The 56391-nt window shown below is 70.9% G+C and carries 54 protein-coding genes, 1 tRNA gene and 1 pseudogene (1 of these 56 only partly in view); 38 read left to right on the plus strand and 18 right to left on the minus strand.

Annotated features, from left to right (window positions below; genetic code table 11):
* Positions 1 to 1043: 1043 nt before the first annotated feature.
* Together ACFYMO_RS13195 and ACFYMO_RS13200 are read right to left on the minus strand one after the other, a co-directional pair.
* Positions 1044 to 2450, minus strand: coding sequence for an RNA-binding domain-containing protein (locus ACFYMO_RS13195; RefSeq protein WP_388546207.1), 1407 nt, complete (start codon positions 2448 to 2450; stop codon positions 1044 to 1046).
* Positions 2451 to 2742: 292 nt separating this feature from the next.
* On the minus strand, positions 2743 to 3498 hold the full coding sequence (locus ACFYMO_RS13200; RefSeq protein ID WP_388546210.1) for a GntR family transcriptional regulator: 756 nt from the start codon (positions 3496 to 3498) through the stop codon (positions 2743 to 2745).
* A gap of 171 nt (positions 3499 to 3669) precedes the next feature.
* On the opposite strand from ACFYMO_RS13200, the gene ACFYMO_RS13205 reads away from it, so the two are divergent.
* From ACFYMO_RS13205 to ACFYMO_RS13235, 7 genes are read left to right on the plus strand one after another with little or no spacing between them, the layout of a single operon-like run.
* Complete coding sequence (locus ACFYMO_RS13205) at positions 3670 to 4047, plus strand: hypothetical protein (protein ID WP_388546213.1); 378 nt, start codon at positions 3670 to 3672, stop codon at positions 4045 to 4047.
* Positions 4044 to 5429, plus strand: a complete 1386-nt coding sequence (locus tag ACFYMO_RS13210; RefSeq protein ID WP_388546216.1) for an FtsK/SpoIIIE domain-containing protein — start codon at positions 4044 to 4046, stop codon at positions 5427 to 5429. Before ACFYMO_RS13205 ends, ACFYMO_RS13210 begins: the two co-directional genes overlap by 4 nt.
* A gap of 18 nt (positions 5430 to 5447) precedes the next feature.
* Entirely contained in the window at positions 5448 to 5639 is a 192-nt protein-coding gene (locus tag ACFYMO_RS13215; RefSeq protein WP_019354599.1) for a hypothetical protein, read from the plus strand.
* A gap of 17 nt (positions 5640 to 5656) precedes the next feature.
* Positions 5657 to 6013, plus strand: coding sequence for a hypothetical protein (locus tag ACFYMO_RS13220; protein WP_245979574.1), 357 nt, complete (start codon positions 5657 to 5659; stop codon positions 6011 to 6013).
* Positions 6010 to 7368 carry a replication initiator gene (locus ACFYMO_RS13225; RefSeq protein ID WP_388546221.1) on the plus strand — a complete coding sequence of 453 codons (1359 nt, stop codon included), beginning with the start codon at positions 6010 to 6012 and terminating at the stop codon, positions 7366 to 7368. Before ACFYMO_RS13220 ends, ACFYMO_RS13225 begins: the two co-directional genes overlap by 4 nt.
* Positions 7358 to 7549, plus strand: coding sequence for an AlpA family transcriptional regulator (locus ACFYMO_RS13230; protein ID WP_019354601.1), 192 nt, complete (start codon positions 7358 to 7360; stop codon positions 7547 to 7549). The genes ACFYMO_RS13225 and ACFYMO_RS13230 overlap by 11 nt, the downstream gene beginning before the upstream one ends.
* On the plus strand, positions 7546 to 8952 hold the full coding sequence (locus ACFYMO_RS13235) for a tyrosine-type recombinase/integrase (protein WP_388546224.1): 1407 nt from the start codon (positions 7546 to 7548) through the stop codon (positions 8950 to 8952). The genes ACFYMO_RS13230 and ACFYMO_RS13235 overlap by 4 nt, the downstream gene beginning before the upstream one ends.
* Before the next feature lie 221 nt (positions 8953 to 9173).
* On the opposite strand, the gene ACFYMO_RS13240 is transcribed toward ACFYMO_RS13235, so the two are convergent.
* Positions 9174 to 9245: transfer RNA gene (locus ACFYMO_RS13240), tRNA-Arg, on the minus strand.
* Positions 9246 to 9395: 150 nt separating this feature from the next.
* On the opposite strand from ACFYMO_RS13240, the gene ACFYMO_RS13245 reads away from it, so the two are divergent.
* From ACFYMO_RS13245 to ACFYMO_RS13360, 24 genes are all read left to right on the plus strand, one after another.
* Entirely contained in the window at positions 9396 to 9881 is a 486-nt protein-coding gene (locus tag ACFYMO_RS13245) for a response regulator (protein ID WP_366772961.1), read from the plus strand.
* Between the two features lie 292 nt (positions 9882 to 10173).
* Positions 10174 to 11148, plus strand: coding sequence for a DALR anticodon-binding domain-containing protein (locus ACFYMO_RS13250; protein ID WP_388546227.1), 975 nt, complete (start codon positions 10174 to 10176; stop codon positions 11146 to 11148).
* A 34-nt stretch (positions 11149 to 11182) separates the two neighbouring features.
* Positions 11183 to 12598: a diaminopimelate decarboxylase gene (gene lysA / locus ACFYMO_RS13255; protein WP_366772931.1), complete on the plus strand. Its 1416-nt coding sequence runs from the start codon at positions 11183 to 11185 to the stop codon at positions 12596 to 12598.
* Positions 12599 to 12747: 149 nt separating this feature from the next.
* Positions 12748 to 14046 (plus strand): homoserine dehydrogenase, encoded by a 1299-nt coding sequence (locus ACFYMO_RS13260; protein WP_366772960.1) that lies wholly within the window; start codon positions 12748 to 12750, stop codon positions 14044 to 14046.
* Positions 14047 to 14221: 175 nt separating this feature from the next.
* Entirely contained in the window at positions 14222 to 15325 is a 1104-nt protein-coding gene (gene thrC / locus ACFYMO_RS13265) for a threonine synthase (protein WP_366772959.1), read from the plus strand.
* A gap of 425 nt (positions 15326 to 15750) precedes the next feature.
* A complete protein-coding gene (thrB, locus tag ACFYMO_RS13270) occupies positions 15751 to 16734 on the plus strand; it encodes a homoserine kinase (protein WP_366772930.1) in 984 nt (327 codons plus the stop codon).
* A 403-nt stretch (positions 16735 to 17137) separates the two neighbouring features.
* The gene (gene rho, locus ACFYMO_RS13275) at positions 17138 to 19186 is read left to right on the plus strand and encodes a transcription termination factor Rho (RefSeq protein WP_366772929.1); all 2049 of its coding nucleotides are present in this window, start codon (positions 17138 to 17140) and stop codon (positions 19184 to 19186) included.
* A gap of 411 nt (positions 19187 to 19597) precedes the next feature.
* A complete protein-coding gene (locus ACFYMO_RS13280; RefSeq protein ID WP_388546231.1) occupies positions 19598 to 20788 on the plus strand; it encodes an LCP family protein in 1191 nt (396 codons plus the stop codon).
* 162 nt (positions 20789 to 20950) lie between these two features.
* Positions 20951 to 21175, plus strand: coding sequence for a 50S ribosomal protein L31 (rpmE, locus tag ACFYMO_RS13285; protein WP_366772927.1), 225 nt, complete (start codon positions 20951 to 20953; stop codon positions 21173 to 21175).
* A 139-nt stretch (positions 21176 to 21314) separates the two neighbouring features.
* Positions 21315 to 22385: a peptide chain release factor 1 gene (gene prfA, locus ACFYMO_RS13290; RefSeq protein WP_366772958.1), complete on the plus strand. Its 1071-nt coding sequence runs from the start codon at positions 21315 to 21317 to the stop codon at positions 22383 to 22385.
* A gap of 19 nt (positions 22386 to 22404) precedes the next feature.
* On the plus strand, positions 22405 to 23250 hold the full coding sequence (gene prmC, locus ACFYMO_RS13295; protein WP_075001956.1) for a peptide chain release factor N(5)-glutamine methyltransferase: 846 nt from the start codon (positions 22405 to 22407) through the stop codon (positions 23248 to 23250).
* The gene (locus ACFYMO_RS13300) at positions 23250 to 23897 is read left to right on the plus strand and encodes an L-threonylcarbamoyladenylate synthase (protein WP_019354614.1); all 648 of its coding nucleotides are present in this window, start codon (positions 23250 to 23252) and stop codon (positions 23895 to 23897) included. The genes prmC and ACFYMO_RS13300 overlap by 1 nt, the downstream gene beginning before the upstream one ends.
* Positions 23897 to 24559: a low molecular weight phosphatase family protein gene (locus ACFYMO_RS13305; RefSeq protein WP_019354615.1), complete on the plus strand. Its 663-nt coding sequence runs from the start codon at positions 23897 to 23899 to the stop codon at positions 24557 to 24559. Before ACFYMO_RS13300 ends, ACFYMO_RS13305 begins: the two co-directional genes overlap by 1 nt.
* Before the next feature lie 142 nt (positions 24560 to 24701).
* Complete coding sequence (locus tag ACFYMO_RS13310) at positions 24702 to 26045, plus strand: MraY family glycosyltransferase (protein ID WP_366772926.1); 1344 nt, start codon at positions 24702 to 24704, stop codon at positions 26043 to 26045.
* 268 nt (positions 26046 to 26313) lie between these two features.
* Positions 26314 to 26739, plus strand: a complete 426-nt coding sequence (locus tag ACFYMO_RS13315) for a hypothetical protein (protein WP_019354617.1) — start codon at positions 26314 to 26316, stop codon at positions 26737 to 26739.
* 212 nt (positions 26740 to 26951) lie between these two features.
* Positions 26952 to 27779 carry a F0F1 ATP synthase subunit A gene (gene atpB, locus ACFYMO_RS13320; protein ID WP_019354618.1) on the plus strand — a complete coding sequence of 276 codons (828 nt, stop codon included), beginning with the start codon at positions 26952 to 26954 and terminating at the stop codon, positions 27777 to 27779.
* A 78-nt stretch (positions 27780 to 27857) separates the two neighbouring features.
* On the plus strand, positions 27858 to 28100 hold the full coding sequence (gene atpE / locus ACFYMO_RS13325; RefSeq protein ID WP_019354619.1) for an ATP synthase F0 subunit C: 243 nt from the start codon (positions 27858 to 27860) through the stop codon (positions 28098 to 28100).
* A 55-nt stretch (positions 28101 to 28155) separates the two neighbouring features.
* The gene (locus ACFYMO_RS13330; protein ID WP_388546573.1) at positions 28156 to 28695 is read left to right on the plus strand and encodes a F0F1 ATP synthase subunit B; all 540 of its coding nucleotides are present in this window, start codon (positions 28156 to 28158) and stop codon (positions 28693 to 28695) included.
* On the plus strand, positions 28692 to 29507 hold the full coding sequence (locus tag ACFYMO_RS13335) for a F0F1 ATP synthase subunit delta (RefSeq protein WP_366772925.1): 816 nt from the start codon (positions 28692 to 28694) through the stop codon (positions 29505 to 29507). The genes ACFYMO_RS13330 and ACFYMO_RS13335 overlap by 4 nt, the downstream gene beginning before the upstream one ends.
* Positions 29508 to 29650: 143 nt before the next feature.
* Positions 29651 to 31222: a F0F1 ATP synthase subunit alpha gene (atpA, locus tag ACFYMO_RS13340; protein ID WP_360294271.1), complete on the plus strand. Its 1572-nt coding sequence runs from the start codon at positions 29651 to 29653 to the stop codon at positions 31220 to 31222.
* A gap of 2 nt (positions 31223 to 31224) precedes the next feature.
* Positions 31225 to 32163: a F0F1 ATP synthase subunit gamma gene (locus ACFYMO_RS13345; protein ID WP_388546239.1), complete on the plus strand. Its 939-nt coding sequence runs from the start codon at positions 31225 to 31227 to the stop codon at positions 32161 to 32163.
* 2 nt (positions 32164 to 32165) lie between these two features.
* Positions 32166 to 33608, plus strand: a complete 1443-nt coding sequence (gene atpD / locus ACFYMO_RS13350; RefSeq protein ID WP_366772923.1) for a F0F1 ATP synthase subunit beta — start codon at positions 32166 to 32168, stop codon at positions 33606 to 33608.
* A 163-nt stretch (positions 33609 to 33771) separates the two neighbouring features.
* Positions 33772 to 34155 carry a F0F1 ATP synthase subunit epsilon gene (locus ACFYMO_RS13355; RefSeq protein WP_276477795.1) on the plus strand — a complete coding sequence of 128 codons (384 nt, stop codon included), beginning with the start codon at positions 33772 to 33774 and terminating at the stop codon, positions 34153 to 34155.
* A 149-nt stretch (positions 34156 to 34304) separates the two neighbouring features.
* Complete coding sequence (locus ACFYMO_RS13360; protein WP_366772922.1) at positions 34305 to 34763, plus strand: DUF2550 domain-containing protein; 459 nt, start codon at positions 34305 to 34307, stop codon at positions 34761 to 34763.
* Positions 34764 to 34840: 77 nt separating this feature from the next.
* Here ACFYMO_RS13360 and ACFYMO_RS13365 read toward each other — a convergent pair whose 3' ends face one another.
* Together ACFYMO_RS13365 and ACFYMO_RS13370 are read right to left on the minus strand one after the other, a co-directional pair.
* Positions 34841 to 35527: a response regulator transcription factor gene (locus ACFYMO_RS13365; RefSeq protein ID WP_366772921.1), complete on the minus strand. Its 687-nt coding sequence runs from the start codon at positions 35525 to 35527 to the stop codon at positions 34841 to 34843.
* Positions 35517 to 36875 (minus strand): sensor histidine kinase, encoded by a 1359-nt coding sequence (locus ACFYMO_RS13370; protein ID WP_388546243.1) that lies wholly within the window; start codon positions 36873 to 36875, stop codon positions 35517 to 35519. The genes ACFYMO_RS13365 and ACFYMO_RS13370 overlap by 11 nt, the downstream gene beginning before the upstream one ends.
* Positions 36876 to 37328: 453 nt before the next feature.
* Between ACFYMO_RS13370 and ACFYMO_RS13375 the strand changes: the two are divergent.
* Positions 37329 to 37859: pseudogene (locus ACFYMO_RS13375) on the plus strand (hypothetical protein); the annotation flags it as partial.
* A 304-nt stretch (positions 37860 to 38163) separates the two neighbouring features.
* Here the strand turns inward: ACFYMO_RS13375 and ACFYMO_RS13380 are convergent.
* The 5 genes from ACFYMO_RS13380 to ACFYMO_RS13400 form a co-directional block, all read right to left on the minus strand.
* On the minus strand, positions 38164 to 38979 hold the full coding sequence (locus tag ACFYMO_RS13380) for a hypothetical protein (protein WP_366772919.1): 816 nt from the start codon (positions 38977 to 38979) through the stop codon (positions 38164 to 38166).
* A gap of 41 nt (positions 38980 to 39020) precedes the next feature.
* Positions 39021 to 39662 carry an HAD family phosphatase gene (locus ACFYMO_RS13385; protein ID WP_366772918.1) on the minus strand — a complete coding sequence of 214 codons (642 nt, stop codon included), beginning with the start codon at positions 39660 to 39662 and terminating at the stop codon, positions 39021 to 39023.
* Positions 39659 to 40231 carry a cob(I)yrinic acid a,c-diamide adenosyltransferase gene (locus ACFYMO_RS13390; RefSeq protein WP_366772917.1) on the minus strand — a complete coding sequence of 191 codons (573 nt, stop codon included), beginning with the start codon at positions 40229 to 40231 and terminating at the stop codon, positions 39659 to 39661. The genes ACFYMO_RS13385 and ACFYMO_RS13390 overlap by 4 nt, the downstream gene beginning before the upstream one ends.
* A gap of 63 nt (positions 40232 to 40294) precedes the next feature.
* Complete coding sequence (locus ACFYMO_RS13395) at positions 40295 to 41050, minus strand: ABC transporter permease (protein WP_366772916.1); 756 nt, start codon at positions 41048 to 41050, stop codon at positions 40295 to 40297.
* A 40-nt stretch (positions 41051 to 41090) separates the two neighbouring features.
* Positions 41091 to 41873: an ABC transporter ATP-binding protein gene (locus ACFYMO_RS13400; protein WP_388546248.1), complete on the minus strand. Its 783-nt coding sequence runs from the start codon at positions 41871 to 41873 to the stop codon at positions 41091 to 41093.
* A gap of 139 nt (positions 41874 to 42012) precedes the next feature.
* On the opposite strand from ACFYMO_RS13400, the gene ACFYMO_RS13405 reads away from it, so the two are divergent.
* The 4 genes from ACFYMO_RS13405 to ACFYMO_RS13420 all read left to right on the plus strand — a co-directional run bounded on the left by ACFYMO_RS13405 (position 42013) and on the right by ACFYMO_RS13420 (position 46788).
* Complete coding sequence (locus ACFYMO_RS13405) at positions 42013 to 42666, plus strand: TetR family transcriptional regulator (RefSeq protein WP_366772914.1); 654 nt, start codon at positions 42013 to 42015, stop codon at positions 42664 to 42666.
* Positions 42667 to 42855: 189 nt separating this feature from the next.
* Positions 42856 to 43704: a 3-hydroxyacyl-CoA dehydrogenase family protein gene (locus tag ACFYMO_RS13410; RefSeq protein WP_366772913.1), complete on the plus strand. Its 849-nt coding sequence runs from the start codon at positions 42856 to 42858 to the stop codon at positions 43702 to 43704.
* A 278-nt stretch (positions 43705 to 43982) separates the two neighbouring features.
* Entirely contained in the window at positions 43983 to 44342 is a 360-nt protein-coding gene (locus ACFYMO_RS13415; protein ID WP_366772912.1) for an STAS domain-containing protein, read from the plus strand.
* Positions 44343 to 44451: 109 nt separating this feature from the next.
* Positions 44452 to 46788, plus strand: a complete 2337-nt coding sequence (locus tag ACFYMO_RS13420; RefSeq protein ID WP_366772911.1) for an ATP-binding protein — start codon at positions 44452 to 44454, stop codon at positions 46786 to 46788.
* Positions 46789 to 46944: 156 nt separating this feature from the next.
* Here ACFYMO_RS13420 and nucS read toward each other — a convergent pair whose 3' ends face one another.
* The gene (gene nucS, locus ACFYMO_RS13425) at positions 46945 to 47607 is read right to left on the minus strand and encodes an endonuclease NucS (protein ID WP_019354639.1); all 663 of its coding nucleotides are present in this window, start codon (positions 47605 to 47607) and stop codon (positions 46945 to 46947) included.
* A 219-nt stretch (positions 47608 to 47826) separates the two neighbouring features.
* On the opposite strand from nucS, the gene ACFYMO_RS13430 reads away from it, so the two are divergent.
* Complete coding sequence (locus ACFYMO_RS13430) at positions 47827 to 48219, plus strand: SCO5389 family protein (protein WP_019354640.1); 393 nt, start codon at positions 47827 to 47829, stop codon at positions 48217 to 48219.
* A 189-nt stretch (positions 48220 to 48408) separates the two neighbouring features.
* On the opposite strand, the gene ACFYMO_RS13435 is transcribed toward ACFYMO_RS13430, so the two are convergent.
* Positions 48409 to 49455 carry an LLM class flavin-dependent oxidoreductase gene (locus ACFYMO_RS13435; RefSeq protein ID WP_366772910.1) on the minus strand — a complete coding sequence of 349 codons (1047 nt, stop codon included), beginning with the start codon at positions 49453 to 49455 and terminating at the stop codon, positions 48409 to 48411.
* Positions 49456 to 49757: 302 nt separating this feature from the next.
* Here ACFYMO_RS13435 and ACFYMO_RS13440 point away from each other — a divergent pair, with 302 nt between their 5' ends.
* Positions 49758 to 50117 carry an ATP/GTP-binding protein gene (locus ACFYMO_RS13440; RefSeq protein ID WP_366772909.1) on the plus strand — a complete coding sequence of 120 codons (360 nt, stop codon included), beginning with the start codon at positions 49758 to 49760 and terminating at the stop codon, positions 50115 to 50117.
* A 51-nt stretch (positions 50118 to 50168) separates the two neighbouring features.
* Here the strand turns inward: ACFYMO_RS13440 and ACFYMO_RS13445 are convergent, their stop codons facing one another.
* The 6 genes from ACFYMO_RS13445 to scy form a co-directional block, all read right to left on the minus strand.
* Positions 50169 to 51101, minus strand: coding sequence for an ABC transporter permease (locus tag ACFYMO_RS13445; RefSeq protein WP_366772908.1), 933 nt, complete (start codon positions 51099 to 51101; stop codon positions 50169 to 50171).
* On the minus strand, positions 51101 to 52450 hold the full coding sequence (locus tag ACFYMO_RS13450) for an ABC transporter ATP-binding protein (RefSeq protein ID WP_388546256.1): 1350 nt from the start codon (positions 52448 to 52450) through the stop codon (positions 51101 to 51103). The genes ACFYMO_RS13445 and ACFYMO_RS13450 overlap by 1 nt, the downstream gene beginning before the upstream one ends.
* Positions 52451 to 52716: 266 nt before the next feature.
* On the minus strand, positions 52717 to 53487 hold the full coding sequence (locus ACFYMO_RS13455) for an ABC transporter permease subunit (protein ID WP_366772906.1): 771 nt from the start codon (positions 53485 to 53487) through the stop codon (positions 52717 to 52719).
* A complete protein-coding gene (locus ACFYMO_RS13460; protein WP_388546259.1) occupies positions 53484 to 54527 on the minus strand; it encodes an ATP-binding cassette domain-containing protein in 1044 nt (347 codons plus the stop codon). The genes ACFYMO_RS13455 and ACFYMO_RS13460 overlap by 4 nt, the downstream gene beginning before the upstream one ends.
* 259 nt (positions 54528 to 54786) lie before the next feature.
* Complete coding sequence (locus ACFYMO_RS13465; RefSeq protein ID WP_019354647.1) at positions 54787 to 55740, minus strand: cellulose-binding protein; 954 nt, start codon at positions 55738 to 55740, stop codon at positions 54787 to 54789.
* 125 nt (positions 55741 to 55865) lie between these two features.
* Positions 55866 to 56391 carry the end of a polarized growth protein Scy gene (gene scy / locus ACFYMO_RS13470; RefSeq protein WP_366772904.1) on the minus strand. Its footprint extends 3263 nt past the window's final position, so 526 of the gene's 3789 nt are visible here — the last part of the coding sequence; its start codon lies beyond the right edge, outside the window — the gene reads right to left on this strand; it ends in the stop codon at positions 55866 to 55868.

The raw sequence follows: 56391 nt of genomic DNA on the forward strand, positions 1-56391 counted from the left end.
GTCAGCCCGCCTCCCTGTGGATACCGCATGCCATGGTCATACCGCAGGAAGCGACAGCCCGTCACCATACGACTCCACCAGTTCAACCTCAGTAACCTAACATCGGCGGTTCGTAGGAGTCTGCCGGAGCACGGTGGTTGTATCTCGGTGCGGCTCAGCTGACCGTTCAGACCGCCTCGGGGTGGCACTGGGCGCTGTACTCCGCTATCTCGGGGTCCGACATGCCCAGACTGATGCTGAGTGTCAGTCGGCAGTTTCCAGAAAAAGCCGGACACTTCTGGTGAATTGGAGAAGCGCATTACTAATTTCACTCATTCGCTCCTCGCGGTGTTCTCTATAGCAAGTTGCTGAGATATCACCCCTCTGGATGTCCACTAGAAAACTGCGCAGATTGCTTGCTGCACCCCAGACCAAGATGGACGCTTGAGACGCCTCATCGGGTCCTGCCATATCGATCAGCGTCTGAGCCTTGCTTAGCTCGTGGATGGCAATGTCACAGTCGCTTATGGCTCGCTGTATGACTGTGGACGTTGGAGTGGGGAGCGATTCGAGTTCGGTGAGCATAAAGCGCGTAGACAAGGGGTTGAGCGGTTCAACTGCCCCTAGTAGCGCGGTGTATGCCTCGCGCCTTTCGGTCCGGAGCGCGTTTCGATGCGCAACCTTACCCTGGTCACTCGCTTGCCTACGGGCAGCTAAATATGCCAATGCAGCTGCACCGACGGTGGCCAGCGCGCCAGCGCCTACGCCCAGCAAGGCCGTAACTTCTTGATTCATGTAGCCCCTCGGATGGCCCAGACGCCCCAGCTTTGGCGCGCTCGGCTGACGGCCGACACCTTCGATGGCCCCGCCTGGACCTCAGCCAACGACAGTCAGCCACGACGGCGGGTGCGCCAACCGAATACGCACGCGTATGCCTCGCTGCACCCCCACAGGCCTCAGCCACGCTGCCGTGCCGTCGACCAGAGCAACACGCTACGGCCGAGCCGGGACCGCTAGCCTGCGAAGGGTTGCTTTCGCTGCTGGGGCTTTCATAGCAGCAGAGGCTACTTTCTGCGCTTCCCTTTTTCCGTCAATCTCCAAGCATACTGTGATCGAATTCTGCCGGGAACGGGCTCGATCATGCCTGCGTTCTTCAGTTTGTAAAATACTTGCTTTACGCGGTTTTCCGAGGCGATTCCGGTGAGCGATCGCGCGATCTTGTTGGAGATCTCGGCATTGTTGCGCAGGTACTCAAGGATTAGCTCTTCGGGCCGCGCAAGCGGAGTGTGTGCGAGAACGACGACGAAAGCGTTGTCTTCAACAACGAACTGAGGCCCCTTCAGCTTTGCCGCCTTCATGGCACTCATCACCGTGTCGAGGCCCTCGCCGATGTCCTTATTGGGCGGATCGGGGTACTTATTCAACAACCGGACAATGCTGGGGTTGCGGGCGAATCGGTCGGTCAAGATGTTCTCGGTCGTCATGTGACCGGGGAGCCGACCAGGGCTCCTCACCTCGACCCTGTTGTCGAAGATTGAGATCAAAATGTCGTCGGAAACGTTGTAATCTCTATGGATTACGGCGTTAACGATGATCTCCTTGAGTGCTTCTGGTGGATACTTCACCGGAGACATTTGACCGTCTGTCCCCAAAATCGGGACAGCTTCGATGATCTCCGCCACGGCTTCGAGAGTGCGCTCGATCAGTACTCGCGCAGGTTCATCGATGGTTAGTGGCGTCCCCTTTAGGAACTTGCGGTCAGGGCCTTCGTTGCTCTCGTATCGAGCAATCTTCACCGAGCACCGCTTGGGCACAACGGCCGCCGGCTCCTCGGAGTAAAGAATTGCTGCGGATACTGTAGCCTTACCGTCCTTCTTGGCTACCAGCCTTTGGCGAGTCAAGAATTTTTCCGCAGAGGTCGCGGGGCTATAACTTGAAAGAAAGTAGGTCAGCTCACCTTCTTCTTTGATCTCGTCCAGGTCGTAGTATTCGAGGAGTTGATCTTCGTGCGACCTCGCACCCTTCGAAAGAGCAAGGTCTGCGATCCGATGGCCAGTCAGCTTGAGAGTCTGGGCGCCTCGCCTCTGATATACCTCACCCTTCGACGTCTTGTGGACATCTGCACTCTTCTGCACTGTGACGAGGCAGCAAACCCCGCGCTCCGGCGCTCCTTTAACCCAGAGATACTCCATGTCATATGGGATCGGAGGCTGTGTTTCATTCACCAGGCTCTGATGAATGAAGTTCGCGGATTCGATATTTTTGAAGCCTCGCCAGCGGTCGATCCCGTGCACTCGCTTTTCGTCCTCAATGCCGACGATGAACTCTCCACCCTCGGCGTTTGCAAGCGCCGTTGCGATCTCTTGAATTTTCTTGCCGTCAGATTCGACGCTCTTGAAGTCCCAGAAATGTGACTCCTGCCTCGCGATGATCTTCGTGGCCTCTGAAAGCGGGATGTGCCGCTCTTCCATCAGTTCCCCCGTAGAGCCGGTCGTCGTGCGCAAGGCGGGTCGTCATCGCGTAGCGGGGTGAGGATTCTAGCCGCAGCGGCGGGGATTGAGACAGACTCCGCAGTGTGGTCCACCTCGGCGCGGGCGAGGCTTGTTCTTATGTCGGTGGGCGATCACTGTGAGCGCGGCACGGGCGCCGGCCGGGCTGGAGCGGGGCGGAGACAGGAGCGCTGGCCCGGCCGGGGGCCGGGCCGCGCGCGGTGAGCGAAGCGAGCCGCCTTGAAGACGTGGAGAAAGTCTGAGCCACGTCCACTCAGAGGGGGTACGTCAGCTCCAAATCGTTGCCTGGCAGGTGCAGCTCCTCTAGGGCGAGCGGTTGGTCGCCAGAGTTCCGAGTGACTCGGAGGAGTTGGAGGAGCGGGACGCCATCCGGGAGGCGCAGGGCTTCCGCCTGGTCTGGCAGGGGCATACGGGTGCGGACATGCTCTGTGAAATGGAGTTCGTGGCCTAGGGCCGACAGGGCTTCGTACAGCTCGGGCGCCGGAGGCGGGGGCTCTTCTTCGAACTTGGTGCCGACCAGTACGGAGAACGGCACGTATGTGCGGTGGAGCTGGCGGAGGGGGCTGCCCTCGGCCGTTTGGAGCACGTCGTAGGTGAACAGCGGCTCGCCCGGGGGCACGCGGAGCAGGTCCGCCAGGGCGACCGGGGCGTCCGTGCGGGTGGCCGTGGTCTCTTCGGCGTTGGTCCAGCGGATGCCGTCGGCTTCGACGTACCGGCCGTCTGGCTCGTGGCGTACGCCGCGCGGGCGGGTGAGGCTGGGGCGGCTGTGAGGGGAGCGGACGAAGCCGCCGCGGCCGGCCATGACTTCGACCAGGCCGGAGGCTCGTAGCTCTGCGATGCCTTGCCGCACCGTCGGGCGCGTGACGCTGAACTGCTTCGCCAGGGTTTCCTCCGACGGCAACGGCTGGCCCGATGGGTAGGTGCCGTCCATGATGCCGGCACGCAAGTAGTCCGCGATCTGGCGGTACTTGGGCTGTTTCTGCTGCTCGTGCGGCTTCTGCTTCGGCATCGGGTCTCCGGTTCTCGGGCTCGTCGTCAGTGCGTACAGCGTCTCTCATCCCAACATGGTTGACAACCCGTACTACGGGTGGTCACTCTGGACTCTCCGCAACCCGTAGTACGGGTTGTCAAGCAATCCGGAGGAAGGGCCTTCGGGTGCGACAGACAAGGAGTTCAGACAGTGGTAGCTCTACCGATCGATACGGCGAAGTTCACGGGGATCATCTGCGCCGTAGCCCCTACGCCACGCATCGCCAACCGGGAGACGGGACAGGTCCGGGTCGACCGGGACACCGGCCAGACCGTGTACCAGGTGGGCCTCTGCCTCATGTCCGGGAGGTCGGCCGACGTCGTCACGGTGAACGTGCCGGGGGAGCCGTCGGGCGTTCAGAACGGGGTGCCCGTTCAGGTCCGGGACCTGGTGGCCACGCCGTGGGAGAACGAGGGGCGGCACGGCGTCTCGTTCCGCGCCACCGAGATCAAGCCCCTGACGGCTCCGGCGGCCTCGTCCGCGCCCGGCTCGTCAGCGACGGCGTCCGGGAAGGGGGCCGGACAGTGATCGCCCTGGCCTCCGCGAATTCTGCGGGGTCCGCCTCGTCGAGCTGGGTGCTCGTGGTGGCCGCAGTGCTGGTGTCGGGTCTGCTTCTGGCGGGCCCGGCCCTGCGCCGGCGCTATCCGGTGGCCTGGTGGGTGTGCCTCGGGTTTCCGGTGGTGTGCATACGGGTCGTGCGGACCTGGCGGCCGTTGATGGCCGGTTGCGGGCTGGCGGTGAGCCGTAAGGCGGCGCTGATGGTCGTCTCCGGGCTTGTCGGCAACGGTTCCGCTCCGCCACAACCTCGGGTGCCTCACCGCGGACTCATACGGCCGACTCGGGGCGGCTTCTGGTTCCTCGTCCGGCTGCTGCCGGGGCAGGTGCCGGAGGACTTCGTCAAGGCGGCTCCTGCCATGGCGCACGACTGGGAAGTGCACGCGGTCCGCGTGACGACCTGGAAGCCCGGTCTCGTTCGGGTGGTGGCCTCGGCCAGTGATCCGCTCAAGGCGCCACAGATGCCCAAGCAGCGGGGTGCGGGGCGACTGCTGCGCGTTGCCGTCGGGGTGCTGGAGACCGGTGCTCAGTGGGTCATCGACCTGCGGCAGGTACCGCACTGGCTCATCGTGGGCGCCACCCGTTCCGGCAAGTCGACGCTGATCAATGCCCTCGTCGCGGGCCTCGCTCGGCAACCCGTCGCGCTGGTCGGTATCGACTGCAAGGGCGGAATGGAACTCTCGCTCTACGGTCCTCGGCTGTCCGCGCTGGCGACCAACCGGGCACAGGCGGCCCAGCTCCTGGGCGCGCTCGTCGACCTGACCTTGGACCGAATGACCGTCTGCCGCGCTGCCAGGGTCCGGAACGTCTGGGGGTTGCCGGAGGACGAACGGCCCGTGCCGATCGTCGTGATCGTGGACGAGTTGGCGGAGCTGTTCCTGGTCGCCAGCCGCACTGAGAAGGAAGAAGCACAGGCGGCGAGTACGGCTCTCATCCGGCTGGCTCAACTCGGTGCGGCGCTGGGCGTGTTCCTCGTCGTCGCCGGGCAGCGGGTCGGCTCGGATCTCGGGCCGGGCGTTACGGCGCTCCGCGCCCAGCTCGCCGGCCGCGTCTGCCACCGGGTGGCCGATCCCGGAACGGCGGAAATGGCGCTCGGTGATCTCAACCCCGATGCGCTGCACGCTGCGCAGTCGATCACACCCGAACAAGCCGGTACGGCGGTCCTCGCCTCGGCCGATGGCTGGGACCGTGCCCGGTCCCACCTGGTCTCGGAAGGGGAGGCGGAGCGCGTAGCTGCCGAGTATGCGCACCTCACTCCCTACGTGCCGGAGCTGGTCACAGCAGGGGGCGGAACCTCGGCGGACGACGTTCCCAGCGTGCGGCTCGAACGACTCGACGGCGAAGAGAACGAGTGAGAGAGGGGGTGGATTCCCGTGATCGTTTCCGTATCCGCCGTGGTGCTGCTCGGCCTCCTGATCTGGTTCCTGCTGCGCATCCGGTACTTCCGGTGGGCCGAGGTGCTGATCTGTTCGACCTTCGGTTTTCTCCTGGCCGAGACCGGCGCCGGGCCTGTCGTTCAGGGGGTCCTGGACGGCCTCGGCGGACTCCTCAGCCAACTGAGCTGAAGGGAGGAGTCGCCCAAATGATCTCCATGAAAAACGGTTCCCGACGGGGCGCGAAGTCGCCAAACCCGACCCCGTCAGGAACCCACTCCATCCGCTACGTCAGCAGTGAAAGGAGCAGTCTCACTTTGTCCACTGCGCATCGATCGCGCAAACCGTCGCGCCGCCCCTGGTGCGACCTGAAGGACGACGCTCACCTGAAGTGCCAAGGCTCCGAACAGGTGGTCCTGGCCGACCGCGAGGGCGCTGAGCGGCGCGTCTGCCCGGCGCACGCAGCCTCGCTCTGGCTGACGGACCCGAGTCTGCGCTTCTCCGCGAAGACTCCGCCGGAAGCCATCGCCGCAGTGATGCGGCAAGCGTTCGGGGGTGGCCGATGACGGAGGCCAATGAAGCAGTCGCGGCGCTCATCGAGCGCGCCGGGCGGTCGGACTTCGACGGCTGGCGGCGGAGTGTCCTCCGCCTCGGCGGCTGCACCAACCCTGTTCACCTAGTCGGCTCCGCCGCGTACGTGGACGTTGCCACGGGGGCGGCGCTCCACTCGTACACCTCGGAAGCGCTCGGCGGTCGGCTCCTGGTCGCGTGCGGCAACCGCCGGGCGACGGTCTGTCCGACTTGCGCTCAGCTCTACCGGGCGGACACGTACCAGCTCATCCGGGCCGGACTGGTCGGCGGTAAGGCAGTCGCGGAGACGGTGAGTGGGCACCCTCGGGTGTTCGCCACCCTCACCGCTCCGGGCTTCGGTCCCGTGCACTCGCGGCGGGAGCGGGGCGGCCGAGTGCTGGCCTGCCGTCCGCGGAAGGCGGGGGAGTGCTGTCCGCATGGCGCTCCTGTGGGGTGCCATACCCGTCATGCGGCAGACGATCCGCGACTCGGTGAGCCGCTTTGTCCGCGCTGCTACGACTACGCCGGCGCCGTGCTCTGGCAGGCGCAATCCGGCGAGCTATGGCACCGCTTCACGCTGGAGCTGCGGCGGGTGCTGGCTCGGCGTGCGGGGCTGTCCCGTTCGACGCTGGCGGACGCGGTACGGCTCTCGTACGCGAAGGTGGCGGAGTACCAGCGGCGGGGCCTCGTGCACTTCCATGCCGTCGTCCGTCTCGACGGTCCTGACGGGCCGGGGGAGACGCCTCCTCGCTGGGCAACGTCGGGTCTCCTGGCGGACGCCGTGCGGGAAGCGGTCGGCCGGGTGCGGGTGGTCGCGTACGGGGCAGACGTGGTCGGCTCGCGCGTCCTGCGCTTCGGCCGGCAGTTGGACATCCGTGCCGTTCCGGCGGCCGAGTCGGCGGACGGCCTGTCCTCGTCGGCAGTCGCGGGCTACATCGCCAAGTACGCCACCAAGGGGGCCGAGTCCGCCGGGGCCGTCGACGGGCGTATCCGGCACGGCAAGGACCTGGCCACGCTGCCCGTGCGGGATCACGTGCTCCGCATGATCGGCACCTGCTGGTGGCTCGGCGCGCTGCCCTCCTTCGAGGAACTGAGGCTGCGGCGCTGGGCACACATGCTCGGCTACCGGGGCCACTTCTCGACCAAGTCCCGCCACTACTCCACCACCCTCGGCGCCCTGCGCTCGGCCCGCGCGGAGCACCGTGCGCGCGAACAGCGGTCGGCGCTGGGCCTGGACGACCGGGACGCGGTCCTCGTCGGCCAGTGGCGGTACGCGGGGCGGGGCTACAGCCCGGAGGCCGCCCTGCTCGCGGCCTCGGTCCGGGAAGGCGGTGACGGACATGGCGGCTGATGAGCTGATGACCGTTCCGCAAGTTCTGGCCGAGCTGGGCGGTGTCTCCCGGCGCACCTTCTACCGCTGGCGTGAGGTGGGGCGCGGCCCTGCGTCGCTCAAGCTGCCGAACGGTGAGATCCGCGTCTGGCGCAGCGAATTCACCGCATGGCTCCGGCGTCGAGAGGAGGAGGTCGTATGAAATCGCAAGACGTGCGGGTCTGGGAGATCCGGCGGAACAAGTCGAGCAAGCGGCCCTCCTACGAGGTGCGGTGGAAGGTGGCCGGGAAGCCGTTCTCGAAGACGTTCCGCACCAAGGCGCTGGCCGACAGCTTCCGGGCCGGCCTCGTCAAGGCGTCTCGGGCAGGGGAAGGGTTCGACACGGAGACCGGCCTGCCGGACTCGTTGGTCGAAGCGGCTCCTTCCCTCACCTGGTACGAGTTCGCACTGAAGTACCTCGCGATGAAGTGGCCGCACGCAGCGCCCAACTCGCGCGACAGCATGAACGAGACGCTGACGCTGGTGAGTACGGTCCTCGTGAGCAAGAAGCCCGGTCGGCCTTCGGACGCCGTGCTGCGCAAGGCGCTGCGAGGTTGGGCGTTCGTGCACGGGTCGTACGAGGACAAGGAAGAACCACCGGCCAAGGTGAGCAACGCGCTCGCCTGGGTAGCCAAGGCATCGCTGCCGCTTGCCGATCTGAAGAATCCGGCTGTGATGCGCAGCGTTCTCAACGCGCTCACGCTGAAGCTGGACGGCACTCCGGCCGCCCCGGAGACGGTACGGCGCAAGCGTGCCGTCCTGTCCAACGTCCTCCGGTACGCGGTCGAGGTCGGAGGGCTGAGCGAGAATCCCGTGGCGTCCGTGCAGTGGAAGCCACCGAAGCTCGCCAAAGAGGTGGACCGCCGGGTCGTGATCAATCCCGTTCAGGCTCGTGAGCTGCTGACCGCGCTGTCGTACGTGGGCCTCTACAAGCGGGCGCGGGGGCGTCGGATGGTCGCGCTCTTCGCCTGCATGTACTACGGCGGGCTGCGGCCGGCGGAAGCGGTCGGCCTCCGTCTCCAGGACTGCGAACTGCCGGAGAGGGGATGGGGGCGGTTCATCCTGCACAAGACGCGTCCCACGGTGGGGAAGCGGTGGACCGGAACCGGCAAGGTCCATGATCACCGTGGGCTCAAGAACCGTTCGGAGGACGAAGTCCGGCCCGTGCCGGTGCCGCCGCAACTCGTGCGCATCGTCCGCAAGCACCTGGCGGAGTTCGGTACGGCCGAAGACGGCCGACTGTTCTTCAACGAGCGGGGCGGCGTCATCGGCTCGTCCTCGTACTCCCGTACGTGGGAGGAAGCGCGCGCCTTGGCCCTCACCCCGGAACAGGTCGCTTCACCGCTCGCCGGTACGCCGTACGACCTGCGGCACGCTGCCCTGTCCTCCTGGCTGAACGCGGGAGTCGATCCGGCTGAGGTGGCGGAGCGCGCGGGCAACAGCGTGGACGTGCTGCTGACCCGCTACGCGAAGTGCCTCGATGGTCGGCAGCACGTAGCCAACCAACGGATCGACGCCCTCTGGGACGACGGTTCCGACACCGAAGACGCGAGCGAGACCGACTGAGAACCGAGAGCCGAACGGCTACCGTCAGGCCCCTGGGAGTCGTCCCGGGGGCCTTCTCATTCGTCAGCCCTGACCTGCGGAAACGGGGCCGAATCCATCCCGCGGATACGCCGCGACCACCGACAAACAGCGGCTCGCAGCCGCATCCGGCTGCACAACGACAAACGCCCCGCAACCAGCATCAAACCTGGTCACAGGGCGTTTCGGCACTTCGTTCAAAGTACCCCCGGCAGGATTCGAACCTGCGCACACGGCTCCGGAGGCCGTTGCTCTATCCCCTGAGCTACGGGGGCGTGGCCGTCTGGGCGGCGACAGGTAGAACACTACCAGGTCACTGGGGGTGGGGCGGAACGCGTTGTGCGGGTAGGTGGGAGCAGGGGCGGAAATGGGCAAATCCCGGACGCGGGTGGAGGGGCGCGCCTACGCTTCTGGGTGTGCCAGGTATGTCCGGCCGGGTGCTTGTTGTGGACGACAGCAGCGTCATCCGGCAGTTGATCAGGGTCAACCTCGAGCTGGAGGGCTTCGAGGTGGTGACCGCAGTCGACGGTGCCGAGTGCTTGGACGTGGTGCATCGCGTGCGGCCTGACGTCGTGACGCTCGATGCGGTGATGCCGCGTCTGGACGGGGTCCGTACTGCGGAGCGGCTGCGGGCCGATCCGCGTACGAGGCACCTGCCGCTCGCGCTGGTGAGCGCGTGCACCGAGTTGGAGAGCGGGGGTGTGGTCGGTGGTGAGAGAGGCGTGGACGCGTTCCTCGGGAAGCCTTTCGAGCCCGCGGATCTCGTGCAGCTGGTGCACCGGCTGACGTTCGGGAGACCGGGAGCGGCGGGGGCGGAGGGCGGCGGTTCTGGGAGAGTGTCGGATGGAGCTTCCGATGCCTTCGGTGGCGCCGACGAGGTCTCCGGAGTCTCCGAGACTGTCGAGCCCTGAGCCCTGAGAGTCCTGAACGTGCGGTGGGGCCTCGTGCCTGCCGGTCCCGGGTTCCAGCGTGGCGCCGGGGTTCGGCGCGGATACGGGGATGCTCTGCGGGCCCGTGCCGAGGCGTTGCGTCTCCGTCTCCCATGCTCCACGGTCCCGCGCACCGCCCTGCACTCCGTTTCGGATGCCGTGTGTCGCCGGGGCGGCGCAGTGCGTGAGCGCGGCGTCGGCGGGCGCCGTGCAGATGTCCCAGCTGCCGAAACCGGTTCGCGCGGACCCACCCCACCTCCCATACGCTTGCTCTGTGACACCCGCCCAGCTCTCCCGCACCATCCGGCAGGCGCTGCCTCATGTGCTGCCCGACGGTCCCGATGGTGAGGTCGTCGCTCCCTTCGCGGGTGACGGGTCCTCGGGCGATGTGGCGACTGCGTTCAGCGGCCTACGTGTCGTGGTGGAGTCCCCGCCCCGGCGGGGCGCCGGTGACTACGCGACCGGGGTCGCCTTCCAGGCCGCGGCAGCGTGCGGGCGTCCCGCGCGGGAGATCGCGCAGCGGCTGTGCGCGCGTCTTGAGGGGGATGTGGGCGGGGTCGGCGGCGCCGAGGTCGTCGGCGGCGGGTTCGTGAACGTCACACTGACGAACGACGCCCGGGTCGCGCTGCTGCGTACGTTGGCGGAGGACGGGCCGGCCGAGACCGCAGTCCTGACCGGGACCGCCCCGATCTGGCCCGCAGAACCGATCGTCGGGCCCGCGGACCCCATACGGCCCGCAGACCCGACCCGGCCCGCGGACCGGCGGACACCGTCCGCTCCCGAGGCACCCCCCACTGCACCGACCGACGTCCCCGCCCGTGACATTCCGCGCTGGGCCGCGGCCACTGGTGAGGATCCGGCGGTGCTCGCCGTGCGTACCGAGCGTGCGAGTTCGCTCTTCCGGGTGCAGTACGCGCACGCCCGGGTCTGTTCGCTGCTGCGCAACGGGCGCCGGCTCGGGCTGTGCCCGGAGGCCGGGAGTGCGGTGCCGCTCGGTGCCGCGGGTGCCCGGCTGCTGGCGCTGCTCGCGGACCGGGCGCGGGTCACGGCGGCCGGGCCGCTGGCGCGGCATCTGGACGCCGTCTCCCAGGCGTTCGCCGCCTTCCACGACGTGTGTCCGCCGCTGCCCCGCGGTGAGGAGAAACCCGGGGCCGCGCACCGCGGCCGGCTGGCCCTCGCCGAGGCCACCGGAGCGGTGCTGGCAGGCGGCCTGTCCCAGCTCGGCGTCAGCGCCCCCGCGCATCTGTAGACATTTCGCAATCCAGGGACACAGGGACACGATCATGAGCCGTTCCGCACACCCGGCAGGGCCCCGGCACGCCGACGTTCTTCCCGAGGGCCACTACACGGCGCCTCCGGCCGATCTCAATTCGCTCGACCCGCGCGTGTGGGCGCAGACCGTGGAGCGCACGCCGGAGGGGGCCGTCGCGGTGGGCGGCCTGGACGTGCGCCGTCTCGCCGAGGAGTTCGGCACCCCTGCGTATGTGATGGACGAGACCGACTTCCGGGCGCGCTGCCGCGCCTGGCGGGACGCCTTCGGGCCCGGTGCCGACGTCTACTACGCGGGGAAGGCGTTCCTCTCCCGGGCCGTCGTGCGCTGGCTGCACGAGGAGGGCCTGAACCTGGACGTGTGCTCGGGCGGCGAGCTGGCGACCGCGCTGGACGCGGGGATGCCCGCCGAGCGCGTCGCGCTGCACGGCAACAACAAGTCCGACGAGGAGATCGAGCGGGCTGTCGAGGCGGGTGTGGGGCGGATCGTGCTGGACTCGTTCCAGGAGATCGCCCGGGTCGCGCACACCGCGGCGCGGCTGGGGCGGCGGCAGCCGGTGCAGATCCGGGTCACGGTCGGTGTCGAGGCGCACACGCACGAGTTCATCGCCACCGCGCACGAGGACCAGAAGTTCGGGCTGGCGCTCGCCGGGGGCGGCTCGTCCGAGGCGGGGGAGGGGCCGGCCGCCGAGGCGGTGCGGCGGGTCCTGATGCTGGACAGCCTGGAGCTGACCGGGATCCACTCGCACATCGGCTCGCAGATCTTCGACATGGCCGGATTCGAGGTCTCGGCCCGCCGCGTGGTGGGGCTGCTGACCCGGATCCGGGACGAGCACGGGGTCGAGCTGCCGGAGATCGACCTGGGCGGCGGGCTGGGGATCGCCTACACGCCCGAGGACGATCCGCGTGAGCCGCACGAGATCGCCAAGGCGCTGGGGGACATCGTCACGCGGGAGTGCGAGGCGGCGGGGCTGGCGGTGCCGCGGCTGTCGGTGGAGCCGGGGCGGGCCATCGCCGGGCCGACGGCGTTCACGCTGTACGAGGTCGGCACGCTCAAGGAGCTGGAGGGGCTGCGGACGTATGTGAGCGTGGACGGCGGGATGTCGGACAACATCCGTACGGCGCTCTACGACGCCGAGTACAGCGTGGCGCTGGTCTCCCGGGCGTCGGCGGCGGAGCCGATGCTCAGCCGGGTGGTGGGCAAGCACTGCGAGAGCGGTGACATCGTCGTACGGGACGCTTTCCTGCCCGCGGACCTGGCGCCGGGCGATCTGCTGGCCGTGCCGGCGACCGGCGCGTACTGCCGTTCGATGGCGAGCAACTACAACCATGCGCTGCGGCCGCCGGTCGTCGCGGTGCGGGACGGGCAGGCGCGGACGATCGTGCGGCGGGAGACGGAGGAGGATCTCCTGCGACTCGATGTCGGTTAGCGAGATATACGTCCCACATACTGGAACAGGCGTGGAATCTCCGTATCGGTACGTGAGACTTGACGGGACGAAGACGCCGCGTGCGGCAGGCCGGAAGGCGGTCCGCACGAGAAGAAGTCGAGAATGAGCCGAGAAGAAGAGGTCAGATGATGCGTACGCGTCCGCTGAAGGTGGCGCTGCTGGGCTGTGGGGTCGTCGGCTCAGAGGTGGCACGCATCATGACGACGCACGCGGAGGACCTCGCGCAGCGCATCGGCGCCCCGGTGGAACTGGCCGGGGTCGCCGTGCGCCGCCCCGACCGGGTCCGTGCGGGCATCGACCCGGCGCTGGTGACCACCGACGCGGCGGCGCTCGCCGCGCGCGCGGACATCGACGTGGTGGTCGAGGTCATCGGCGGCCTGGAGCCGGCCCGGACCCTGATCACCTCGGCTTTCGAGCACGGCGCCAGCGTCGTGACCGCGAACAAGGCACTGCTGGCCGAGGACGGCTCCACCCTCCATGAGTCCGCCGACAAGTACGGCGTCGACCTCTTCTACGAGGCGGCCGTCGCCGCCGCCATCCCGCTGGTGCGCCCGCTGCGCGAGTCCCTGGCGGGCGACAAGGTCAACCGCGTGCTGGGCATCGTCAACGGCACCACCAACTTCATCCTCGACCGGATGGAGTCCACCGGCGCCGGCTACAGCGAGGCGCTGGACGAGGCCACCGCGCTCGGCTACGCGGAGGCCGATCCCACCGCCGACGTGGAGGGCTTCGACGCGGCCGCCAAGGCCGCCATCCTGGCCGGTATCGCCTTCCACACCCGGGTACGGCTGGACGACGTGCACCGCGAGGGCCTGGCCGAGGTCACGGCGGCCGACATCGCCTCCGCGAAACGGATGGGCTGCACCGTCAAGCTCCTGGCCATCTGCGAGCGGGCCGCGGACGGCCGCTCGGTGACCGCACGGGTGCACCCCGCGATGCTGCCGCTCAGCCATCCGCTGGCCTCGGTACGGGAGGCGTACAACGCCGTCTTCGTCGAGGCCGAGGCGGCGGGGCAGCTGATGTTCTACGGCCCGGGGGCGGGCGGCTCGCCCACCGCCTCCGCCGTGCTCGGCGATCTGGTCGCCGCCTGCCGCAACAAGCTCAGCGGCGGCCGTGGCCCCGGCGAGTCGGCCTACGCGCAGCTGCCCGTCTCGCCCATGGGCGAGGTGGTCACCCGCTACCACATCAGCCTGGACGTCGCCGACAAGCCGGGTGTGCTGGCGCAGGTGGCGATGGTCTTCGCCGAGCACGGGGTCTCCATCGACACCGTGCGGCAGAAGGGCAAGGAGGGCCCGCACGACGGCGCCTGGCTCGTCGTGGTCACCCACCGTGCCCAGGACGCGGCGCTCGGCGCGACGGTCGAGGCGCTCCGCGGCCTCGACACGGTGCGCGGGGTGGCCAGCATCATGCGGGTCGAGGGGGAGTGAGCGTGCCGGGCGCCGTCCGCGGGAACGCGGGGGGCGGCGGACCCGGGAAGGCGCGAAGGTGCGGCCGCGGCCTGCGGCACGCGGCGCGAGCAGCCCGGCGCGGTGGGCAGCGTCGGACAATGGTCAGTAAGGGAGCCGAGGAACAGTGACCGTCATGGAGCCTGCGATGTCACAGATGCGGGAGGCCGGCGACGCCGGTGCTCCAGCCGCGCCCGCCGCGGGGCGCCCGCAGTGGCGCGGCATCATCGAGGAGTACCGGGACCGGCTGCCGGTGGCCCCGGGGACCGCGCCCGTCACTCTCCGTGAGGGCGGCACGCCGCTGGTGCCGGCCCAGAAGCTCTCCGAGCTGACCGGCTGCGACGTCCACCTCAAGGTGGAGGGCGCCAATCCCACCGGTTCCTTCAAGGACCGCGGGATGACGATGGCCATCACCCGCGCCAAGGAGGAGGGGGCTCAGGCCGTCATCTGTGCCTCCACCGGGAACACCTCCGCTTCGGCGGCGGCCTACGCCGTGCGGGCCGGGATGGTCTGCGCCGTGCTGGTGCCGCAGGGCAAGATCGCGCTGGGCAAGATGGGTCAGGCCCTGGTGCACGGCGCGAAGATCCTCCAGGTCGACGGCAACTTCGACGACTGCCTGGAGCTGGCCCGCGGACTGTCGGACAAGTATCCGGTGGCGCTGGTCAACTCCGTCAACCCGGTGCGGATCGAGGGGCAGAAGACCGCGGCGTTCGAGATCGTGGACATGCTCGGCGACGCGCCCGACATCCACGTCCTCCCGGTGGGCAACGCGGGTAACATCACGGCCTACTGGAAGGGCTACCGCGAGTACCAGCAGGACGGTCCGGCCACCCGCACCCCGCGGATGTGGGGGTACCAGGCGTCGGGTGCGGCTCCGATCGTGCGGGGCGAGGCCGTCAAGGAGCCGAGCACCATCGCCACCGCCATCCGGATCGGCAACCCGGCGTCCTGGACTCTGGCCGAGCAGGCGCGCGACGAGTCGGGCGGATTCATCGACGCGGTGACCGACCGTCAGATCCTACGTGCCTACCGGCTGTTGGCCGCACAGGAAGGTGTCTTCGTGGAACCGGCCTCGGCCGCCTCGGTGGCGGGCCTGCTGCAGGCCGCCGAGCAGGGCAGGGTCGATCCCGGGCAGCGGATCGTCTGCACCGTCACCGGCAACGGGCTCAAGGACCCGGACTGGGCCGTGGCGGGCGCGCCGCAGCCGATCGTGGTCCCCGTCGACGCGGACGCCGCCGCCGAGCGCCTCGGCCTGGTCTGACCCGGTGGCGGCTCCGGCGCGGCCCGCCGGGCCGGCGGTCCGCCGCGCCGGACTTCCGGACCGGGGTTCCGGACCGGATCCGCTCAGCGGGTTTCCCCGGGGTGGGCGCCGGGGCAGACCCCTGGTGCGGGTCTCGACCGAACCGCCCACCCCGACCGGCCCACCCGGGCCGGCCCCCCTCCGGGGCGGGAAGGTTCGGCGCGCGGTACGGACGCGTACCGCGCGGAAGCACGGGGAGGCTTACGACACGCATCGTGCGCCTCCCGTGCGCCCTATGTCGCCAGTGAACCCACCTTCGATAGGCTGAGTTTCACCCCGACTCCCGTACGTCCCCGCCACGGGTGTGCCCGGAGCCGTGACCGGTCCGGCCCAGCCGCGGTCGAGGGGATGCTCCGCACACCCAAACCAAGGAGAGTCATCGAGAGATGGCCGGTCCCGCGTTCCGCGCCGCCGCCGTCCGAGTGCGTGTCCCCGCCACCAGCGCCAACCTCGGCCCCGGCTTCGACGCATTCGGTCTCGCCCTGGGGATCTATGACGACGTGGTGGTCCGCGTCGCCGACTCCGGTCTGCACATCGACATCGCGGGCGAGGGCGCCGAAGCCCTGCCCCGGGACGAGGAGCACCTGCTCGTCCGCTCCCTGCGCACCGCCTTCGACCTGCTGGGCGGGCAGCCGCGCGGCCTGGAGGTGGTGTGCGCCAACCGCATCCCGCACGGCCGCGGCCTGGGCTCCTCCTCCGCCGCCATCTGCGCCGGGGTGATGGCGGCCCGCGCCGTGACCACCGGCGGCGAGGCCCGGCTGGACGACACGGCGCTGCTGGAACTCGCCACCGAGATCGAGGGCCACCCCGACAACGTCGCCGCCTGCCTGCTCGGCGGCTTCACCCTGGCCTGGACGGACGGCGGCGCGGCCCGCGCGCTGCGGATGGCGCCCGCCGCCTCCCTCGTCCCGGTGGTCTTCGTCCCCGCGCAGCCCCTGCTCACGCAGACCGCCCGGGGGCTGCTGCCGCGCACCGTGCCGCATGTCGACGCGGCGTTCAACGCGGGCCGCGCGGCGCTGCTGGTGGAGGCCATGACGCGCCGCCCGGAGCTGCTGCTGGCCGCCACCGAGGATCGGCTGCACCAGGAGTACCGGGCCCCGGCGATGACGGAGAGCGCGGATCTGGTCGGCCGGCTGCGCGGTGAGGGCGTTCCCGCCGTGATCTCGGGAGCGGGCCCGACGGTGCTGGCGCTGGCCTCGGACGAGGGCGAGGCCGACAAGGTGTCCCGGCTGGCGGGCGAGGGCTGGACGGCGAACCGGCTGGCTCTCGACCTGGACGGAGCAAGCGTCCTGCCGCTCTCCGCAGGCGCCCGGAGCGGTGCCGACGAGGCCGGGGACGCGCCGGGAGGCACGGACAGCGGGTCCCGGTGACAGCGGGTTGCGGATCTTCGAGAGGGGGAATGTTTGTTGGATCCGGTAGTGTTAACCTCAAGTCTGCACGTGCAGTCTCGTGGGCTTCGCACAGGTATGTGTGATGGCCCGAAGAGTGCGGTGCTTGCGTGTTCCCCTGGTAGCTCCAGTAGGGACCACCTCTTCTTCCAGGAGCCTCCCACACTGCTCGGGCCGTTGCCGGGCAGCGGCGAACACGCTCCGGAGCCGACGTGAAGGACATCCATGTCGAGGCTTCACGCCGAACCCACGTACTGATCTGCCCGCCGTACATCCAGGCGGGACCACCGCCCCGGCCAGGTCCGCACAGACCGGACCGCAGCCGGACAGCACAACCGGTCGCCGAGCCAGACTGGCCGACGTCCGCTCCAGGGAAGGACCCTTCGTGAGCGACACCACCGATCTGATGGGCGTGAACGCCGATACCGCCGCCGACGGTGCCGCGGCGCCCGCCACGGACGCATCCGCCACGCCTGCCTCCGGTGCCGCACCCAGGCGACGGCGCTCCGGCACGGGGCTGGAGGGCATGGTTCTGGCCGAGCTCCAGCAGGTCGCCTCCGGCCTCGGTATCAAGGGCACCGCGCGGATGCGCAAGAGCCAACTGATCGAGGTCATCAAGGAGCGCCAGGCAGGCGGAAGTTCGGACTCCGCGCCCGCGGCCTCGGACAAGGGCGGCAAGACCGCCGAGAGCAAGCAGGCCAAGCCCGCCAAGAGCGCCGACGCCGGCGCTGAGGCCACGTCCGGCGGCGAGGCCGCCGAGGAGGCCAAGCCCAAGCGTCGCGCCACCTCCCGGGCCCGCACCGGCGAGGCCGAGGCCGCGCAGCAGGACGGGCAGGGCCAGATCGACATCCCCGGCCAGACCGAGGGCGACGCCAAGGCGGCCCAGGAGGGCGGCGGCCGCGGCCGCCGCGCCAAGGGCGAGACCGAGGGCGCCGAGAGCCGCACGGACGGCCGGTCCGGCGGCGAGGGCAAGCAGGACGGCAAGGACAACCGGGACGGCCGGCCCGAGCGCTCCGAGAAGGACGGCAAGGGCGGCTCCTCCGGCGAGGGCAAGCAGCAGGACCGCCCCTCCAAGCGGGAGCGCCAGCGCGACCGCGACCGCAACCGCAACAAGAACGACGGCGGTGGCGGTGGCGGCCAGCAGAACCAGGGCGGTGGCGGCGGTGGCGGCGGCCGCCGCGACGACAGCTTCGACGACGACGGCGGCGGCCGCCGCGGCCGGCGCGGCCGCTACCGGGACCGGAGGGGCCGCCGCGGCGGCCGCGAGGACTTCGAGCCGCAGATCGCCGAGGACGACGTCCTGATCCCCGTCGCGGGCATCCTCGACATCCTCGACAACTACGCGTTCGTCCGCACCTCGGGCTACCTGCCCGGGCCGAACGACGTGTACGTCTCGCTGGCCCAGGTCCGCAAGAACGGCCTGCGCAAGGGCGACCACGTCACCGGCGCGGTGCGCCAGCCGCGGGAGGGCGAGCGGCGCGAGAAGTTCAACGCGCTGGTCCGCCTGGACTCGGTCAACGGCATGACGCCCGACGACGGCAAGGGCCGCTCCGAGTTCAACAAGCTCACCCCGCTCTACCCGCAGGAGCGGCTGCGGCTGGAGACGGAGCCCAACCAGCTCACTCCCCGGATCATCGACCTGGTCTCGCCGGTCGGCAAGGGCCAGCGCGGACTGATCGTGGCCCCGCCCAAGGCGGGCAAGACGATGGTGCTGCAGTCGATCGCCAACTCGATCACCCGGAACAACCCCGAGTGCCACCTGATGGTCGTCCTGGTCGACGAGCGTCCGGAAGAGGTCACCGACATGCAGCGGTCGGTCAAGGGCGAGGTCATCTCCTCGACCTTCGACCGCCCGGCCGAGGACCACACCACCATCGCCGAACTCGCCATCGAGCGGGCCAAGCGGCTGGTGGAGCTGGGACACGACGTGGTGATCCTGCTGGACAACATCACCCGGCTCGCCCGTGCCTACAACCTCGCCGCGCCCGCCTCGGGCCGCATCCTCTCCGGCGGTGTGGACTCCACGGCGCTGTACCCGCCGAAGAAGTTCTTCGGTGCGGCGCGCAACATCGAGGACGGCGGCTCCCTGACGATCCTCGCCGCGGCGCTGGTGGAGACCGGCTCCCGGATGGAGGAGGTCATCTTCGAGGAGTTCAAGGGCACCGGCAACATGGAGCTCAAGCTCGACCGCAAGCTCGCCGAGAAGCGGATCTTCCCCGCGGTGGACGTGGACGCGTCCAGCACCCGCAAGGAGGAGATCCTCATGGCGAACGAGGAGCTCCAGATCGTCTGGAAGCTGCGGCGTGTGCTGCACGCCCTGGACCAGCAGCAGGCCATCGAGCTGCTGCTGGACAAGATGAAGCAGACGAAGTCCAACGCGGAGTTCCTGCTCCAGATCCAGAAGAACACCCCGACCCCCGGCGGCCAGGACTGACGCCACCCGGCAGCCGGCCGAAGGCGTCCGGAGCGGCCCGGACCCCGGTCCATGTCCGCTCCGTCGCCCGGACGGGTCAGAGCGAGGGCCGCCCCACCACGCACGGTGGGGCGGCCCTCGCCGTGCGTCCGGGCCGCTGAGAGCTTGCCCACAGCCCCTCCCGGCCGGTGTCCGCCCGCGGCTCGGCAGGCGCGAGCGCGTCGTCGCAGGTAAAACGGGAGCAGTGCCGCGTTGCGGCCCGGTCCGTACGCCGCAGTGCCGACCCGCGCTCCTGCCGAGCGCGGCGACGCGTTGTGCAACCCTTCCGGCGAGACAGCGCGTCCCCCGCGGGGACGACATCTCGACCGGAGAGACCGCACGGCGTCCGCACAGGACACACGGCGCCACGAGGCAGGACTGAGGGAAGTGACCATGGCGGGCGACAGCTACGAGGGCGACACGGCGGCAGCGCGCCGCTCCGGGGGCATACGTGCCACCGGCCGTCGCCGCAGGCCGCTCAGCGGAAGCCGGCGTGCCGTGCGGGTCGCGGCCTGGACGGTGGCGGGCGCGCTGGTGCTCGGCGGGGGAAGCCTGGGGTTCGTCTACTTCAAGCTCGACGGCAACATATCCGGCGTCGACATCAACGCGGCCCTGGGCGCCGACCGGCCGGAGGACACCCCGGACGGCTCCATGGACATACTGGTGCTCGGCTCGGACAGCCGCGCCGGGGCGAACGCGAAGTACGGCAAGAACGAGGGCGGCGCCCGCTCGGACACGGCGATGGTGCTGCACATCAACGAGAAGCACGACAAGGCCAGCGTCGTCTCCATACCCCGGGACACCGTGGTGCAGCGGCCCAGTTGCAAGGGCGACGGGTCCGAGAAGGGCAGGACCGTCCCGGCCCAGCGGGCCATGTTCAACTCCGCGTACAGGGTCGGCGGCCCCGCCTGCGCCGTCAAGACCGTCGAATCCCTCTCCGGCGTCCGGATGGACCACTACCTCGAGGTCGACTTCGCCGGCTTCCAGAAGCTGATCGACACCCTCGGCGGCGTCGAGATGACCACCCACAAGACGATCGACGACAAGGACAGCCACCTCAAGCTCAAGGCGGGCACCCACCGCCTCGACGGCGAGCAGTCCCTCGGTCTGGTCCGCACCCGGCACGGGGTGGGCGACGGCAGCGACCTGGGCCGCATCCAGCTCCAGCAGGCGTTCCTCAAGGCACTGATCGACCAGGTCAACAGCGTCGGCCTGTTCAGCAGCCCCAAGAAGCTCTACGACCTGGCGGACACCGCGACCTCCGCGGTCACCACCGACTCGGAGCTGGACTCGGTCGGCAAGCTGACCGGCATGGCGAAGACGCTCAAGGGCATCAAGTCCGACGACATCCGGATGACCACGCTGCCGGTCGCCTACGACCCTGGGGACCCGAACCGGGTGGTGCAGATCCGCGCCAAGACCGCGAAGGTCTGGTCGGCGCTCCGGCACGACGAGCCGGTGCCGAAGTCCGCCACCAAGGGCTCGGCGGGCGACCGGACCGACATCGGCGGAGTGGTGGACGACGGCCGCGCCAGTGCCTCCGCGACCCCGCAGGCGGGCACCGGGCGGCAGTCCGAGGGCTGACCCGCGCCGCGGCGTCCGCCCCAGGGGCGGTGCCGGGAATACCGGGCCCGTCCACCCGGTTTTGGGGGGTGCGGTCAGCAGTGGCAAACTGGATCGTCGGCCCCGGTTCACGGGAAACAACCCGTCTCCCGACCCGGTGCCCTCCCGAACCTAGGAGTGACCTTGAAGCGCGACATCCACCCCGAGTACCGCGAGACCCAGGTGAGCTGCACCTGCGGCAACTCCTTCACCACGCGCACGACCATGTCGGAAGGCGTGATCCGCGCGGACATCTGCTCGGCCTGCCACCCCTTCTACACCGGCAAGCAGAAGATCCTCGACACCGGTGGCCGCGTGGCCCGCTTCGAGGCCCGCTTCGGCAAGAGCGCCGGCAGCGCCAAGAAGTAGCGACACCGCAGCGCCGGTCCGCGGCTGCCCCTGCCGGGCAGCGCGGCCCGGCGCTCTTTTGGTGCTCAGCGCCCCAGGCGCCCGCCCGCTGCCCGCTGCGCGGCGGTGCGCCCCCACTCATCAGCAAGGGATGGCCACGATGTTCGAGGCGGTCGAGGAACTCGTCGGCGAGCACGCCGACCTGGAGCGGCGACTCGCCGATCCGGCGATCCACGCCGACCAGGCGGGTGCCCGCCGGCTCAACAAGCGCTACGCCGAACTCACCCCCATCGTCACCGCCTACAGCGAGTGGAAGCGGACCGGGGACGACATCGGCACGGCGCGGGAACTGGCCGCGGAGGACCCGGACTTCGCCGACGAGATCAAGGAGCTGGAGCGGCGCCGCGAGGAGCTCACGGAGCGGCTGCGGCTGCTGCTGGTCCCGCGCGACCCCAGCGACGACAAGGACGTCATCCTGGAGATCAAGGCGGGTGAGGGCGGCGACGAGTCCGCGCTGTTCGCCGGCGACCTGCTGCGGATGTATCTGCGCTACGCCGAGCGGCTCGGCTGGAAGACCGAACTGATCGAGTCCAACGAGTCCGACCTCGGCGGCTACAAGGACGTCCAGGTCGCCGTGAAGACCAAGGGCTCGGCGGAGCCGGGCCAGGGCGTGTGGGCGCGGCTGAAGTACGAGGGCGGGGTGCACCGCGTGCAGCGGGTGCCCGCCACCGAGTCCCAGGGCCGCATCCACACCTCGGCGGCCGGCGTCCTGGTGCTGCCGGAGGCGGAGGACGTGGACGTGGAGATCAGCCCGAACGACCTGCGCATCGACGTCTACCGGTCCTCCGGGCCGGGCGGGCAGTCTGTGAACACCACCGACTCGGCCGTGCGCATCACCCACGAGCCGACCGGCATCGTCGTCTCCTGCCAGAACGAGAAGAGCCAGCTCCAGAACAAGGAGCAGGCCCTGCGCATCCTCCGCGCGCGGCTGCTGGCCGCGGCGCAGGAGGAGGCCGAGAAGGAGGCCTCCGACGCCCGCCGCAGCCAGGTCCGCACGGTCGACAGGTCCGAGCGGGTGCGCACTTACAACTTCCCGGAGAACCGCATCTCCGACCACCGCGTCGGGTTCAAGGCGTACAACCTGGACCAGGTGCTGGACGGCGAACTCGACCCGGTCATCCAGGCGTGCGTGGACGCGGACTCCGCGGCCAAGCTGGCCGCTGCTCAATGACGCCCGGGAGGGGGACGGAGTGAACGTGCTGCTCGCCGAGGTGGCCCAGGCCACCCAGAGGCTTGCCGACGCGGGTGTGCCCTCACCGCGCTTCGACGCGGAGGAGCTGGCCGCCTTCGTGCACGGCGTGGGGCGGGGCGAACTGCACCGTGTCGCCGACGCCGACTTCGACGCGCGCTACTGGGAGGCGGTGGCCCGCCGCGAGGCCCGCGAACCGCTCCAGCACATCACGGGGCGGGCCTTCTTCCGCTACCTGGAGCTGTATGTGGGAGCCGGCGTCTTCGTGCCCCGGCCCGAGACCGAGTCCGTGGTCGGCTGGGCGATAGACGCGGTACGGGCGATGGACGTGGCCGAGCCGCTGATCGTGGACCTGTGCACCGGCTCCGGGGCCATCGCGCTGGCGCTCGCGCAGGAAGTGCCCCGCTCCCGGGTGCACGCCGTGGAGCTGGACGAGTCGGCGCTGGTGTGGGCGCGCAAGAACGTCGAGGGCTCGCGGGTGACCCTGCACCAGGGCGATGCGCGGACCGCGCTGGGCGAGCTGGACGGCCAGGTCGACCTGGTGATCTCCAACCCGCCCTACATCCCGCTCACCGAGTGGGAGTATGTGGCGCCGGAGGCCCGCGACCACGACCCCCAGGTCGCACTGTTCTCCGGCGAGGACGGCCTGGATGTCATCCGCGGCCTGGAGCGCACCGCCCACCGGCTGCTGCGCCCCGGCGGGGTCGTGGTCGTCGAGCACGCCGACACCCAGGGCGGACAGGTGCCCTGGATCTTCACCGAGGACCGCGGCTGGGCTGACGCCGCGGACCACCCCGACCTCAACAACCGGCCCCGTTTTGCCACTGCACGCAGGGAGGTGCCGTAATGGCACGGCGATACGACTGCTCCGACGCGACCGACCGGGCGACCGGCCTCCGCGAGGCCGCCTCGGCCGTCAGGCGCGGAGAACTCGTCGTGCTGCCGACCGACACCGTCTACGGAGTCGGTGCGGACGCGTTCAGCGCGGACGCGGTGGGCGATCTGCTGGAGGCCAAGGGGCGCGGCCGCGGCATGCCCTCGCCGGTCCTGGTGGGCTCGCCGAACACGCTGCACGGCCTGGTCACGGACTTCTCCGAGGCGGCCTGGGAACTGGTCGACGCCTTCTGGCCCGGCGCGCTCACCCTGGTGGCCCGGCACCAGCCGTCGCTGACCTGGGACCTGGGGGAGACCCATGGCACGGTGGCGGTGCGGATGCCGCTGCACCCGGTCGCCATCGAGCTGCTGAACGAGTTCGGCCCGATGGCCGTCTCCTCGGCCAACCTCTCCGGGCACCCGGCGCCCAAGGACTGCGACGAGGCCCAGGAGATGCTGGGCGAGTCCGTCGCCGTCTACCTGGACGGCGGCCCCACCCAGGACAACGTGCCCTCGTCGATCGTGGATGTCACCGGCTCGGTGCCGGTGCTGCTGCGGGCAGGCGCCATCGACGCCGACGAGCTGCGCAAGGTCGTACCGGGCCTGGAGGTGGCCCCGTAGTGACCGCCCCACCCGGGCGTGGGCCGGCCGCGGCCGGCGGCATAAGCGGCGCCGACGGCGCGTTCCGTATCCTCCACGTCTCCACAGGCAACGTGTGCCGCTCGCCGATCACCGAGCGGCTCACCCGGCATGCCCTGGCCGATCGGCTCGGGGAGCGCCGCACGGGCGGCCTCGTGGTCGAGAGCGCGGGGACGTGGGGGCACGAGGGGGCGCCCATGGAGGAGAACGCGGTCGCCGTGCTGCTCGAACACGGCGCGGACGCCGAGGGGTTCACCGGGCGCGAGCTGCTGGACGAACACGTGATCCGGGCCGACCTGGTGCTGACGGCCACCCGCGACCACCGGGCGCAGGTGATCTCCATGGGCCACTCCGCGGGCCTGCGCACCTTCACGCTCAAGGAGTTCACCCGGCTGGTGCGGGCGATAGACCCCGCGACGCTGCCGGTCGCGGGCAGCCCCGAGGACGTGGTGGAGCGCGCCCGCGCGCTGGTGCAGGCGGCGGCCGCGCTGCGCGGCTGGCTGCTGGCCCCCAGCCCGGAGGCGGACGAGATCTACGACCCCTACGGCGCCCCCATCCCGTACTTCCGCAGCGTCGGCGAGGAGATCAGCGGCGCGCTGGATCCGGTGGTCACCGCCCTGACGGGGGTCCCGGCGCCTGCCTAGACCGTGCCCTCCCGGCCGCACCACCGCGGACCGCCGCACCAGAACCAGCGGTCGGCGGTGAGCGTGTCCTATGGTGTGGGCCTGAACAGCCCGGCCGACCGGGCCTGCGTCCGAACTGCGAGACCTCTGGGGAGCCTTTCCGGTGCGTGAATATCTGCTGACGCTGTGCGTCACGGCTGCGGTCACCTATCTGCTGACCGGGCCGGTGCGGAAGTTCGCCATCGCGGCGGGCGCGATGCCTCCGGTCCGCGCGCGCGACGTGCACCGGGAGCCGACTCCCCGGCTCGGCGGCATCGCTATGTTCGGCGGACTGTGCGCCGGGCTGTTGGTCGCTTCACAGCTCACCAACATCGGGAAGCTGTTCACTCTTTCCGATGAGCCCAGGGCGCTGCTCTCGGGTGCCGGGCTGATCTGGCTGATCGGCGTGCTGGACGACAAGTGGGGCGTCGACGCGCTGGTGAAGCTCGGCGGGCAGATGATCGCCGCCGGTGTGATGGTGCTCCAGGGACTGACGATCCTGTGGTTGCCGGTGCCGGGCGTGGGGAACGTCGCACTCACTCCCTTCCAGGGCACGCTGCTCACGGTGGCGCTGGTGGTGATCACCATCAACGCGGTGAACTTCGTGGACGGCCTGGACGGCCTCGCGTCGGGCATGGTCTGCATCGCGAGTGTGGCGTTCTTCATGTACGCCTACCGCATCTGGTACGGCTACGGCATCGAGGCGGCGGCCCCCGCCACGCTCTTCGCGGCCGTGCTGATGGGGATGTGCCTGGGCTTCCTGCCGCACAACATGCATCCGGCCCGCATCTTCATGGGCGACTCCGGTTCGATGCTGATCGGCCTGGTCCTGGCCGCGGGCGCGGTCTCCATCACCGGCCAGGTCGACCCGGACCTGATGGTCGAGCACACCGGTTCGGTCAAGTCCGCGGTGCACACGATGGTGCCGCTGTACATGCCGTTGCTGCTGCCGCTGAGCATCATCGCGATCCCGGTGGCCGACCTGGTGATGGCGATCGTGCGGCGCACCTGGAACGGCCGCTCGCCGTTCGCGGCCGACCGGGGGCATCTGCACCACCGGCTGCTGGAGGTCGGGCACTCGCACAGCCGTGCCGTGCTGATCATGTATTTCTGGGCCGCGTTGATCGCCTTCGGGGCCGTGGCCTTCTCGGTGCGCTCCTCCAGCCTCGCGATCGTGCTGACGATCGTGCTGCTGAGCGCCGTGGGCCTGGTGGTGCTGCTGATGCCGCGCTACACGCCTCGGGTGCCCGGCTGGGCGCAGCAGGTGCTGCCGCCCCGGTACCGGCGGGGCGGCCGGGAGGCGGCGGACGCCGAGGCGGCGCCGGAGCCGGCCGCGGAGGCCGCGGGGGAGCAGGCGGCGCCGCGGGAGGCGGAGCGTGAGCCCGCGATGGCCGGATTGCACGGGGCGACGGCCATCGGGGAGCGTCGGCAGTTCACCCGGGAGAAGAAGATCAACACCCCTGACTGAGCTGCTCGGTGAGCAGTGGAAGCCTCTGATACCAGACAAAGTGGCTGGCGTCAGCTGGAGATGCTCCCTGTCACACCTGCGTGTGACGGGGGGCACACCAAGTAGGTAAAGACCTCATCAAATAGTTTGTGATACCGTTCACGAAACCCGGTGGCCAGCCGAAGTTCCGCACTCTCGCGGGCTCTTCTGCGGGAGGTCCGTCCTCCGCGCCGGGCTACGCTCTTCCTCGACGATTCACGTCCCCCAGATTTCCCCCGGAGCACACCACATGCAGTCGAACGACGCACGCATGCTGCTGCACTGCGCCGTCCCGACCGCCGTGGCCGCTGTCGTGGCCGCAGTGATCAGCGGCGTCTTCGCCGGAAGCAAGGGAGCGATCGGCGGTGCCGCCGGAGCGCTGGTGGCGATCCTCTTCATGGGGATCGGCCTCTACGCCCTGCAGCGCACGGCCAGGTCCCTCCCGCACCTCTTTCAGGCGATGGGTCTGCTGCTCTACACGACGCAGATCCTGCTGCTGCTCGTGGTGCTTATCGCGTTCCGGGACACGACCCTCTTCGACACCAGGAGCTTCGCTCTCGCCCTTCTCGCCAGCACCATCGTGTGGGTGGTCGCGCAGACCCGGGCGCACATGAAGGCGAAGATCCTGTACGTCGAGCCCTCCTCCAGCTCCGGCGAGAAGGCCAGTGGCACGTAGGGGCGGGATAAGTGCTCGTTCGAGCAACTGCTATCGTCCGAGACCAACTGCGGCGCAGCAGGCGGGGACGGTCGAGGTTCCGCGTTCCGGGAGACGGAACGGGCGCTCTCGCTCTCCGGCCGGCCGCCGCCCCCCAATCCGCAAGACCAGTCCAGTGCCGCTCCGCGGTCGCACGCCGCGCCGACACACCGAGGTAGCCGTATACATGCGCCATGCAGAAGGAGCTCGCGGTGAGTGCTGACCAGATGCTCGCCTTCGAGACCGATTGCCACATCTTCTCCGGCTGCGGCTTCGAGGCGCCCGGAGTCCATTCGTTCATCTTCAAGCCGCTGTTCACCGTCGGTGGCATCGAGTTCAACAAGACCATGCTGCTGGCGCTGGTGGGCACGGTCGCGATCGTCTGGTTCTTCTGGGCAGCCTTCGCCAGGCCGAAGCTGGTGCCGGGCAAACTCCAGATGGTCGGCGAGGCCGGGTACGACTTCATCCGCCGCGGTGTCGTGTACGAAGGGCTCGGCAAGAAGGAAGGCGAGAAGTACGTTCCGCTGATCGTCTCGCTCTTCTTCTTCGTCTGGATCATGAACATGTGGGCGGTCATTCCGCTCGCACAGTTCCCCGTGACGTCGGTCATCTCCTACCCGGCAGCCCTGGCCCTGATCGTGTACGTGCTGTACATCAGCCTCACGTTCAAGCGCAACGGATTCGTCGGGGGCTGGAAGAACCTCTCGGGCTATGACAAGTCGCTCGGCGCGGTGCTGCCCCTGATCATGTTCCTGGAGCTCTTCCAGAACCTGCTGGTGCGTCCTTTCACGCACGCGGTGCGACTCTTCGCCAACATGTTCGCCGGGCACACCCTGCTGCTGCTGTTCACGCTCGCCACGTGGTACCTGCTGAACGGCTTCGGCATTCTCTACTCCGGCGTCTCCTTCATCATGACCGTGCTGATGGTGGCCTTCGAGCTGTTCATCCAGGCGGTTCAGGCGTACGTCTTCGTGCTGCTGGCCACCAACTACATTCAGGGCGCTCTCTCCGAGAGCCACTGACCGGCCGCCGCTCACCCGATTTCCCATCCACCGGTGGCCAACCCCCACCGGTCCGTGAACGAGAAGGAAGTAACGAGCATGTCCGCTCTCCAGAGCCTCGCCGCCGTCCAGATCCAGGGCAACCTCGCCGCGATCGGCTACGGCCTCGCCGCCATCGGCCCCGGCATCGGCGTCGGCATCGTCTTCGGCAACGGCACGCAGGCGCTCGCCCGGCAGCCCGAGGCCGCCGGCCTCATCCGCCAGAACCAGATCCTCGGCTTCGCCCTCTGTGAGGCGCTGGCGCTGATCGGTCTGGTCATGGGCTACGCCTACCCCAGCTGATCCGGCGACCCCGTCCCTTTCGACGAAAGGCACTGATGTGATCGCCTTCGTACAGATGGCGGCCGAGGAGGAGAACCCCCTCGTCCCGCCGATCCCCGAGTTCGTCATCGGGCTGCTCGCCTTCGCCATCGTCTTCTTCGCCCTGTGGAAGAAGCTCCTCCCGAGCATCAACAAGGTGCTGGAAGAGCGTCGTGACGCCATCGAGGGCGGCATCGAGAAGGCCGAGGCCGCGCAGCAGGAAGCCGCCGACGTACTCCAGCAGTACAAGGACCAGCTCGCCGAGGCCCGCCACGAGGCTGCCCGGCTGCGGTCCGAGGCCCAGGAGCAGGGCGCCACGCTCATCGCCGAGATGCGCGCGGAGGGCCAGCGGCAGCGTGAGGAGATCATCGCCGCCGGTCACGCCCAGGTCGAGGCCGACCGCAAGCAGGCCGCGCAGACGCTGCGCCAGGACGTGGGCAAGCTCGCCACCGACCTGGCCGGCAAGCTCGTCGGCGAGTCGCTCGACGACCACGCCCGGCAGAGCCGCGTGATCGACCGCTTCCTCGACGGGCTCGAAGACGCCGCCGAGGCAGACGCCAGCGGAGCCGCCCGATGAATGGTGCGAGCCGTGAGGCGCTTGCCGCCGCGCGCGAGAGCCTGACCGCGCTGACCGACTCCACCTCGGTCGACGCAGCGGCCCTCGCCGACGAGCTCGCCGCCGTCACCGCGCTGCTGGAGCGCGAGGTCTCGCTGCGCCGGGTCCTCACCGACCCGGCGCGGGACGGCGAGGCCAAGGCGTCGCTGGTGCAGCGGCTGCTCGCCGGCCAGGTCGGCGGCCCGGCCACCGACCTGGTCTCCGGCATGGTCCGCTCCCGCTGGTCCGCGCCGCGCGACCTGGCCGACGCCGTCGAGGAGCTGGCGGACCTCGCCGACCTGGTGTCGGCCGAGCGGGACGGGCAGCTGGACGATGTCGAGGACGAGCTGTTCCGCTTCGGCAGGACCGCTGCCTCCTCGCCGCAGCTGCGTGCGGCGCTCGCCAGCCGTACGGTCGGACCGGAGGCCAAGCGTGGCCTGCTGCGGGAGCTGCTGGCCGGCCGGGTCCGGCCGGCCACCGAGCGCCTGGTGACCCGGCTGGTCACTCAGCCGCGGGGACGTAGCCTGGACAATGGGCTGGAAGCCCTCTCCCGGCTGGCTGCCGAGCGGCGCAACCGTTCGGTCGCCGTCGTGACCTCCGCGGTTCCGCTGAGCGACGAGCAGAAGCGGCGCCTGAGCGCGGCACTGGCCACGCTCTACGGCCGTCAGGTGCATCTGAACCTGGACGTGGACCCCGAGGTCCTCGGCGGGATCACGGTGCGGGTGGGCGACGAGATCATCAACGGCTCGATCGCCGACCGGCTGGAAGCGGCCAAGCGGCGGATGGCGGGCTGAAGCAGTACCCCGGCGCGCGAGCGCCAACCAACTCAACAAGCACGAAAGCGGCCCGAGTTGGGCCGTACACAGGGAGTCGGGGGAAAGCGCCCCCCGGAGCCCGAAGGAACTTACGGGCCCAACAAGGAGAGCAGGGAACCCAGATGGCGGAGCTCACGATCCGGCCGGATGAGATCCGGGACGCGCTGGAGAACTTTGTCCAGTCGTACACGCCGGACGCGGCCTCGCGCGAAGAGGTCGGTACGGTCAGCGCTGCCAGTGATGGCATCGCGAAGGTCGAGGGGCTGCCCTCGGCCATGGCGAACGAGCTGCTGAAGTTCGAGGACGGCACCCTCGGCCTCGCCCTCAACCTCGAGGAGCGCGAGATCGGTGCGGTCGTCCTCGGTGAGTTCAGCGGCATCGAAGAGGGCCAGTCGGTGCAGCGGACCGGCGAGGTCCTGTCGGTCCCGGTCGGCGACGGCTACCTCGGCCGTGTCGTCGACCCGCTGGGTGCGCCGGTCGACGGCCTCGGGGAGATCGAGACCGAGGGCCGCCGCGCCCTGGAGCTCCAGGCCCCCACGGTCATGCAGCGCCAGGAAGTCAACGAGCCGATGGAGACGGGCTACAAGGCCGTCGACACCATGACGCCGGTCGGCCGCGGCCAGCGTCAGCTCGTCATCGGCGACCGCCAGACCGGCAAGACCGCGCTGTGCGTCGACACGATCATCAACCAGCGCGACAACTGGCGCTCGGGCGACCCGGACAAGCAGGTCCGCTGCATCTACGTCGCCGTCGGCCAGAAGGGCTCCACCATCGCGTCCGTGCGCGGCGCGCTGGAGGAGGCGGGCGCGCTGGAGTACACCACCATCGTGGCGGCCCCGGCGTCCGACCCGGCCGGCTTCAAGTACATCGCCCCGTACACCGGCTCGGCCATCGGCCAGCACTGGATGTACCAGGGCAAGCACGTCCTGGTCGTCTTCGACGACCTGTCCAAGCAGGCCGACGCCTACCGTGCCGTCTCGCTGCTGCTGCGCCGCCCGCCGGGCCGTGAGGCCTACCCGGGCGACGTCTTCTACCTGCACTCCCGGCTGCTGGAGCGCTGCGCCAAGCTCTCCGACGACATGGGCAAGGGCTCGATGACGGGGCTGCCGATCGTCGAGACCAAGGCGAACGACGTCTCGGCGTTCATCCCGACCAACGTCATCTCCATCACCGACGGCCAGTGCTTCCTGGAGTCCGACCTGTTCAACGCGGGCCAGCGCCCGGCGCTGAACGTCGGTATCTCCGTCTCCCGCGTCGGTGGCAAGGCCCAGCACAAGGCGATCCGGCAGATCACCGGCTCGCTCCGGGTGGACCTGGCCCAGTACCGCGAGCTGGAGGCGTTCGCCGCCTTCGGCTCCGACCTGGACGACGCCTCCAAGGGCGCGCTGGAGCGCGGCAAGCGGATGGTCGAGCTGCTCAAGCAGTCGCAGTACGCGCCGTTCTCCACCGAGGACCAGGTCGTCTCCGTCTGGTCCGGCACCAACGGCAAGATGGACGACGTGCCGGTCGAGGACATCCGGCGCTTCGAGCGCGAGCTGCTGGACTACATGCACCGCGAGGAGCAGCCCCTGCTGACCAGCATCCGCGAGGGCGCCAAGATGTCGGACGACACCATCCAGATGCTGGGTGACGCGGTCGACAAGTTCAAGACGCAGTTCGAGACCTCGGACGGCAAGCTGCTGGGCGAGGGCTGAGCATGGGTGCCCAGCTCAGGGTCTACAAGCGGCGGATCAAATCCGTCACTGCGACCAAGAAGATCACGCGTGCGATGGAGATGATCGCGGCCTCCCGCATCATCAAGGCGCAGCGCAAGGTGACGGCGTCGGAGCCGTACGCGAAGGAGCTGACCCACGCGGTCACCGCCGTCGCGCAGGGTTCCGACACCAAGCACGCCCTGCTGACCGAGGCCGAGCAGCCCAAGCGGGCCGCGGTCCTGCTCATCACGAGTGACCGCGGCCTGGCGGGCGGCTACAACTCCAACGCCATCAAGGCAGCCGAAGAGCTCAACGCACGGCTGGCCGCCGAGGGCAAGGAGATCGAGAGCTACATCGTCGGCTCCAAGGGCGTCGCCTACTACAGCTTCCGCGACCGGGCCGTCAAGGAGTCGTTCACCGGCTTCACCGACAACCCGAGCTACGCCGACGCGAAGGCCGTCGCCGCACCGCTGATCGAGGCGGTGCAGCGGGAGACCGCCGAGGGCGGCGTGGACGAGCTGCACATCGTCTACACCGAGTTCGTCTCGATGATGACGCAGACCGCGGTCGACGCCCGGATGCTGCCGCTCTCCTTCGCGGGGGGCGTCGAGTCCACCGACGAGGGCGAGGGCGCCGCCAAGGGCGGAACCGCGATCATGCCGCTCTACGACTTCGAACCGTCGGCCGAGGACGTCCTGGACGCGCTGCTGCCGCGGTACGTCGAGTCGCGGGTCTACAACGCCCTGCTGCAGGCGGCTGCCTCCAAGCACGCCGCCACGCGCCGGGCGATGAAGTCCGCGACCGACAATGCCGAAGATCTCATCAAGTCGCTGACACGGCTTGCCAACGCGGCCCGCCAGGCCGACATCACCCAGGAAATCAGCGAGATCGTCGGTGGGGCGAGCGCGCTGGCTGACGCTAACGCGGGGAGTGACCGCTAACCATGACCACCACAGTTGAGACGGCCGCTGCGACGGGCCGCGTAGCCCGGGTCATCGGCCCGGTCGTCGACGTGGAATTCCCCGTCGACGCCATGCCCGACATCTACAACGCCCTGACGGTCGACGTCCTCGACCCGTCCGAGGAGGGCAAGCGCAAGACGCTGACCCTCGAGGTCGCCCAGCACCTGGGTGAGGGCGTGGTCCGCGCCATCGCCATGGAGCCGACCGACGGCCTGGTCCGCCAGGCCCCGGTGACCAACACCGGCACCGGTCTGACCGTGCCGGTCGGCGACGTCACCAAGGGCCGGGTGTTCAACACCCTCGGCAAGATCCTGAACGAGCCGGAGGCCGAGTCGGAGGTCACCGAGCGGTGGGCGATCCACCGCCAGGCCCCCAGCTTCGACCAGCTCGAGTCCAAGACCGAGATGTTCGAGACCGGTCTGAAGGTCGTCGACCTGCTGACCCCGTACGTCAAGGGCGGCAAGATCGGTCTGTTCGGCGGCGCGGGCGTCGGCAAGACCGTCCTCATCCAGGAAATGATCATGCGTGTGGCCAAGCTGCACGAGGGCGTTTCCGTGTTCGCCGGCGTCGGCGAGCGCACCCGTGAGGGCAACGACCTCATCGAGGAGATGGCCGAGTCCGGCGTGCTCCCGCAGACCGCGCTGGTCTTCGGCCAGATGGACGAGCCCCCGGGGACCCGCCTGCGGGTCGCGCTGGCCGGTCTGACCATGGCGGAGTACTTCCGCGATGTGCAGAAGCAGGACGTGCTGTTCTTCATCGACAACATCTTCCGCTTCACCCAGGCCGGTTCCGAGGTCTCCACCCTGCTGGGCCGGATGCCCTCCGCGGTGGGCTACCAGCCGAACCTGGCGGACGAGATGGGTGTGCTCCAGGAGCGCATCACCTCGACCCGCGGCCACTCCATCACCTCGATGCAGGCGATCTACGTGCCCGCGGACGACCTCACCGACCCGGCTCCGGCGACGACCTTCGCGCACCTGGACGCCACCACGGTGCTCTCGCGTCCGATCTCGGAGAAGGGCATCTACCCGGCGGTGGACCCGCTGGACTCCACCTCCCGGATCCTGGACCCGCGCTTCGTCTCGCAGGACCACTACGACTGCGCCGAGCGCGTCAAGGGGATCCTGCAGAAGTACAAGGACCTGCAGGACATCATCTCCATCCTCGGCATCGACGAGCTGTCCGAGGAGGACAAGCTCACGGTGTCCCGCGCCCGCCGGATCGAGCGCTTCCTGTCGCAGAACACCCACGCGGCGAAGCAGTTCACCGGTCTCGACGGATCGGACGTCCCGCTGGACGAGTCGATCGCGGCCTTCAACGCGATCGCCGACGGTGAGTACGACCACTTCCCCGAGCAGGCGTTCTTCATGTGTGGTGGCCTGGAGGACCTCAAGGCCAAGGCGAAGGAGCTCGGCGTCTCCTGACGCCGGGCCCCGGCACCACGGCGCATCCAGGTGCCCCCGCGCGCGGTCGCGAGCGACCGGGTCCGGGATGTGCGCCGGTCGTGCTCCGCGGCGGGGGCGGGTGGAGTACCCGCCCCCGCGCCGCACCCCGTATCCTTTTCCCATCCCAGTCTGAGGAGCCACAGTGGCTGAGCTGCACGTCGAGTTGGTCGCGGCCGACCGCAAGGTCTGGTCCGGCGAGGCCAGCCTGGTCGTCGCGCGTACCTCCTCGGGTGATATCGGCGTCATGCCCGGCCACCAGCCGCTGCTCGGTGTGCTGGAGTCCGGCCCGGTCACCATCCGTACGACGGGCGAGAGCGGCAACGGCACCGTCGTCGCCGCGGTGCACGGCGGGTTCATCTCCTTCGCCGACAACCAGCTCTCGCTGCTCGCCGAGGTCGCCGAGCTGACCGACGAGATCGACGTCGAGCGGGCGGAGCGTGCGCTGGAGGACGCGAAGTCCCAGGCGGACGCCGACGCCGAGAAGCGCGCCGATGTCCGGCTGCGGTCGGTGACGGCCGCACGCTGACGTCAGTCGCGTCACATTCGGCGCACGACGACCCTCAGCCGCGGGCGGTCCCGGAATTTCCCGGGTCCGCCCGCGGCTGAAGCCATACCGCAGGGTTTGAGAGACTTGTCGCGCGGCAGGTCCCGAAGAGAGCGAGGAGGTCGGAGACGATGGCCCTTGCTCTGCTGCTGTGCGGCGTGGTCGTCCTGCTGGTGGTGGCGGGACTCCTCGCCTTCGGCGTACGCCGGCGGCTCATCCAGCGGTCCGGCGGAACGTTCGACTGCAATCTGCGCTGGGCGGTCTCCGAGGGAGAGGCCGACGATCCCAAAGGAAAAGGCTGGGCGTACGGGATCGCCCGCTACAACGGAGACCGGATCGAATGGTTCCGCATCTTCTCCTATGCCCCCAGGCCCCGCCGCCATCTGGTGCGCGGGGCCATCGACGTTCTGGAGCGGCGCTCCCCGCTGGGCGAGGAGGAGCAGGCGCTGCTCTCCGACGCGGTGGTGCTGGCCTGCGCCGTCGGCCCCGACCGGGTGCGGGTCGAGCTCGCCCTGAGCGAGGACGCGCTCACCGGCTTCCTCGCCTGGCTGGAGGCGGCACCTCCCGGCCAGCGGGTGAACGTGGCCTGACCCCGGTCGTACGGCCGCGCCGGGCGCACACGCCCCGGCCCCCGATCCGGGCCGGAGGTCCGCCGGGATCGCCGCGGCTACTCTGCCCCGACACCCCACTCCTGGGCGCGTACGGCGGCCTGGGTGCGGCTGCGCAGCTCCAGCTTGGCGAGCAGCCTGCTCACATGGGTCTTGACGGTGCCCTCCGCCATGGTGAGGCGGTCGGCGATCTCGGCGTTGGACAGGCCCCCGCCCAGGCAGCCGAGCACCTCCCGCTCCCGGCGGGTGAGTTCGGCCAGCCCGGGCGGCGGTGCGGCCGGTGCGCCGGAGGCGCGGGTGCTGCCCGGCGCCGCGGAGCCGGCGAACTCGGCGATCAGCCTCCGGGTCACGGCAGGTGCGATCATGCCCTCGCCGCGTGCGACCGTGCGCACCGCCGCCACCACCTCCGCCGCCTCGCTGTCCTTGAGCAGGAACCCGGCGGCGCCCGCGCGCAGCGCCCCGAAGACGTAGGAGTCCAGGTCGAAGGTGGTGAGCACCAGAACGTCGGCGAGCCGGTCGCCGGTGATCTGCCCGGTGGCCGTCACCCCGTCCAGGCGCGGCATCTGGATGTCCATCAGCACCACGTCCGGGGCCAGCTCCCGGGCCAGCCGGACGGCCTCCTCGCCGTCCCCCGCCTCACCGACGACATCGATTCCGGCGGCGTTGCGGAGGATGAGCACGAGCCCCGCGCGTACGGCCTGCTGATCCTCGGCGATCAGTACGCGGATGGTCCGTTCAGCGGTCACGCTCCGCCTCCCTCTGCTCGTGCTTCTCGGATGTCCTGTGCTTCCCGGGCCGGCGTGCGGCGCCGGAGCCGTCGACGCCGGAGCCGTCGGTGGCCGGTTCCGCCTCGTGCGGGGCGGGCAGCACCGCGTGCACCTGCCAGATCCGTTCCCCTCCCGCGCCGTCCTCGGGCCCCGCGGTCAGCTCGCCCGCCAACAGTTCGACCCGCTCCCGCATCCCGACCAGGCCCGCGCCCGCGCCGGGTGCGCGCGGGGCGCCGTCGTCCACCGGAGTGTCGCCCAGCGGACTGCGGACACGGATGCCGAGGGTGTCCGGGCGGGCCGCGTCCCGGTCGAGTGCCACGGTGACGGCGCCGGGGGCCGCGTGCTTCAGCGCGTTGGTGACGGCCTCCTGGACGACGCGGTAGGCGGCCAGCTCCACGGGGGCCGGAAGGCGCTCGCCGCGGGGCCGGTGGTCGGCCAGGGCGAAGGTGCGGCCGTCGCCCGCCATGGCCCGGGCCCGCCGCAGCAGCGCCTCCAGCCCCTCCAACGAGGGCGTCGCCGTCGGCTCCTCGGGACCGTCCGCGTTGCGCAGCAGCCCGATGAGGCGGCGCATCTCGGCAAGGCCCTGCACGCTGTTCTCCCGGATGACGCCCAGTGCGTCCCGGGTGGCGCCGCCGGCGCCCGCCTCCGGGAAGGAGAGCGCCGCCGTGGAGTGGATGGCGATGGCCGAGAGGTGGTTGGCGACGACGTCGTGCAGTTCCCGGGCCATCCGGGCGCGTTCGGCGCCGACCGCCTGCTTGCGGTCCAGCTCCGCCAGCAGTGCGGTCTGCTCCGCCCGCAGCCGCTCGGCGGCCGCCTTGTCGCGGTGGTTGCGGATCATCTCGCCCGAGGTGGTGGGCACCACGAGGATCCCGACGCAGGCCGCTCCGACCAGCAGCATCTCCGCGTCCCGGAACACGATCAGCAATCCGGCCGAGACCAGCACGCTGACCACGACCGAGGTCCGCAGCACCAGGCGGGAGAGCCGGGCCGAGCCATAGAGCACCGCGGCGTAGAGGACATCGGTGAACAGCACCATGGTCGCCAGCAGCGACCCCACCGTCAGGTCGGCGACCTCGGCGACCGTGCCCAGCAGCAGCGGGTACGGCTGCCCGAACCGCCGGGACAGCGTGGCCAGGCACATCGCGGCGAGCGGCAGCAGGACCAGCCAGCGCGGGCCGGTCTGCCACAGCGGTCGGCTGTTCAGCTCGAACGCCCACAGCAACAGCCCCCCGGCGGCACCGGCGGCCGCGACCAGCACGTCGTCCCGGTGCGGGCGGGGGACGCGCGGGGTACGAGCGGCCCGGGGTATGGCTGCGGCGGCGATCACGACTCCAACAGGTCACGGCCCTCCGGGAGGGAGAGCGTCCCTTCCGCAGGGCGAGCATCCCTCCCACCGAGGGGAGAGCACCCTTCCGGGTGTCCGTCCGGCGCGACGGTGCGGCTGCCGGGCTCGCGGTTCCGGACCCCGGCCGGTGGGACCCTTCCGGACTTCCCGGTGGGACTCTTCCGGATTCCGTCCCCCTGCGGGCTCAGCCTATCCGGGTCCGCTCCGGCGGCCCTCGTCCGCCGGAGTGAACAACCGGAGGCCGGGGACTGCATCGAAAGATGCAGTCCTGGGCGCCCCGAATCGTCGTGCGCGACGACGCCGCGGGCGGCTACCGGCGCCACAGTGGTGAGGCGTGTCCGGACCGTCCCCCGCCGTGTACCGGGGGACCGGCGGCCGGTCGCGCCGCCGTCGCATTCCCCTCGCCCAAGGTCCGTGTCGAGAAAGGCTCCGCCTGTGATCGTGACTCTGATCGTCATCTGCGAGGTGGCCTTCTGGGTGCTGCTCGCCCTGGGCCTCGCCCTGCGCTATCTCGCGAAGCTGCCCCGTGCCGGTGCCGCCGTGCTGCTGTGCGAACCGCTGCTGGAGGTCGTGCTGCTGCTCGTCACCGCGGTCGACCTGCGCAACGGTGCGGAGCCGGACTGGAAGCACGGGCTGGCCGCCGTGTACATCGGGTTCACCGCCACCCACGGCCACTACATGGTCAGGTGGGCGGACGGCCACGCGGCGCACCTGCTCGGCAAGGGGCGGCGCCCGGCCAAGCCGCCCCGCCATGGCATGGCGCACACCGTGCACGAGTGGAAGATGTGCGGGCGTGCCATCGGCGGCGCCGCCATCGCCGCCGTCCTGTTGCAGGCTGCGATCTGGTATGTCGACGACGCGTCGCAGGCGGCGCCGCTGCGCGAGTGGCAGAGCCGGATGGGTGTGGTGGCCGGCATCAGCCTGCTGATCGCGGTCAGCTACACGATCTGGCCCAGGCGGCCGAAGCGTGCGGACGGACACGAGCACGGATACGGGCAGTGGGCCGAGCGGTTGGAGTGCTCCGGGCCGCCCCGGCCGGCGCGCGGGCCAGGTCACGCGGAGTCCGGGTCCGAGCCCCGGCCCGCGCAGTCCGATGCCGGGCCCGGACGCACGGAGCGGGAGTCCGAAGCGAGGCCCTCGTCGGCCGCCCATCGGCATCCCGAGGGGCGGGCGGACCCGTCGGCCGCGCGGGTCCGGGAGTAACCGCCGACCGCGGGTCTTCGCCGCTCGGAGGCTCACCCGTGCCGCGGCGCAGGGCGCCGCGAGCGCGTCAGGCGTCGGGGTCGCGGCCGGGGACGTCCTTGGAGTCGGGCTTCTCCAGGGCCTTCAGGGTGGCGCGGGTGTCGGTCTTCAGCCACTCGGTGACCGTGTCGGCGGACGGCGGGTCGGTGTCCTCGTCGATGCCGCCGCCGAACCAGCTCCAGCGCATCTCGTAGGTCATCCACCCCGCGCGCACGGTCAGCTTGAGGCTGCCCAGGCTGCTGCCCCGCTCTTCCTTGATCAGGTACGCCTCGTCGCCGAAGCCGTCCACGGAGGAGACCTCGTACTTGTACGTACGGGACTTCTGGTCCTCCCACACTTGCTGCTCGGAGGCGAACTCCCCGGTGGGATCGGACTTCTTGTGCCACTCCACGGTGGTGCTCACGTACGTGGTGGGCGGCGTGCTGGACGTCTCGCCCTTCTTGGTCATCGTGCGGCTGCACTGGCTGATGTCGTACCCCTTCTGGCGGGAGGAGTAGCCGTCGGGGTAGTCCGAGGAGGTGTCCTTGAGTTCGTAGTCCTCCTTGAACGAGGCGAGTTCCGCGGTCTCGCACATGTCGTGGTGGAAGCGGTAGCCGCGGAAGTCGGCGGTGTCCTTCTCCAGCGCCCCGGTCGCCATCAGCGTCGCCGCCCAGGTGACCGAGGCGACCACCACCCCGCCCAGCGCCCACAGCCAGCGTGGCCCGCCGCCGCGTCCCTGCCCCGTCGGGGGCTGCCCGGGCGGACCGGGCGGCTGCGCGTACGGGTTGAACTGGTACGCGGGTGTCCCGATGGATGTGGGCTGCTGTGAGAACGGCTGCTGCGGCTGTGCCCCCGGTATGGCCATGCACGCACAGTACCCGGTTCCCCTCGGCGGCAGACCGCTGGCTACAGGTCTGTGACCTGCGGAAGCCGGGCGGTGAACGCCTCCAGGACGGCGAGGCTGCCGTCGGTGCCGGTGTGCAGATGACCGGCCATCCCCAGCGCCCGGGCGGCCTCGACGTTCTCCGCGACGTCGTCGACGAACAGCGCGTCCTCGGCGGCGGCGCCGAGCAGGTCCAGGGTGTGGGTGTAGATGCGCGGATCGGGTTTGGCGACGCCCACCTCGCAGGAGAGCACGACCGCGTCGGCGACCGGCAGGTGCGGGGCGAGGTTCACGCGGGCGTCCGGCCAGGCGTTGCTGACGAACGCCGTACGCGCGCGGCCCCGCAGCGCGGCCACCGCGCCCAGCAGTGCCGTGTCCCACGCCGGGTCGCCGGCCAGATCGTGGCGCAGTTCGGCCACGGCTGCCGCGTCCAGGCCGAGCCGCTCGCGGACGACGGACCACCACGCGGCGCCGCTCATCCGCCCCACGAGCACCTCGGTGTCGTTGCCCGCGTAGACGGCCGTGACGATGTCCCGCTCGGAGCGGCCCAGCCGCGCCGCCCACTTCTCGGCGGCGGCCGGCAACTTGTCGGCCACCAGCACCCCGCCCAGATCCATCAGCAGTGCGGGCCGTCCCCGCGCGGGCCGGGCGCCGGGTGCGTTCACCGCTCGCCGCCCGGCACCCACAGCACGTCGCCGACCGGCTTGTTGGCCGTCCGGGCCAGGATGAACAGCAGGTCGGACAGCCGGTTGAGGTAGGTCGCCGGAAGCGGGTTCATCGTCTCGCCGTGCTCCTCCATGGCCGCCCAGGTGGAGCGCTCCGCCCGCCGTACGACGGTGCACGCCTGGTGCAGCAGCGCCGCGCCCGGGGTGCCGCCCGGAAGGATGAACGAGCGGAGTTTCTCCAGCTCCTCCAGGAAGCGGTCGCAGTCGGCTTCCAGCTTGTCGATGTAGGTCTGCTCGACTCGCAGCGGTGGGAACTCGGGGTCGTCCACGACGGGCGTGGACAGGTCGGCGCCGACGTCGAACAGGTCGTTCTGCACCCGCAGCAGGACGCTGCGGACCGGCTCGTCCAGTCCGCCCATGGCCAGCGCGACGCCGATCGCGGCGTTCGCCTCGTTGGCGTCGGCGTACGCCGCGATCCGGGTGTCGGTCTTGGCGGTGCGGCTCATGTCGCCGAGCGCCGTCGTGCCCTTGTCGCCGGTCCGGGTGTAGATCCGCGTGAGGTTAACCATGCAGCGAGCGTAGCCCGCACCCGCCGCCGGGGAAGGGCGCCGCCGGGGGAGTCCGGGGAGTCCCTAGGCGCCCGCTCTGCGGAACACCCGGGTGCCCAGCGCCAGCGCGGCGGCGGCCAGTGCCACGGCCACCGCCGTGCCGAGGGCCAGGGTGCCGTCCGCGTAGTCCCCGGTGTAGGCGTCGCGCACGGCCTCGACGACGTACCGGAACGGTACGCAGCGCGAGACCGCGTCCAGCCAGCCCGGCGCCAGCGTCATCGGCAGCAGGACACCGGAGAGCAGCATCGCGGGCATGTTCAGGGAGTTGATCACCGGTGCGAACTCCTGCGGGGTGCTGACCCGCATCGCCAGCGCGTAGGACAGTGCGGCGAGGGCCGCGGCGAGCAGGCCGACCAGGGCGAAGCCGAGCAGGATCCCGGTCAGCGGCGCGCGCAGTCCCATCGCGACGCCGGCCAGGACGAGCAGGGCCGATTGCACAGACAGCTGGAGGACGTCGCGCACGAGTCGGCCCAGCAGCAGCGCGAGCCTGCTCACCGGGGTGACCCGCATCCTCTCGACCACGCCGTGGTGCTTCTCCATCAGGAGGGTGAATCCGGCGAAGGCCGAGGAGAAGAGGCTGAGCTGGACGAGGAGTCCCGGCACCAGGGTCTGCCAGGAGTCGCCGTCCCCGCCGATGCTCAGGTCCTCCAGCAGGGGGCCGAAGAACAGCAGGAAGAGCAGGGGTTGGAGGAGGCCGAAGAGCAGTCCGAGCTTCGATGCGGCCGTCTGCCGGAGGCAGCGGCCGGCGATGATCCGGGTGTCGGTCAGCAGGTGGTGCACAGCGGGGTGGTCCGTTCTCTGCGGAGGCGGTCGGGGAGCGTCAGACGGCGACGGGGGCCTGTTCCTCGCGCGGCACGGGCCGCCCGGTGACGGCGAGGAAGGCGTCCTGCAGCCCGGCCTCGGCCGAGCCGCCGTAGGTGCGCCGCAGCTCCGCGGAGCTGCCCTGGGCCGCGATCCGCCCCTCGGCCACGATCACCAGCCGGTCGGCGAGTGCGTCGGCCTCGTCCAGGTAGTGCGTGGTCAGGAAGACGGTGACGCCGCGTTCGTCGCGCAGCCGCCGCACCAGCCGCCACACCTCGGCGCGGCTGCCGGGGTCGAGTCCGGTCGTGGGTTCGTCGAGGAAGATCAGCTCCGGGTCGTGGGTGAGGGCCATGGCGATGTCGAGCCGGCGCCGCTGCCCGCCGGAGAGCGCGCCGCAGGGGCGGTCGAGCAGACCGGTCAGGTCGAGGTCCGCCGCCAGCTCCCGGGTGCGGCGGTCGGCTGCGCTGCCGGCCAGCCGGTAGAGCCTGGCCTGGGTGGTCAGTTCCTCGCGGACGCGCACGGCGGGGTCGGTGCCGCCGGACTGTGCCACGTATCCGATGCGCCGCCGTACCCCGCGGGGATCCGTCCGCAGGTCGTGCCCGGCGACGGTCGCCGTGCCGGAGCTGGGCGGCAGCAGCGTGGTGAGCATCCGGAGCGTGGTGGTCTTGCCCGCTCCGTTGGGGCCGAGGAAGCCGAGGATCTCGCCCTGCTCGACGGTGAGGTCGATGCCGCGGACGGCTTCGACGGTGCGGGGCGTGCGGGGCGTGCGGAATGGGCGGGACGTGCGGGGTGCACGAGACATGGCGGACTTGATACGGAACATCCGGGTCAGCCCGGAAGTCCGGATGGCTGCTGGCATGGCACCCAGAAAAACAGAGTGACTTAAAATTTGCAATCCCTCCAAAATTTCACCGCCACCATGCCCGGCCTACGATGGAGCCATGACCAGCACCGCACCTCAGGAGGGCCGCAGGGAACGGAAGAAGCGCGAGACCCGGCTGCGGATCTCCGACATCGCCACGGGACTCTTCCTCGACCGCGGCTTCGACGCCGTGACCATCGCCGAGATCGCGGAGGCCGCGGACGTCTCGGTGAACACGGTCTACAACTACTTCCCGACCAAGGAGGACCTCTTCTTCGACCGCGCCGAGGAGGTGATCGACCGCCCCTCCCGGTTCGTGCGCGAGCGGCTGCCGGGCCAGTCGGCTGCGGACGCGGTGCTGGGCAGGCTGCGCGCCGAGATCGAGGACCGCAGCGTCTACGCCGGGGTGATGGAGGGCTATGACGCCTTCATGCGCTGCATCCACGGGGCGCCCTCCCTGCTGGCCCGGATGATGCTCATGCAGTACCGGACGGCCGAGCGGCTCACCGAGACCCTCGCCGAGGAGACCGGCGACGACCCCGAGGACCCCATGCCCCAGTTGGTCGCGGGCGAGCTCGTCCACATCTCCAACCAGCTCTTCCGGGGCGCGACCCGGGCGATCGCCGCCGGGATGTCACCCGAACGGGCGGCGCTCGCCGCCCTCGGGAAGCTCGACACCTACGAGGGGCTCGTCTCCGAGCGCTTCCTCAAGTACGCGGTGCGGCCCGGCTGATGGGACCGGCGGCGGGCTGCGGCGCGCGGGGTGTGACGTCCGCCATGTGAGACGTGATACGTGTCTCTTCGTCTCCCACGCCCCGCCGGGAGACGCTAATGTCCGCCCAACGAACGGTCATTCACAAGGCGCCGGGCACGCCGCCGCAGCGGGCGTGCGGGCCGGCGCGACGAAGTGAGGGTGAAGAACGTGGCGAAGAAGCTCGCCGTCATCGGAGCCGGACTCATGGGTTCCGGAATCGCACAGGTCTCCGCTCAGGCGGGCTGGGACGTGACGCTCCGCGATGTGACGGACGAGGCGCTCGCCCGCGGCAGGGACGGGATCGAGGCGTCGTACGACAAGTTCGTCTCCAAAGGCCGGCTCGACGCGGCGGACGCGGAGGCCGCCCTCGGCCGCATCACCACCACCACGGACCTGGAGGCGGTGTCCGAGGCGGATGTCGTCGTCGAGGCCGTCTTCGAGCGGATCGAGGTCAAGCGAGAGATCTTCGCGGCCGTCGACAAGCTCGCTCGCGACGAGGCCGTCCTCGCCTCCAACACCTCCGCCATCCCGATCACCAAGATCGCGGCGGCCACCGCCCGGCCGGAGCGGGTCGTGGGCACGCACTTCTTCTCGCCCGTGCCCATGATGGCGCTGTGCGAGCTGGTCCGCGGCCTCAAGACGAGCGACGAAACCCTGGCCACCGCACGGGAGTTCGCCGAGTCGGTCGGCAAGACCTGCGTCGTCGTCAACCGGGATGTCGCAGGCTTCGTCACCACCCGCCTGATCTCGGCGCTCGTGGTGGAGGCCGCGAAGCTCTACGAGTCCGGCGTCGCCTCGGCCGAGGACATCGACACCGCCTGCCGGCTCGGCTTCGGCCACGCCATGGGCCCGCTGGCGACCGCCGACCTGACCGGCGTGGACATCCTTCTGCACGCCACGGAGAACATCCACACCGAGTCCCAGGACGGCAAGTTCGCCCCGCCCGAGCTGATGCGCCGCATGGTCGACGCCGGGGACCTGGGCCGCAAGGCCGGGCAGGGCTTCTACCAGCACTGACCCCGGGGCCGGTGCGGTGCGGGGCGGCGCCGATCCGCCCCTCGGCCGTACCGGCACCCCGCCGCGCGCGGCCCGGCCTGGAGCGGCGCGCACGGCCGCGCCGGAGCGGGGAGGCCGGGCCGGACGGCGGCCGGATCGTCGCCCGGGGCACCCGTGGGGGTGAAACTCGGTATCGGTCCGGAAACGGACGGCAACTCCGCCGCTGTGGCACCAGTCATCCGCAGTGGGACTGCACCAGCATGAGGAACCACGCCACGGACACCACGCCGGGAGCACATATGCATATCAGGGGCGACCACGCCGAGCTGGTCGTCGGAGGTCGTCTCGACGTCCGCAGCGCGGCGGACGCCCGTACGGTCCTGCACGCAGCCGTCGACTCGGGCGACGGCGACCTCGTGCTGGACCTCGCCGAGCTCGACTCGTGGGACGCCACGGGGCTCGGGGTCATCATGGGCGCACACCGCCGCGCGGGACGCTGCGGCCGCAGACTCGTCCTGCGCAAGGTGCCCCCGCAGATGCGGCGCCTGCTGGTGGCCACCCGGCTGCACCGGATCCTGGCCATCGAGACCGCCGCGCCGGGCGCCTCCCCGGCCGTCGGATCCCGCCCCGGGCAGCCCGGTATCCTGGCGAAGCCATGACAGCCGGGCCGGTACCGCCCTCACGCGCCGTCGCTTCCTGGACAATGGGGGCCGTGCGCCGGACCGGCCCCTCCCGGTCGGCCGATCGCGCCACCTGCTCTTGGGAGACATGACGATGGAACGGCACGGCAGCGACCGTCCCGCACACGGCGACGAGCAACCGTCCACCAGCGGTGGGACCAGCGGCGAACAGGTCCGGGCCGTCCGGCTCGTCGCCGACCGGTACCTCGTGACGGTCAACCCGGTCGACGGCAGCGAGGTGGAACCCCGCCCGCCCGGCACCGAGCACGAGGCCCCCCGCAAGCGCGCCCTCCGGGACCGTCCGGTCCAGGAGGCCACCGTCGCCGCTGCGCTGCCCCCTGGCAGCCTCCTGGAGCGCGACGAGGAGCGCGAGAGGCTCTCCCGGCTGCTCTCCCGCGGCCGCTCGGTCCGGCTCACCGGACCCGCCGGATCCGGGCGCACCGTCCTCCTCGACGCCGTCGCCGAGGACGTCGACACCCTGGCCCCCGACGGAGTGGTCCGGCTCAACGGGTACCGTCGCACCCCCAGCGATCTGCTGTACGACCTGTTCGCCGCGGTCCACAGCGCCCCCCAGCACCGCCCGGGGAAGGCCGAGCTGGACAGCGCGCTGGGCCGGATCGGCGCCGTCGTGCTCGTCGACGACCTGGAGTTCGGCGGCGCGGCGCTCGACGAGATGCTGCGGGCCACCCCCGAATGCGCCTTCCTGTTCACCGCCACGCCCGAGGTACCCGCGCCCGCTCCCGGCTCCGGCCTCGAAGAGGTGTTCCTGCCCGGACTCAGCCGCACCGCCTGCCTGGAGCTGCTGGAGCGGGCCGTGCACCGCCAGGCCACCGACGGTGAGGCCGACTGGGCCGCCGACCTGTGGTTCGGCTCCGAGGGGCTGCCGCTCCGCTTCGTCCAGGCCGGCGCGCTGCTGCGGCTGCAGGGCAGCGAGAGCGTCGTCGCCGATCTGCCGGACGACGTGGCACTCGCCCCCCTGCTGGCCGCGGCCCTCTCCGAGCCGGGCCGCGAGACGCTGCGGCTCGCCCTCGCGCTCGGCGGAGAGCTGCCGCACGCCGAACACCTGCCGGCCCTGGTCGGCGATCCACAGGCCGCGGACTGCCAGGACGAACTGCTGGCCGCCGGACTGCTCAGCCCGGCGGGCGACCACTTCAAGCTCGCCGCGGGCTGCGCCGCCGAGCTGACCGAGGCCGGACACGCCGAGACGGCCACCCCCTACGCCCTCACCGCCGCTCAGCACTACAGCTGGTGGGCCGGGCAGACCACCGTCAACGCGGACCGCGTCGCGCTGGAGGCCGACCCGCTGCTCGCCGCCGTGCGCGGCGCACAGCGCACGGGCAGCGCCAGCGCCGCCGTACTGCTCGCCCGCACCGCGGCGCCGGTGCTGGCCGCGGCGATGCGCTGGAGCGCCTGGGAGCGGGTGCTGCGCGCCGGCCAGGAGGCGGCACGGGCCTCCGGGGAGGTCGCCGAGGAAGCCTATTTCCACCACGAGCTGGGCGTGCTGGCCCTGGCCGCGGGCAACGCCGAGCGGGCCCGCTCCGAACTGGAGACGGCGCTGGGGCTGCGCGGCACGCTGGCCGAGCAGCGGGGGACGGTCGCGGGCCGCAGGGCCCTCGCACTGGTCACCGACCAGCTCTCCGCCCCGGCCGGTGCGCCGGCGCCGGGCACAGCGCGGGCCGCCGCGGACGCCACCACCACTCCGGTGCTCTCGACCGCCGCCGCCCAGCAGCAGCCGGGCGCGACACTCGTCTCCCCCTCGGACGGCGCGCAGGACGCGGCACCCCCGGTCGGCGGCACCGCCTCCGCGAGCGGCCGGCACGGCACCGCGCGCGGCTGGCGCGCCTTCACGAGCAGCAAGCGGAACCTGGCGGCGGCCGGTGCCGGCGCCCTGCTGGCGGCCGTGCTCGGCACCGTCGTCACTCTGGGCACCGTCTCCGACGAGAGCCCGCCGGACTCCGTGCAGCCGGACTCGGCGACCTCGCAGGACGACGAGGACAACGCCCCCGGCGACGCTGCGCCCGGAGACGGCGGCCGGAGCGGGCAGCCGGACCAGCGGCCCGTCGCGGGCCGGCCCTCGCCGGGCACGGACAGTCCTGCCTCCTCGCGGGAGGCCGGGAAACCGGGGGAGGAGCCCAGCTCCTCCAAGAGCTCCTCCGAAGCTCCCGACGACCCCGGCAGCCCGCACGAGCCGCCGTCCTCGCCGGACGATCCGCCGTCCTCGCACCGGCCCCCGTCCTCCTCGCCGGAGGACCCGCCCACTTCCGAGGACCCCTCGCCCACCCCCAGCGACGACCCGACCTCCGAGGACCCGCCGAAGACGCCCTCCGGCGGCGCGGACAACACCACCACCCAGACCGGTGGCGAACCGGAGCGGTCGCCCAGCGGCAGTGCGGATGCGAGCGCGCCCGAGCCCTCGGCGTCCTGACGCGCCGTACGGGCGCCCCGCACGGGCCGCCCGGCGGGTACCGCTCGCGCCCCGGGTGCGGGTGCCGGAAACCGGCTGCGGGCGCGTCGCCGGGCTCACCGGCCGCCCTCGACGGCCGGTGAGCCCCCCGAGGCCGGTGAGCGCCGCGGTGTGGGCTCAGAACAGCCGGAGTTTGTCGTCCTCGATGCCGCGCAGACCGTCGTAGTCGAGGGTGACGCAGGAGATGCCGCGGTCCGCGGCCAGCACCCTGGCCTGGGGCTTGATCTCCTGTGCTGCGAAGACGCCCTTGACGGGGGCGAGGTGGGGATCGCGGTTGAGCAGCTCCAGATAACGGGTGAGCTGTTCCACGCCGTCGATCTCCCCGCGGCGCTTGATCTCCACGGCGACCGTCGTCCCGTCGCTGTCGCGGCCCAGGATGTCGACGGGGCCGATCGCGGTGGGGAACTCACGGCGGATCAGGGACCAGCCCTCGCCCAGCGTCTCCATGCGGTCGGCGAGGAGCTCCTGGAGGTGCGCTTCCACGCCATCCTTGATCAGCCCCGGATCGGTGCCCAGTTCGTGGGAGGAGTCGTGCAGTATCTCCTCCATCGTGATGATCAGTTTCTCGCCCGCCTTGTTCTCCACCGTCCAGCGCTGGTCGTCCCCCTCTTTCAGGGTGCACGGGGGAGACATCCAGTTGAGGGGCTTGTACGCCCGGTCGTCGGCATGGACGGACACCGAGCCGTCCGCCTTGACCAGGATCAGCCTGGGTGCGGCGGGCAGATGCGCGGTGAGCCTGCCGGCGTAGTCGACCGAGCAGCGGGCGATGACGAGACGCATGGTCGGTCACGCTACTCGACCGCCGCCACCGCGCGCGATTCGCCCCCGGATGAGGTGTTCGGCAGTGGCGCGAGTATTCCCATTCTCGTGCTGCCCTCACGTCCGGAGCCGTACGGTAAGGCTGGACGTCGCCGTGCGAGGTTGCGCGACTACACGGTGATGTCCTTTCACCCCCAAGAGACCTCGGCCCCAGGGCCCGGGTCGCGAGAGGAGAACCCCATGTCGCTCGACGTCCCACCTGCGCTTCTGGACCAGGCAGAGCGTGGCGAGGTGGATGAGGCGGCGTTCGTCGACTGCGTCCGCACTTCCCTCCCGTACGCGTGGGAGATGGTCAGTTCGCTCGTCGCGCAGTTGAAGGTGGACGGCGGGGAGTTCGCCGACAACCAGACGCCACCCCCGGACGAGCAGCACCGTGGCCAGCTGCTCCGCGCGCTGGCCAGCGACGCGATCCGCGGTGCCCTGGAGCGGCACTTCGGGGTGCGGCTCGCCTTCCAGAACTGCCACCGGGTGGCGGTCTTCCCGTTGGACACGTCGGCTGACGACCGGCTCGCCCGCTTCACCTCCATACGCGGGCAGCTCCTCAACCAGTCGCCGGAGCTGCGCGACTGCTGAGCGGCCCGCGGGGCCGCTGGGCGTCGGGCGGGTACGGCCGTGTCCGTTGCGGCGGTGGGGACCCACCGCCGCAACGCCGCTGTGCCCTGCGGCAGTCCGGCGCCGTCGGGCAACACCGTCCGGCTGCAACGTTTTTCGGCCTTTGCGGGAGGCCGCGCCAGGGATCGGATGCCGGACCGCAGCCCGGCTTCAGGCGAGCAGCGGCAGCACCTCGCCGGCCAGCCGCTGGACGTTCCGCAGGGTGCCGTCCCGCTCGCCGGTACCCTCGACCAGCAGCGCGAACCGCTCGATCCCGGTGCGCTCGGCCGTCGCCGCGAGCCGCTCGGCGCACAGCCGGGGCGAGCCCACCGCGTGCAGCTCGCACAGCAGTTCCGTGTACGCGAGCGGGTCGCGCATGGAGCGGGGGCGGCCGTCCACGGTCACATGCTGCCCCAGGCCCTCCTGCAACCAGCCGGGCATCGCCTTGGTCAGCGCCTGCCGCGCCTCCTCGCGGGAGTCGCCCACCTGCACGACCCCGGCCGACACATGCCGCCGGGCGGTGGCCGCGACCGCTTCCGGAGGATGGCCGGCCGCCAGCGCCGCAGTGCGCCACAGCCGCGTCATGTCCGCCTTGTCCGCGTCCCCGGCGTGCATGCCCAGTAGCATCGGCAGCAGCCGTTCCGCGGCCAGCCGGACGGTTCCCGGCGAGGTGCAGGCGACGACCACGCCGGGCCCGCCACCCGCACCGGTACCGGGGTGCCCGGCCGGTTCCGGGCGCGGCACCACGGCCACCTCGCGGAAGCGGTAGTGCTCGCCGTCCGCGCCCACCCGCGGCTCGCGCAGCCAGCGCAGCAGCAGGTCCAGCGCTTCCGGGAAGCCCTCCTCGAACGCGCGGGTCCCGCCGCCGAAGACCTCCAGATCCACCCACGGCCCGCCGCGCCCGACCCCGAGCGTGAAGCGCCCCTCGGAGAGCAGGTGCAGCAGCGCGGTCTGCTCCCCGAGCGCGACCGGGTGCGCGTTGGGCAGCACGCTGACCGCGGTGCCGACGCCGATCCGCCGGGTGCGTCCCAGCAGCAGCGCGGCGAGCGTCACCGCCGAGGGGCATACGCCGTACGACACGAAGTGGTGCTCGGCGAGCCAGATGTGGTCCAGCCCCGCCCGCTCGGCGGTCTCCGCGACCCCCACGGCCCTCTCCAGCGCCTCTCCCTGCTGCTGGCCCGGGAACTGCGCGCCCAGGACGAAAGCTCCAACCTGCATTCCCCACCGCTCTCATGGCTGCCCGCGGCCGGTCCGGTCCGGGCCGGGCGTTCGGCAGGACCGGACACCCCATCCAGCACTAACGGCGGCCGGGGTGCCGAAGGCACGGTCCGTAGTGCTGTTCATCGGATGAACGCCGACTCGTTCGCACCTGTGGACGGGGGCGTGCGGTCGTCGGTCCTCTGCGTAGGCTGGAAAATACCCGGCCGCCGTGCCACACGGCAGCAGAACCGCGCGTATCGCACACCGTGGCGTGACCGGCCGGGCACGCGCCCATCGCCGTCGACCCCCGAGGTGCCCCCGTGTCCCCGCGTCGTAACCGCTCCCGCAGCGGCGCCGTCAAGTCAGCCAAGGCCGCCCGCACCGGATCCGGGACCCCCGGCGGCGGGGAGCACGAGGGGCGGGAGCGGTTCGGGCTGCAGCGCACGGAGGACTGGCAGGGCGAGGAGTGGGCCGTCCGGCAGATAAGCGGGGGCGCCGCGGTCAAGCACTACCGGTGCCCCGGCTGCGACCAGGAGATCCCGCCCGGCGTCCCGCATGTGGTGGTCTGGCCCCTGGAAGGTGATGTGGCCGACCGCCGGCACTGGCACCGTGCCTGCTGGAACGCGCGGGACCGCCGGAGCGCCAGGCTCCAGCGGTCCCGCAACGCACCGCGCTACTGAACGCGGATACGCGGAGGCAGCGGGGCCCGCGCGGGGCGCCGCCGCGCGGGCCTACACGTCGCGCTTGTTGAGCAGCGCGTAAGCCGCCGCGAGGACGATCAGCGTGACGACCGCCAGGCCGCCCAGCAGCGGCCATCCGGTCGTGTCCTGGTCGTCGCTCATCGGGATCCGGTAGAGGGAGGCCAGCCCGTTGAGGGGCGAGTACTCCAGCAGCATCCTGCGGACGTCCTGCAGTGCCTCGCCCACCATGAACAGCGCCATCACCAGCGGCAGCAGCACCACACCCAGCATCGTGGTGATCGCGCCCGCCGAGTGCCGCAGCAACGCGCCCACCGCCAGCGACAGCAGCCCCAGCAGTGCCACGTAGAGCCCCGCGCCGACCGTGGCGCCCAGCCATTCGCCGCCCGAGGCGACGACCTTCCCTCCTTCGAATGACCCGCTGAAGTCCTCGGCGTTCACGTACGAGGGACGGGTCTGGTCGCCCAGCAGCGCGGAGTTGATCAGCGCGGTGAGCGTGCAGGCCAGCGTCGTGGTCACGAAGGCCAGTCCGAAGAAGACCACCGCCTTGGCCAGCAGCACCCTGCCGCGCTGCGGGCAGGCGGTGAGGGTGGTGCGGATCATGCCGGTGCCGTACTCGGAGGTGACCACGAGTACGCCGAGCGTGATCACGCAGATCTGCCCGAGCATCAGCCCGAACAGGCCCCCGGCCAGCAGCGGCTGGCCGGTGAAGTCGTCACCGCTCAGTCCCAGCGCCGTCAGGAAACCGATCCCCACGACGAGTGCGAACATCAGACTGAGCGTCCACACGGTGGAGCGGACGGTGCGGATCTTCGTCCACTCCGAGACCAGCGCGTGGCCGAGGTGAGTGCGCGCCATCGGAATGGGCGAGCTGTAGGGGGCGATTCCGTTCGGCCAGTTCGCCTGCGCCGCCTGCTGCTGCGGCGCACCCGGAGCCGCCTGGCCGTGGTGCTGCTGGATGCTCATCAGGCGTCCTCGCCTTCGTTCTTGGCGCTGTCGGCCGTGCTGCCGGGGGCGGGCGGGTTTCCGGCCGGTGGGCCGACCGGGGGCGCGGGGCTGTCGGTCGCGTACGGATTCGGGGCGCCTGGGCCGCCCGCCGGGGCCTGCGGCGCCCGCATCTGGAGCGTGCCCCCCTCGGGGGCGCGGGGCTGCGGCGGAACCGCGGGCGGCGGGCCCTGCGGCGCGGGAGTGCCGGGCTGCAGCGGGGCGCCCTGCTGCATGGGGGCGCTCTGCTGCTGCGGCGGGCCGTACGGAGCCGGCTGCGGGGCACCCTGCGGCGCCGGCGGCATCTGCGGCGCCGCGGCCATCCCCGGAACCGCTGCCGCCTGCGGCGGCACCGCTCCCGGGCCGGCCGCTCCCGGCGCTCCCATCGGCTGCTGCAGGCCGGAGCGCATGTCGGCCGTCGAGCGGTAGTCCACCGAGCCCTGCGTGAGGCGCATGTACGCCTCCTCCAGCGACGCCTGGTGCGGCGACAGCTCCCACAGCCGTACGTCGGCGCCGTGCGCCAGATCGCTGATGCGGGGCAGCGGGAGCCCGGTGACGCGCAGCGCCCCGTCCTCCTCGGGCTGCGCCTGGCCGCCCGCCTCCTGGAGCGCCGTCAGCAGCTTCTCCCGCTGCTCCGGCTCACCGTCGGGGGTGCGCACCCGTGCGAAGCCGATGGAGTTGTGCTCGATGAACTCCCGCACCGACATGTCGGCCATCAACTGCCCGCGGCCGATGACGATGAGGTGGTCGGCGGTCTGGGCCATCTCGCTCATCAGATGGCTGGAGACGAACACCGTCCGGCCCTCGGCGGCGAGCTGTCGCATCAGGTTGCGGACCCACAGGATGCCCTCCGGGTCCAGGCCGTTGACCGGCTCGTCGAAGAGCAGCACCTGCGGGTCACCGAGCAGCGCCGCGGCGATGCCCAGCCGCTGGCCCATGCCCAGCGAGAACCCCTTGGATCGCTTCCGGCCGACGTCCTGCAGTCCCACCACGCCCAGCACCTCGTCGACCCGGCGGGCCGGGATGCCGGAGAGCTGGGTGAGGGAGAGCAGGTGGTTGCGGGCGCTGCGCCCGCCGTGCACCGCCTTCGCGTCGAGGAGCGCGCCGACCTGGCGGGGAGCGTTGGGCAGCCCGCGGAACGCGTGGCCGCCCACGGTGACCTGGCCGGACGTCGGTGTGTCCAACCCCAGGATCATGCGCATGGTGGTCGATTTCCCGGAGCCGTTGGGCCCCAGGAATCCGGTCACGGCTCCCGGCCGAACCTGGAAGGACAGGTTGTAGACGGCCGTCTTGGCGCCGTAGCGCTTCGTCAGGCCGTACGCCTCGATCATCCTTTGCCCCTGGACGCAGTTCGGGGCTCGTTCGCCCCCGGACATGGGCTAGGAGGCTACGGGGCGGGGAATCGGTTCCCTACGGCGCCCCCTGGCAGCGCGCACGCCCCCGGCCCGGCGCCCTTCGGCAACGTGCGCACCCCCGCCCGCCGCGCGCACGCCGGGGACAGCGCACACCGGGGCCGACGCGCACCCAGGCCCGGCGGGGCGAGGCGCCTCCGGGCCCCGGTGGCCGGCCGGTGTCCGGGCCCGGCCATCCGCGGGGCTCAGGCGTCGCGCTTCTTGAGGACGAAGAAGCCCGCCAGCAGTGCGGCGGCCGTCCAGGCCACCATGATCAGCAGTCCTTCCCACGGCCCGTACGGCCGGTTCAGGGTGTCCGGCACCACGGCCATCACCGTCGTCCCGGCCTGGTCCGGAAGGTACTGGCCGACCTTCTTCGTCGCCTCGACGTTGCCCAGGATGTTCGAGATCAGGAAGAAGAACGGCATCAGGATCGCGAACGCCAGCAGCGGACTGCGCAGCACGAAGGTGATCCCCACGGCGAACATCGCGATCAGCGCCATGTAGAGGCCGCCGCCGACCACGGCGCGCAGCACGCCCTCGTCGCCGATGCCCACCCCGTGCGAGCCGAGCAGCGCCTGGCCGAGGAAGAACGCGCAGAAGCTGGTGACCATCCCGACGACCAGGACCAGCGCCCCGGCGATCAGCACCTTGCTCCACAGGAACGTGCCCCGCTGCGGAACCGCGGCCAGCGAGTTGCGGATCATGCCGGTGCTGTACTCGGCCGAGACGATGAGCACACCGAACGCGATCATCGCGAGCTGTCCGATGCCCATCCCCGCGAAGCTGGTGTAGGTGGCGTCGAACGTCATCCGCTCCGAGCCGGACATGTCGTCGAAGGTGGACGCGGTCACCCCGCAGATCAGGGCGCCCAGGCCGACCGAGACGAGCAGCGCGGTGGCCAGTGTCCAGACGGTGGAGCGGACGGAGCGGACCTTGGTCCACTCGGACTTGAGTACCCGCGTGCTGTGGCTCATCCTCGGCGCCCCTTCCGGTCCTGCCAGCCCTCGCCCCACGCCCCGGGCGGCCCGGCCGGGCCCGGAGGGGTCTGTGCGCCGTCCGGAGGCGGCGCCGTCCCCTCCTGCGGCACCGGCGGCGGGGGCGCGCCGCCGGGTGCGGCGGCGTGGTACTCGACGCTCTGGGCCGTCAGCCGCATGAACGCCTCCTCCAGGGAGGCCCGCTGGGTGCTCAGCTCGTGCAGCACCACGCCGTGCTCGGCGGCCAGTTCGCCGATCCGGGGTGCGTCCCCGTCGTCCACCTCCAGGGTGCCCTCCGCACCCGGCGCCGGACGCAGCCCGGCCTCGGTGAGGAGGTCCCGCATCCGCTCCGGCTCCGGGGTGCGCACCCGGACGTGGGTACGCGAGTTCTCGGCGATGAACTGCGACATCGAGGTGTCCGCCAGCAGCTTGCCCTGGCCGATGACGACCAGGTGCTCGGCGGTCTGGGCCATCTCGCTCATCAGATGGCTGGAGACGAACACCGTCCGGCCCTCCCGGGCCAGCTGCTGCATCAGCGTGCGGATCCAGTGGATGCCCTCCGGATCCAGCCCGTTGACGGGTTCGTCGAACATCAGGATGCGCGGATCGCCCAGCAGCGCCGCCGCGATCCCCAGCCGCTGCCCCATGCCCAGGGAGAACCCCTTGGGCCGCTTGCGCGCCACCTCCCGCAGGCCCACCATCTCCAGCACCTCGCCGACCCGGCGCTCGGGGATGCCGTTGGACTGCGCCAGGCACAGCAGGTGGTCGTGGGCCCGGCGCCCGCCGTGGACGCCCTTGGCCTCCAGCAGTGCGCCGATGCTGTGCAGCGGCTCGCGCAGCTCCGGGTAGCGCTTTCCCTCGATCCGGACGTCTCCTCGGGTCGGCTCGTCGAGTCCCAGCACCATGCGCATGGTCGTCGACTTGCCCGCGCCGTTCGGGCCCAGGAATCCGGTGACCGTACCGGGACGTACGGTGAAGCTGAGGCCGTCGACGGCCAACTTGTCACCGTATCTCTTGGTGAGATCCCGCAACTCGATCATTCTTCGACGCTAAGGGCCGCTCCCCGCTCCCGCCACTCGTGCGCATTATCCGCACATCATCCGCACACGCGAAACGCATCGCTCCGGAGTCGGCCGGTCGGCGTGTGCCGTGTGTCGTAGACACGCACACACGCCGCGCGGGGCCGGCGGGGCTGCTGGAACCCCACCGGCCCCGCGCGGCGGGATCGGCGGACGGGCACGTCGTACGGCCGCGTCACGCAGCGAACGCGACGGAGGACGGCGCCCCCGGCGTGGACGCTCAGCGGGACTGCTGAGCCGGCACCGAGCGGCCCGCGGCCTCCTCGTCGGTGGCTTCCTCGGCGCCGGGCTGACCCGCGGCCGCCACGGCCGCGCCGGTGAGCGTGGCCAGCATCTCGCGCACGTTGGTGAGCTGCGCGTTGATGCTGTCGCGGCGGTTGGTGAGGGCGGCCAGCTCGCGCTCGGACTCGCTGCGCACCCGGTCGGCCTTCGCGTTGGCGTCCGCCACGATGTCCTCGGCCTGGCGCTGCGCGGTCTCGACGGTCTGCCGGGCGCGCCGCTCCGCGTCCGTGCGCAGCTTCTCGGCCTCCAGCCGGAGCTGCTCGGCGCGGTGCTCGATCTCGGCCAGCCGCTTCTCGGCCTTGGCCTGCCGGGAGGCGAGGTCGCGCTCGGACTGCTCGCGCCGCTTGGCGAGGTTCGTCTCGAAGTCCGCGGCGGCCTGGGCCGCCTTGGCGCGGGTGTCCTCGAAGAGCGAGTCGGCTTCCTCGCGCTTGGACTGGGCGTCCTTCTCGGCCTCGCTGCGCAGCGAGGCGGCCTCGGTCTTCGCCTTGTCGACGATGCCCGAGCCCTCTTCCTCGGCCTTCGCCTTGCGCTCGGCGGCGAACGCCTCGGCATCGTTGCGCACCTGCTGGGCGGCGCCCTCGGCGAGCTCGCGGTGCTGCTCGGCGGCGCGACGGGCCTCCTCACGCAGGTCCTTGGCCTCTTCCTCCGCGAGCCGGAGGATCTTCTCGACACGGGCGCCCAGCCCGGCGTACGACGGCTCCGAGTCGTTGACCTGAGCCTGGGCGTTCTGCGTTTCGAGGTGCAGCTCCTCGATGCGCTTTTCCAGAGAGGTGATACGGGCCAGGGCGCTGTCACGGTCGGCGACGAGCTTCGTGATGCGGTCGTCCACCTGCCCGCGGTCGTAGCCACGCCGCACGAGCTCGAAGCCGAAGGGGGAGGAAGTGTCGCTCATGGGGTTCCTGTCGAGTCAGACGGGTTATCAGACGGGGGAGTGATAGAGGGAATCCTAGGGGCCGAAGCGGCGTGTCATCGAGCTTATGCGGGTTTGATCTGGAGAATGTGCCCTCGTTCGAGTGGCTAACTCTCCGAACTCTTGCCACTCGAACGAGTTGTACCAGCGCCAACGCCCGCTGTCACACCACCCTTTGCGCCGGTGTCACGTCCACTCTTCCGGCCGGACCCCCCGTTGCGTCCCGACCCCGAACCCGAGCCGGAGCCGCCCCCGGAGCCGGAAGCGGAATCCTCCTCGGACTCCGGTCCGGAGTCCGCCCCGGCCGCTGACGCCGCACCCGGCGTCTCGAACGACTCCAGCGCCTCCAGCACGTCCTGCACCCGGGAGATCTCCGCGTTGATGTCCTCCTGACGGCGCATCAGCACATCCAGCTCCTGCTGCCCCGTCTCGACCGTGTGCCGAGCCTCCTCCGAGGCTTCCTCCCGCATCCGCTCGGCCTCCTGGAGCATGGCGGCCTTCTTCTGCTCGGCCTCCTTCAGCAGCCCCTCGGCCTTCCGGACGGCGGCGATGCGCACCTTGCCCGCCTCGGCATCGGCGTCCGCACGCACCTCCTCGGCCTTCTTCCGCGCCTCGGCGAGCTGCTCCTCGGCG

This window comes from Streptomyces sp. NPDC007025 (assembly GCF_042869455.1).
Lineage (GTDB): Bacteria > Actinomycetota > Actinomycetes > Streptomycetales > Streptomycetaceae > Streptomyces.

Coding starts and splice junctions, on each gene's coding strand:
- ACFYMO_RS13195 (WP_388546207.1), bottom strand. CDS start 2,450: ATGGAAGAGCGGCACATCCCGCTTTCAGAGGCCACGAAGATCATCGCG.
- ACFYMO_RS13200 (WP_388546210.1), bottom strand. CDS start 3,498: ATGCCGAAGCAGAAGCCGCACGAGCAGCAGAAACAGCCCAAGTACCGC.
- ACFYMO_RS13220 (WP_245979574.1), top strand. CDS start 5,657: ATGATCTCCATGAAAAACGGTTCCCGACGGGGCGCGAAGTCGCCAAAC.
- ACFYMO_RS13225 (WP_388546221.1), top strand. CDS start 6,010: ATGACGGAGGCCAATGAAGCAGTCGCGGCGCTCATCGAGCGCGCCGGG.
- ACFYMO_RS13230 (WP_019354601.1), top strand. CDS start 7,358: ATGGCGGCTGATGAGCTGATGACCGTTCCGCAAGTTCTGGCCGAGCTG.
- ACFYMO_RS13235 (WP_388546224.1), top strand. CDS start 7,546: ATGAAATCGCAAGACGTGCGGGTCTGGGAGATCCGGCGGAACAAGTCG.
- ACFYMO_RS13245 (WP_366772961.1), top strand. CDS start 9,396: ATGTCCGGCCGGGTGCTTGTTGTGGACGACAGCAGCGTCATCCGGCAG.
- lysA (WP_366772931.1), top strand. CDS start 11,183: ATGAGCCGTTCCGCACACCCGGCAGGGCCCCGGCACGCCGACGTTCTT.
- ACFYMO_RS13260 (WP_366772960.1), top strand. CDS start 12,748: ATGCGTACGCGTCCGCTGAAGGTGGCGCTGCTGGGCTGTGGGGTCGTC.
- thrC (WP_366772959.1), top strand. CDS start 14,222: ATGCGGGAGGCCGGCGACGCCGGTGCTCCAGCCGCGCCCGCCGCGGGG.
- thrB (WP_366772930.1), top strand. CDS start 15,751: ATGGCCGGTCCCGCGTTCCGCGCCGCCGCCGTCCGAGTGCGTGTCCCC.
- ACFYMO_RS13280 (WP_388546231.1), top strand. CDS start 19,598: ATGGCGGGCGACAGCTACGAGGGCGACACGGCGGCAGCGCGCCGCTCC.
- prfA (WP_366772958.1), top strand. CDS start 21,315: ATGTTCGAGGCGGTCGAGGAACTCGTCGGCGAGCACGCCGACCTGGAG.
- ACFYMO_RS13300 (WP_019354614.1), top strand. CDS start 23,250: ATGGCACGGCGATACGACTGCTCCGACGCGACCGACCGGGCGACCGGC.
- ACFYMO_RS13315 (WP_019354617.1), top strand. CDS start 26,314: ATGCAGTCGAACGACGCACGCATGCTGCTGCACTGCGCCGTCCCGACC.
- atpB (WP_019354618.1), top strand. CDS start 26,952: ATGCAGAAGGAGCTCGCGGTGAGTGCTGACCAGATGCTCGCCTTCGAG.
- atpE (WP_019354619.1), top strand. CDS start 27,858: ATGTCCGCTCTCCAGAGCCTCGCCGCCGTCCAGATCCAGGGCAACCTC.
- ACFYMO_RS13330 (WP_388546573.1), top strand. CDS start 28,156: ATGGCGGCCGAGGAGGAGAACCCCCTCGTCCCGCCGATCCCCGAGTTC.
- ACFYMO_RS13335 (WP_366772925.1), top strand. CDS start 28,692: ATGAATGGTGCGAGCCGTGAGGCGCTTGCCGCCGCGCGCGAGAGCCTG.
- atpA (WP_360294271.1), top strand. CDS start 29,651: ATGGCGGAGCTCACGATCCGGCCGGATGAGATCCGGGACGCGCTGGAG.
- ACFYMO_RS13345 (WP_388546239.1), top strand. CDS start 31,225: ATGGGTGCCCAGCTCAGGGTCTACAAGCGGCGGATCAAATCCGTCACT.
- atpD (WP_366772923.1), top strand. CDS start 32,166: ATGACCACCACAGTTGAGACGGCCGCTGCGACGGGCCGCGTAGCCCGG.
- ACFYMO_RS13360 (WP_366772922.1), top strand. CDS start 34,305: ATGGCCCTTGCTCTGCTGCTGTGCGGCGTGGTCGTCCTGCTGGTGGTG.
- ACFYMO_RS13380 (WP_366772919.1), bottom strand. CDS start 38,979: ATGGCCATACCGGGGGCACAGCCGCAGCAGCCGTTCTCACAGCAGCCC.
- ACFYMO_RS13390 (WP_366772917.1), bottom strand. CDS start 40,231: ATGGTTAACCTCACGCGGATCTACACCCGGACCGGCGACAAGGGCACG.
- ACFYMO_RS13400 (WP_388546248.1), bottom strand. CDS start 41,873: ATGTCTCGTGCACCCCGCACGTCCCGCCCATTCCGCACGCCCCGCACG.
- ACFYMO_RS13405 (WP_366772914.1), top strand. CDS start 42,013: ATGACCAGCACCGCACCTCAGGAGGGCCGCAGGGAACGGAAGAAGCGC.
- ACFYMO_RS13415 (WP_366772912.1), top strand. CDS start 43,983: ATGCATATCAGGGGCGACCACGCCGAGCTGGTCGTCGGAGGTCGTCTC.
- ACFYMO_RS13420 (WP_366772911.1), top strand. CDS start 44,452: ATGACGATGGAACGGCACGGCAGCGACCGTCCCGCACACGGCGACGAG.
- nucS (WP_019354639.1), bottom strand. CDS start 47,607: ATGCGTCTCGTCATCGCCCGCTGCTCGGTCGACTACGCCGGCAGGCTC.
- ACFYMO_RS13430 (WP_019354640.1), top strand. CDS start 47,827: ATGTCGCTCGACGTCCCACCTGCGCTTCTGGACCAGGCAGAGCGTGGC.
- ACFYMO_RS13435 (WP_366772910.1), bottom strand. CDS start 49,455: ATGCAGGTTGGAGCTTTCGTCCTGGGCGCGCAGTTCCCGGGCCAGCAG.
- ACFYMO_RS13445 (WP_366772908.1), bottom strand. CDS start 51,101: ATGAGCATCCAGCAGCACCACGGCCAGGCGGCTCCGGGTGCGCCGCAG.
- ACFYMO_RS13450 (WP_388546256.1), bottom strand. CDS start 52,450: ATGATCGAGGCGTACGGCCTGACGAAGCGCTACGGCGCCAAGACGGCC.
- ACFYMO_RS13455 (WP_366772906.1), bottom strand. CDS start 53,487: ATGAGCCACAGCACGCGGGTACTCAAGTCCGAGTGGACCAAGGTCCGC.
- ACFYMO_RS13460 (WP_388546259.1), bottom strand. CDS start 54,527: ATGATCGAGTTGCGGGATCTCACCAAGAGATACGGTGACAAGTTGGCC.
- ACFYMO_RS13465 (WP_019354647.1), bottom strand. CDS start 55,740: ATGAGCGACACTTCCTCCCCCTTCGGCTTCGAGCTCGTGCGGCGTGGC.